At 74.6% G+C, this 57671-nt stretch carries 42 protein-coding genes and 1 tRNA gene (1 of these 43 running past the window's edge); 11 read left to right on the top strand and 32 right to left on the bottom strand.

Going from position 1 to position 57671, the window contains the following annotated elements:
• The 28 genes from ACZ7LY_RS29520 to ACZ7LY_RS29385 form a co-directional block, all read right to left on the bottom strand.
• Positions 1–637, bottom strand: the 5' end (the start) of a protein-coding gene (locus ACZ7LY_RS29520; protein ID WP_471627802.1) for an MFS transporter. The gene continues 659 nt to the left of window position 1, outside the view; the window shows 637 of its 1296 coding nt (coding positions 1–637); it begins with the start codon at positions 635–637; the stop codon falls past the left edge of the window.
• A complete protein-coding gene (locus ACZ7LY_RS29515; RefSeq protein ID WP_471627801.1) occupies positions 634–1557 on the bottom strand; it encodes an ornithine carbamoyltransferase in 924 nt (307 codons plus the stop codon). Before ACZ7LY_RS29515 ends, ACZ7LY_RS29520 begins: the two co-directional genes overlap by 4 nt.
• Before the next feature lie 61 nt (positions 1558–1618).
• A complete protein-coding gene (locus ACZ7LY_RS29510; protein WP_471627800.1) occupies positions 1619–12502 on the bottom strand; it encodes a non-ribosomal peptide synthetase in 10884 nt (3627 codons plus the stop codon).
• A complete protein-coding gene (locus ACZ7LY_RS29505; protein ID WP_471627799.1) occupies positions 12499–17601 on the bottom strand; it encodes an amino acid adenylation domain-containing protein in 5103 nt (1700 codons plus the stop codon). Before ACZ7LY_RS29505 ends, ACZ7LY_RS29510 begins: the two co-directional genes overlap by 4 nt.
• A 40-nt stretch (positions 17602–17641) precedes the next feature.
• Positions 17642–17860 (bottom strand): MbtH family protein, encoded by a 219-nt coding sequence (locus tag ACZ7LY_RS29500; protein WP_471627798.1) that lies wholly within the window; start codon positions 17858–17860, stop codon positions 17642–17644.
• Between the two features lie 77 nt (positions 17861–17937).
• Positions 17938–18936 carry a 2,3-diaminopropionate biosynthesis protein SbnB gene (gene sbnB / locus ACZ7LY_RS29495; RefSeq protein WP_471627797.1) on the bottom strand — a complete coding sequence of 333 codons (999 nt, stop codon included), beginning with the start codon at positions 18934–18936 and terminating at the stop codon, positions 17938–17940.
• Positions 18937–19069: 133 nt separating this feature from the next.
• Positions 19070–19864, bottom strand: a complete 795-nt coding sequence (locus ACZ7LY_RS29490) for an FkbM family methyltransferase (protein WP_471627796.1) — start codon at positions 19862–19864, stop codon at positions 19070–19072.
• Entirely contained in the window at positions 19861–21258 is a 1398-nt protein-coding gene (locus ACZ7LY_RS29485; RefSeq protein WP_471627795.1) for a condensation domain-containing protein, read from the bottom strand. Before ACZ7LY_RS29485 ends, ACZ7LY_RS29490 begins: the two co-directional genes overlap by 4 nt.
• Positions 21259–21264: 6 nt before the next feature.
• Complete coding sequence (gene sbnA / locus ACZ7LY_RS29480; RefSeq protein WP_471627794.1) at positions 21265–22248, bottom strand: 2,3-diaminopropionate biosynthesis protein SbnA; 984 nt, start codon at positions 22246–22248, stop codon at positions 21265–21267.
• Positions 22249–22270: 22 nt separating this feature from the next.
• A complete protein-coding gene (locus ACZ7LY_RS29475; RefSeq protein WP_471627793.1) occupies positions 22271–22540 on the bottom strand; it encodes an acyl carrier protein in 270 nt (89 codons plus the stop codon).
• Positions 22541–22543: 3 nt separating this feature from the next.
• The gene (locus tag ACZ7LY_RS29470; RefSeq protein WP_471627792.1) at positions 22544–24382 is read right to left on the bottom strand and encodes an acyl-CoA dehydrogenase; all 1839 of its coding nucleotides are present in this window, start codon (positions 24380–24382) and stop codon (positions 22544–22546) included.
• The gene (locus ACZ7LY_RS29465) at positions 24379–27978 is read right to left on the bottom strand and encodes an AMP-binding protein (protein ID WP_471627791.1); all 3600 of its coding nucleotides are present in this window, start codon (positions 27976–27978) and stop codon (positions 24379–24381) included. Before ACZ7LY_RS29465 ends, ACZ7LY_RS29470 begins: the two co-directional genes overlap by 4 nt.
• Before the next feature lie 163 nt (positions 27979–28141).
• Complete coding sequence (locus ACZ7LY_RS29460) at positions 28142–28894, bottom strand: DsbA family protein (protein WP_471627790.1); 753 nt, start codon at positions 28892–28894, stop codon at positions 28142–28144.
• A complete protein-coding gene (fabG, locus tag ACZ7LY_RS29455; protein ID WP_471627789.1) occupies positions 28891–29661 on the bottom strand; it encodes a 3-oxoacyl-[acyl-carrier-protein] reductase in 771 nt (256 codons plus the stop codon). Before fabG ends, ACZ7LY_RS29460 begins: the two co-directional genes overlap by 4 nt.
• A 35-nt stretch (positions 29662–29696) precedes the next feature.
• Positions 29697–30200 carry a 3-hydroxyacyl-ACP dehydratase FabZ family protein gene (locus tag ACZ7LY_RS29450; RefSeq protein ID WP_471627788.1) on the bottom strand — a complete coding sequence of 168 codons (504 nt, stop codon included), beginning with the start codon at positions 30198–30200 and terminating at the stop codon, positions 29697–29699.
• Positions 30197–30634 carry a 3-hydroxyacyl-ACP dehydratase FabZ family protein gene (locus tag ACZ7LY_RS29445; RefSeq protein ID WP_471627787.1) on the bottom strand — a complete coding sequence of 146 codons (438 nt, stop codon included), beginning with the start codon at positions 30632–30634 and terminating at the stop codon, positions 30197–30199. Before ACZ7LY_RS29445 ends, ACZ7LY_RS29450 begins: the two co-directional genes overlap by 4 nt.
• Positions 30631–30903 (bottom strand): acyl carrier protein, encoded by a 273-nt coding sequence (locus tag ACZ7LY_RS29440; RefSeq protein WP_471627786.1) that lies wholly within the window; start codon positions 30901–30903, stop codon positions 30631–30633. The genes ACZ7LY_RS29445 and ACZ7LY_RS29440 overlap by 4 nt, the downstream gene beginning before the upstream one ends.
• Positions 30904–31071: 168 nt before the next feature.
• Entirely contained in the window at positions 31072–32208 is a 1137-nt protein-coding gene (locus ACZ7LY_RS29435) for a beta-ketoacyl synthase N-terminal-like domain-containing protein (RefSeq protein WP_471627785.1), read from the bottom strand.
• Positions 32209–32302: 94 nt separating this feature from the next.
• Complete coding sequence (locus ACZ7LY_RS29430) at positions 32303–33118, bottom strand: SDR family oxidoreductase (protein WP_471627784.1); 816 nt, start codon at positions 33116–33118, stop codon at positions 32303–32305.
• The gene (locus ACZ7LY_RS29425; RefSeq protein WP_471627783.1) at positions 33102–34199 is read right to left on the bottom strand and encodes a beta-ketoacyl synthase N-terminal-like domain-containing protein; all 1098 of its coding nucleotides are present in this window, start codon (positions 34197–34199) and stop codon (positions 33102–33104) included. The genes ACZ7LY_RS29430 and ACZ7LY_RS29425 overlap by 17 nt, the downstream gene beginning before the upstream one ends.
• Positions 34196–35446 carry a beta-ketoacyl synthase N-terminal-like domain-containing protein gene (locus ACZ7LY_RS29420; protein WP_471627782.1) on the bottom strand — a complete coding sequence of 417 codons (1251 nt, stop codon included), beginning with the start codon at positions 35444–35446 and terminating at the stop codon, positions 34196–34198. Before ACZ7LY_RS29420 ends, ACZ7LY_RS29425 begins: the two co-directional genes overlap by 4 nt.
• Positions 35443–36420, bottom strand: a complete 978-nt coding sequence (locus ACZ7LY_RS29415) for an acyl-CoA thioesterase (RefSeq protein WP_471627781.1) — start codon at positions 36418–36420, stop codon at positions 35443–35445. Before ACZ7LY_RS29415 ends, ACZ7LY_RS29420 begins: the two co-directional genes overlap by 4 nt.
• A 114-nt stretch (positions 36421–36534) precedes the next feature.
• A complete protein-coding gene (locus ACZ7LY_RS29410) occupies positions 36535–37473 on the bottom strand; it encodes an alpha/beta fold hydrolase (RefSeq protein WP_471627780.1) in 939 nt (312 codons plus the stop codon).
• Positions 37470–38531: a beta-ketoacyl synthase N-terminal-like domain-containing protein gene (locus tag ACZ7LY_RS29405; protein ID WP_471627779.1), complete on the bottom strand. Its 1062-nt coding sequence runs from the start codon at positions 38529–38531 to the stop codon at positions 37470–37472. The genes ACZ7LY_RS29410 and ACZ7LY_RS29405 overlap by 4 nt, the downstream gene beginning before the upstream one ends.
• Complete coding sequence (locus ACZ7LY_RS29400; RefSeq protein WP_471627778.1) at positions 38528–39751, bottom strand: beta-ketoacyl synthase N-terminal-like domain-containing protein; 1224 nt, start codon at positions 39749–39751, stop codon at positions 38528–38530. Before ACZ7LY_RS29400 ends, ACZ7LY_RS29405 begins: the two co-directional genes overlap by 4 nt.
• On the bottom strand, positions 39748–41019 hold the full coding sequence (locus tag ACZ7LY_RS29395; RefSeq protein WP_471627777.1) for a beta-ketoacyl-[acyl-carrier-protein] synthase family protein: 1272 nt from the start codon (positions 41017–41019) through the stop codon (positions 39748–39750). The genes ACZ7LY_RS29400 and ACZ7LY_RS29395 overlap by 4 nt, the downstream gene beginning before the upstream one ends.
• A gap of 34 nt (positions 41020–41053) precedes the next feature.
• Positions 41054–41323, bottom strand: coding sequence for an acyl carrier protein (locus ACZ7LY_RS29390; protein ID WP_471627776.1), 270 nt, complete (start codon positions 41321–41323; stop codon positions 41054–41056).
• A 347-nt stretch (positions 41324–41670) separates the two neighbouring features.
• A complete protein-coding gene (locus ACZ7LY_RS29385; protein ID WP_471627775.1) occupies positions 41671–42699 on the bottom strand; it encodes a DUF6879 family protein in 1029 nt (342 codons plus the stop codon).
• Positions 42700–43521: 822 nt separating this feature from the next.
• On the opposite strand from ACZ7LY_RS29385, the gene ACZ7LY_RS29380 reads away from it, so the two are divergent.
• Both ACZ7LY_RS29380 and ACZ7LY_RS29375 read left to right on the top strand, forming a co-directional pair.
• Positions 43522–43594: transfer RNA gene (locus ACZ7LY_RS29380), tRNA-Arg, on the top strand.
• 220 nt (positions 43595–43814) lie between these two features.
• On the top strand, positions 43815–45641 hold the full coding sequence (locus ACZ7LY_RS29375; RefSeq protein ID WP_471627774.1) for a hypothetical protein: 1827 nt from the start codon (positions 43815–43817) through the stop codon (positions 45639–45641).
• Positions 45642–45663: 22 nt separating this feature from the next.
• Here the strand turns inward: ACZ7LY_RS29375 and ACZ7LY_RS29370 are convergent, their stop codons facing one another.
• On the bottom strand, positions 45664–46002 hold the full coding sequence (locus ACZ7LY_RS29370) for an iron chaperone (RefSeq protein ID WP_471627773.1): 339 nt from the start codon (positions 46000–46002) through the stop codon (positions 45664–45666).
• A 151-nt stretch (positions 46003–46153) separates the two neighbouring features.
• Between ACZ7LY_RS29370 and ACZ7LY_RS29365 the strand changes: the two genes are divergently transcribed.
• The 6 genes from ACZ7LY_RS29365 (at position 46154) to ACZ7LY_RS29340 (ending at position 52384) form a co-directional block, all read left to right on the top strand.
• Positions 46154–46807, top strand: coding sequence for a response regulator transcription factor (locus tag ACZ7LY_RS29365; RefSeq protein ID WP_471627772.1), 654 nt, complete (start codon positions 46154–46156; stop codon positions 46805–46807).
• A 10-nt stretch (positions 46808–46817) separates the two neighbouring features.
• Positions 46818–48122: a sensor histidine kinase gene (locus ACZ7LY_RS29360; protein ID WP_471627771.1), complete on the top strand. Its 1305-nt coding sequence runs from the start codon at positions 46818–46820 to the stop codon at positions 48120–48122.
• 112 nt (positions 48123–48234) lie between these two features.
• Entirely contained in the window at positions 48235–49512 is a 1278-nt protein-coding gene (locus ACZ7LY_RS29355) for a COG4705 family protein (protein WP_471627770.1), read from the top strand.
• A 237-nt stretch (positions 49513–49749) separates the two neighbouring features.
• Positions 49750–50067: a hypothetical protein gene (locus tag ACZ7LY_RS29350; RefSeq protein ID WP_471627769.1), complete on the top strand. Its 318-nt coding sequence runs from the start codon at positions 49750–49752 to the stop codon at positions 50065–50067.
• The gene (locus tag ACZ7LY_RS29345; protein ID WP_471627768.1) at positions 50057–51121 is read left to right on the top strand and encodes a polyprenyl synthetase family protein; all 1065 of its coding nucleotides are present in this window, start codon (positions 50057–50059) and stop codon (positions 51119–51121) included. The genes ACZ7LY_RS29350 and ACZ7LY_RS29345 overlap by 11 nt, the downstream gene beginning before the upstream one ends.
• 33 nt (positions 51122–51154) lie before the next feature.
• Positions 51155–52384 (top strand): oxygenase MpaB family protein, encoded by a 1230-nt coding sequence (locus ACZ7LY_RS29340; protein ID WP_471627767.1) that lies wholly within the window; start codon positions 51155–51157, stop codon positions 52382–52384.
• A 13-nt stretch (positions 52385–52397) separates the two neighbouring features.
• Here the strand turns inward: ACZ7LY_RS29340 and ACZ7LY_RS29335 are convergent, their stop codons facing one another.
• The gene (locus ACZ7LY_RS29335; RefSeq protein WP_471627766.1) at positions 52398–52988 is read right to left on the bottom strand and encodes a GNAT family N-acetyltransferase; all 591 of its coding nucleotides are present in this window, start codon (positions 52986–52988) and stop codon (positions 52398–52400) included.
• A gap of 130 nt (positions 52989–53118) precedes the next feature.
• Between ACZ7LY_RS29335 and ACZ7LY_RS29330 the strand changes: the two genes are divergently transcribed.
• The 3 genes from ACZ7LY_RS29330 to ACZ7LY_RS29320 are packed head-to-tail and all read left to right on the top strand — an operon-like array spanning position 53119 to position 55405.
• Complete coding sequence (locus ACZ7LY_RS29330; protein ID WP_471627765.1) at positions 53119–54048, top strand: sugar kinase; 930 nt, start codon at positions 53119–53121, stop codon at positions 54046–54048.
• A gap of 2 nt (positions 54049–54050) precedes the next feature.
• A complete protein-coding gene (locus tag ACZ7LY_RS29325) occupies positions 54051–54803 on the top strand; it encodes an IclR family transcriptional regulator (RefSeq protein ID WP_471627764.1) in 753 nt (250 codons plus the stop codon).
• Positions 54791–55405 carry a bifunctional 4-hydroxy-2-oxoglutarate aldolase/2-dehydro-3-deoxy-phosphogluconate aldolase gene (locus ACZ7LY_RS29320; protein WP_471627763.1) on the top strand — a complete coding sequence of 205 codons (615 nt, stop codon included), beginning with the start codon at positions 54791–54793 and terminating at the stop codon, positions 55403–55405. Before ACZ7LY_RS29325 ends, ACZ7LY_RS29320 begins: the two co-directional genes overlap by 13 nt.
• Positions 55406–55812: 407 nt before the next feature.
• Here ACZ7LY_RS29320 and ACZ7LY_RS29315 read toward each other — a convergent pair whose 3' ends face one another.
• Positions 55813–55968, bottom strand: a complete 156-nt coding sequence (locus tag ACZ7LY_RS29315; RefSeq protein WP_471627762.1) for a hypothetical protein — start codon at positions 55966–55968, stop codon at positions 55813–55815.
• Positions 55969–56133: 165 nt separating this feature from the next.
• Positions 56134–56973 carry a hypothetical protein gene (locus ACZ7LY_RS29310; RefSeq protein ID WP_471627761.1) on the bottom strand — a complete coding sequence of 280 codons (840 nt, stop codon included), beginning with the start codon at positions 56971–56973 and terminating at the stop codon, positions 56134–56136.
• Positions 56974–57671: the final 698 nt, after the last annotated feature.

Here is a 57671-nt window from a genome sequence, read left to right as displayed (position 1 = left end):
CCTGCCGGGGCTCGCTCCGCTCCTCCTGGAACGGCTTGCGGATCAGCAGCAGGCTCGCCGCCGACACCACGTACGCGAGCGCGCCGAACGCGAACGGCAGGGCGCGGCCCGCCGACTGGAGCAGCACCCCGGCGGGCTGGCCGACGAGCCCGGCGCCCCGGCCCCGCGCCTCGTTCTGGGCGAGGGCCGCGGGCAGTTGGCTCGCGGGCACGAGGTTGCGTACGGCACCGCGCTCGGCGAGGCGGTAGAACACGGCGAGGGACGCCTCCGCGAACGCCGCCGCCGCCAGGTGCGCGACGGACAGCACGCCCGCCGCGAGCGCCACGGCGACGCTCGCCACGGTCAGGGCGCGGCCCGCCTCGCACACCAGCATCACGCGCCGCCGGTCCCACCGGTCGACGACGGCCCCGGCCGGGAGCTGCACCAGGAGCAGCGGCGCGAGGGCCGCCGTGGAGACCACCGACATGGCCAGCGGCGAGCCGGTGTGCCAGAGCACGATCAGCGGATAGGCGACGGAGGTGACGCGGGCGGCGAGGAAGGAGACGCACGCCCCCGACCACAGCAGCAGGAAGTCGCGGTTGCGGCGCAGCGGCGGCGGGGCGGCCGGCGCTGCGCCGGCCGCCTCGGTGACGGTCACGGCCTGCACCACTCCAGGACCGCCATCGCGCTGTGCATCTTGTTCTCGGCCTGGTCGAAGGCGATGCTCGCGGGCCCGTCGAGGACGTCGGCGGTGACCTCGTCGCCCCGGTGCGCGGGCAGGTCGTGCAGGAAGACGGCCTTCGGGCTGTCCTCCCACAGCGCCTCCGTCACCTGGAACGGCGCGAACACGCTCCGCCAGTCGGGGTCCGGCTTGGTGGTGCCGGTGGTCTGCCAGCGGGTGGTGTAGACGGCGTCGAAGTCACCGGCGAGGCCGTCCATGTCGTGGCGTTCGGCGAAGTACGAGCCGTGCGCGGCGGCCAGTTCCCCGGCCCGCTCGCGGTAGCGGGCGTCGAGGCCGTAGCCGGGCGGGGTGCGCAGCTCAAGGCGGGTGCCGGGGAAGCGGGTGAGGGCGAGGGCGAGGGCGGAGGCCGTGTTGTTGCCCTCGCCGACGTACAGCACGCTCAGGCCGTCGACCGCGCCGAAGCGGCGGCGCAGGGTGGTCAGGTCGGTGAGGGCCTGCGTCGGGTGCTCGTCGGCGCTCATCGCGTTGACGACGGCCATCCGGTCCTGCGCGGCCCACGCCCGCATCTCGGCGGGGTCGCCCGCGGTGCGGGCGACGAGCACGTCGAGCATCCGGGACATGACCTTGCCGGTGTCCTCGCTGGTCTCGCCGGTGTTGAGCTGGAGGTCGCCGGGCCCGTACGCGATGAGCCGGCCGCCCAGGCGCAGGGCGCCGCTGGAGAACGCGGTGCGGGTGCGGGTGGAGGTCTTGCTGAAGTAGACGCCCACCACGTCCCCGTCGAGGGGCGCGGGGCGGCCCGCGGTGCCGGCGGAGAACTCGGCGCCGCGCGCGACCAGGGCGTACAGGTCGGTGTCGGTGAGGTCGTCGATGGAGATCAGATGCCGTACACGGGCCACGGGGTCCTCCTGGGGGCGTCGGGGCGGGTCGGGCGGGAAGCGGGCGGCGGGGCGGCGGCGGTCACGGGCGTTCCTCGTCGGTGACGACCGGCGCGAGGACGGCCGGCAGGTCACCGGTGCCGGAGCCGGCGCGCCGCCAGTCCTCGGAGAGCCGGCTGCGGCCGAACCCGCTGTCGGCGCGGCCCAGTTCGGCGGTGAGGTGCTTGACGACGGCCTTGCCGGAGTCGGCGTTGGTCAGGGCTACGAACCCGGTACCCGCGTGGAGGCGGCTGATCGCCATGTTCCAGTAGCCGGCCGGTTCGCCGCCGTGCCCGTACTCCAGGTCGTCGCCACTGTCGTCGACGATGGTGCCGAGCCCGTAGAACGTGCCGCTCTCCCCCGCCAGCAGCTCCCTGGCCGTGGCCTGGGTGAGCAGCGCGCCGGGGGTGCCGAGCAGCGCGGCGCGCACGGCGAGCGTGAACCGGGCGGCGTCGGCCGCCGTCGTCCACAGGCCGGCCGCCGCGAGGTGGGCCCGCCTGCGCCAGCCGCCTTCGAGCGGGGTGCCGTCGGCGCCGTGCCCGAGGGCGACGGGCAGTGCGGCGGTGAGCGGGTGGTCCTGGTCGAAGCTGGTGTCGGCGAGGCCCAGCGGGTCCAGGACCAGGCGGCGCACCAGCGGCTCGAACTCCTCGCCGGTGACGTCCTCCAGGACCTGCTGGAGCACCCAGTAGTGCGTGCTGCTCTTGCGGAACACCTCGCCGGGCGGCAGTTCCCTGCGCACCTTCGGCGTGGTCACCGGGGGCCGTCCCGCCAGCAGGTCGAGCAGGGTCGGCAGCGGGCGTCCGGGGCGGAACCCGACGCTGCGGTGCCGGGCGAGCCCGGCCCGGTGCCCGAGCAACTGCCGTACGGTGACGGGCCCTTCGGCGGCCGGGTCGTCATCGAGCCGCCAGGAGGTGAGGTAGCGGGCGATGTCGGTGTCGAGGTCGAGCAGGCCCGCGTCCACCAGGCGCAGTGCGGCGAACGCGGTGACGTGCTTGCTGACCGAGCCGACCTGGAACAGCGTCCGCGCGGTCACCGGCTCCTCGCCGCCCGCGCCGAGCACGCCGTGGCCCTCGACGGAGACGATCTCCCCGTCGCGCAGGACGGCGAGGGCGACGCCGGGCACGTGGTGCTCGGCCATGACGGCGTCGATCCCGTTGACGGACGCGGACTTCTCGCCGGCCGGGGCGTCCGGGGTGCCCGCCGTGCCTGCCGTGCCCGGGGGCAGCAGGGCTGCGGCCTGTGCGGCGACGTCCTCACCGGCTCCGGCGAGCAGCCGGGCCAGCAGCTCCGCCGGGACCTGCACGGTCGCGGCCGGGGCCGGAGCCGGGGCGGGGTGCGCGGGCTCGGGCTCGGGGCCCGCGTCCGCTTCCGCTTCCGCCTGAGCGGCCGGTACGGAGGTGTCGGCGGCCGAAGCGGGGACCGGGTTCTGCGCGGGCGGGGCCGTCTTCGCCGTGTCCTCGTCCACCGCCGCCGCCAGGTCGATCAGCGTGTCGTGCTGGTACATGCGGTAGATCGACACGGCGAGCCCGGCCGCGCGGGCCGCCGCCAGCACCTTGATCATCAGCAGGGAGTGGCCGCCGAGGTCGTGGAAGCGGTCGTGGACCCCGATCTGCTCGACGCCCAGCACCTCGCTCCAGATGGCGGCGAGCGCCTTCTCGGTGGGCGTGCGCGGTGGCACATGGTCGGTGCCGGTGCGCAGGTCGCCGCGGTCGGGAGCGGGCAGGGCGCGCCGGTCGACCTTGCCGTTGGCGTTGAGCGGGAGGGCGTCCAGGACGATGAAGGCCGAGGGCACCATGTACTCGGGCAGGTGCAGGGCGCAGTGCGCGGCCAGTTCCTCGGGCGTGGTGGCGGCGCCGGTCCAGTGGGCGACGACGCGGCGGTCGCCGGGCACCGGCTCGTGCACGGAGACGAACGCTTCCCGCACGGCCGGGTGGCCGCTCAGGACGGCCTGGATCTCGCCGAGTTCGACGCGGTAGCCGCGGATCTTGACCTGGTCGTCGACGCGGCCCAGGAACTCGATGTTCCCGTCCGCGAGTTGGCGCACCAGGTCGCCCGTACGGTACAGCCGGCCGCCCGGCTCGCTCCCGTACAGGTCGGGCACGAAGCGCTCCGCCGTCAGGTCGGGGCGACCCGCGTAACCGCGTGCCACGCCCGTGCCGCCCACGTACAGCTCGCCCGCGACACCGACCGGGACCGGGTGCAGCGCCGAGTCGAGGACGTACGTGCGCATGTTGGGCAGCGGGCGGCCAATGGGGACGACCTCGCCGCCGACCGGGGCGAGCACCGGGAAGACGGTAGAGCCGACGGACGCCTCGGTGGGCCCGTACTCGTTGATGAGGCGGCCCGGGCCGAGGATGTCCAGGGAGCGGTCCGCGGTGGCGCCGGGCAGGGCCTCGCCTGCGACGACGGTGACGGCGGCGAGTTCGTCGGCCTGCTCGGTGGTGAGCTGCTCGGCGAGCAGGTCGAGGTGGCCCGGGGTCAGCTTGACGAAGCTGTAGGGCGCTCCGGCGAGCAGTGCGCGGCCCAGGTGGGCCGGGGCGGTGTCCTGGGCGACGGTGTACACGCGCTGCCCGGTGACGAGCGGCGCCCACAGGTTGGGGACGACGAGGTCGAACGCCACCGAGGAGAACAGCGGGGCGCCGCCCGTGCCGCGCGGGGCCAGCTCGCGGGCCGCCCACGCGACATGGTTGGCGAGGCCCCGGTGCGGCACCTCGACGCCCTTCGGCGTGCCCGTCGAACCGGACGTGAAGATGACGTAGGCGAGGGCGTCGAGGTCGTCGCGGCGGGCCGGGGCCGTCGCGGGCCCGTCCGTGCCGGCCGCGTCGGCGGACAGCACCCGCACCCCGGCGAACCGGTCCGCGTACGCCGGGGAGGCGAACGCCACCCGGGCGCCGGAGGTCCGCACGATGGCGGCGACGCGCTCGGCCGGGTAGGAGGGGTCGACGGGCACGTAGGCGCCGCCCGCCTTCCACACCGCGAGGAGCGCGGCGACCAGGGCGGGGCCCCGGTCGAGCTGGACGGCGACCCGGGCCTCGGCGTCGACGCCCTCGGCGCGCAGGGCGTGCGCCAACTGGTTGGCCCAGGCGTCGAGTTGCGCGTAGGTCAGGGTGTCGTCGCCGAGGGTGACGGCGGGGGCCCGCGGGGTGCGGGCGGCCTGCGCCTCGAAGCGCTGGAGCACGCTCGCGGTCTCGGCCGGACGGTCGGTGGCGTTCCACTCGACGAGCTGGCGGCGCCGTTCGTCCTCGGGCAGCGGCACGGCGCGGGCGTCACCGGCCGGGTCGCCGACCATGGCGTCCAGGACCGCCGCGTACAGGGCGGTGAGCCGGTCGGCGTGGGCGCGGGACAGGGCGTGCGTGTGCGTCGTCATCAGCAGGTAGCCGGAGACGGCCGACACGGCGAGGTCGAACTCGGTGGCGCCCTCGCCGGAGCTGGCGTCCAGGTCGACGCGGCCGGTGTCGACGTGGTCGAAGTCCTGGTAGCTGAAGCGGACTCCGAGGAGCCGGGGCACGCCCGCGTCCTGCTGGATCGCCGGCATCGGGTAGCGGCGGTGCTCCCACATGCCGGCCTCGTGCGCGAACACGTCCCGGACCAGTTGCTCCCAGCTGCGGTCGCGGCCCGCGTCGAAGGCGAACGGCAGCGTGTTGAGGTACATGCCGTAGACGCGGTCGGCGCCGGGCGCCTCGGGGCGGGCGCTGAAGACGAGCCCGGAGTGGAAGCGGTCCTCCTCGGTGAGCAGGCTCAGCGTCTTCAGGTGCGCGGCGAGCAGGACGCTCTTGACGGAGACCCGGGCCCGCGCGGCGAGCGCCCGCAGTCCGGTGTCGTACGGCTTGAGGTCGACGGCGACGCGGAACCGCTCGCGCGGTCCTGTGCGGTCGCCGGCCCAGGCGGCGGGCAGCGCGAACCGGGCGTGCCCGTCGGTGACGGCACGCCAGTGCGCGCGGTCCGACTCGCCTTCCAGGGAGCGCAGTTCGGCGGCGACGAAGTCCGCGTACCGCACGGCGGGGGCCACGGGGACGGCCTGTTCGGCGCCGTCGCGGGCGCGGCGGTACTCGTCGAGGAGTTCCATCAGCAGGGCGCGGTGGCTCCAGCCCTCGGTGATGGCGTGGCAGACGGTCAGGCCGAGGCGCCAGCCGTCGTCCTCGACGTGTGCGGTCATCCGCAGCAGCGGGGCCCGCTCCAGGTCGAACAGGTCGGCGCGCTCGGCGGTGAGGAAATCCCGTACGGCGGCCGCGCGCGCTTCTTCGGCCAGGCCGCGCAGGTCGTGGACGGCGACGGGGATCTCGGCGTGCTCGTGCACGATCTGCACGGGGGTGGTGAAGCCGTCGAGGTGGAAGGAGGTGCGCAGCATCTCGTGGCGGGCGGCGACGGCGGTGGCCGCGGTGCGCAGCGCTACCGCGTCGAAGGCCGCCGACTCCGTGATCTTGAAGGAGGAGACGTTGTGGTAGGCGTGCTTGGCGTCGTCCGCGAGCATCTCCAGGACCATGCCGAGCTGCACCTGCGTGAGCGGGTAGCCGTCCACGGCGTCGGCGGGCAGCGCGTCCCGGTCGGCGTCCCCGAGCAGCGCGAACCGCTCGACGGGCGTGTCGACCTCGGTGCGGGCCGGGCGGCCGGTCAGGAACTCGCTCAGCTCGGCGACCGTGCGGTGCTCGAACACGTCCCGTACGCCGATGTCGAACTGGGCGGAGCGCAGCGCGCCGACGAGGGCGACGGCACGGATGGAGTGCCCGCCGATCTCGAAGAACTCGTCCTGCACGCCGACGCGTTCGAGGCCGAGTACCTGCGCCCACACCTGCGCGATGCGCTCCTCGGTGACGGTGCGCGGGGCGACGTAGCCGTCGTCGTCGGGGCCGCTGTCGCCGGGGGCGGGCAGGGCGCGGCGGTCGACCTTGCCGTTGGCGTTCAGGGGCAGTGCGTCCAGCGGGACGAGCGCGGCGGGCAGCATGTACGCGGGCAGCCGCTCGGCGAGGTAGGCGCGCAGGGCGGCCGGGTCGGCGGCGGGCGTGACATAGGCGGCCAGTTCGCCGTCGAGGGTGGTGACGAACGCCTCGCGGACCTCGGGGTGTCCGGTCAGGACGGCCTGGATCTCGCCGAGTTCGACGCGGTAGCCGCGGATCTTGACCTGGTCGTCGACGCGCCCCAGGAACTCGATGTTCCCGTCCGCGAGCTGGCGCACCAGATCGCCCGTACGGTACAGCCGGCCGCCCGGCTCACCCCCGTACAGGTCGGGCACGAAGCGCTCCGCCGTCAGGTCCGGGCGCCCCGCGTAACCGCGCGCCACGCCCGTGCCGCCCACGTACAACTCCCCAGCCACGCCCACCGGGACCGGGTGCAGCGCCGAGTCGAGGACGTACGTGCGCATGTTGGGCAGCGGGCGGCCGATGGGCAGGACGTCGTGGGCGGGCTCGGCGGGGACGGGGAAGACGGTGGAGCCGACGGACGCCTCGGTGGGCCCGTACTCGTTGATCAGGCGGGTGCCCGGGGCGAGCGCGCGCCAGCGGGCGGCGGTGTCGGCGGTGAACGCCTCGCCGGCGACCACGAGGACCGGGGCGAGCGCGGCGGCCTGCTCGGCGGTGAACTGCCGGGCGAGCACGTCGAGGTGGCCGGGGGTGAGCTTGACGAAGCTGAACGGGCCTGCTGCGGCGAGGTGTTCGCCGAGGTCGGCCATGTCGACGTCCTGGCTCACCGTGTGGACGGCCTGCCCGGTGACCAGCGGCGCCCACAGGTTGGGGACGACGAGGTCGAACGCCACCGACGAGAACAGCGGGGCGCCGCCCGTCCCCTGCGGGGCCAGCTCGCGGGCCGCCCACGCGACGTGGTTGGCGAGGCCCCGGTGGTGCACCTCGACGCCCTTGGGCGTACCCGTCGAACCGGACGTGAAGATGACGTAGGCGAGCGTGTCGAGGTCGTCGCGGCGGGCCGGGGGCGTGACCGGCAGGCCCGTCAGGTCAGGGAGCGCGGTCAGGGTGACGCGGGCGCCGGAGACCTCGCGCATGGCGTCCACGCGGGCCGCCGGGTAGGACGGGTCGGCGGGCACGTAGGCGCCGCCCGCCTTCCACACCGCGAGGAGCGCGGTCAGCAGGTCGGGCCCCCGGTCGAGCTGGACCAGGACCCGTGACTCGGCGGCGACCCCCGCGCGGCGCAGGTGGTGCGCCAACTGGTTGGCGCGGCACTCCAGTTCGCCGTACGAGAGGGTGCCACAGGCGTGCCGGACGGCGGGGGCGGCCGGGGTGCGGGCGGCCTGCGCCTCGAAGCGCTGGAGCACGCCCGCCGTCTCGGCCGGAAGGGCGGTGGCGTTCCACTCGGTGACCTGGCGCTCGCGCTCGCCCTCGGGCAGGAACACGGCACGGGCGTCGCCGTCGAAGTCGGCGGCCATCGCGTCGAGGACCTGGCGGAGCATGCCGGCGAGGCGGTCGGTGCCGGTGCGGCTGAGGGCGCGCGGCGACGCGGTGAGCACGAGGTGGCCGACGCGGGCCGAGACGCCGAGCGGGAACTCGGTGGGGCTGTCGTCGATGCTGGCCAGGTAGTCGACCTGCGCGCGGTCCACCTGGTCGAAGTCGTGGTAGCTGAACCGCATGTCGATCAGCCGCTCGCCGTCCGCGAGTTCCCGCTGGATGACGGGCATCGGGTAGGCGCGGTGCGGCCACAGCTCGACCTCGCGGGCGAACACGGCGGCGACCAGCTCGCGCCAGGTGCCTGCCGCTTCCCGGTCGAAAGCGAACGGCAGCGTGTTGAGGTGCATGCCGTAGACGCGGTCCGCGCCGAGCATCTCGGGGCGCGCGTTGCACACCAGGCCCGTGAAGAAGCGGTCCTCCTCGGTGAGCATGCTGAGCGTCTTCAGGTGCGCGGCGTGCAGGACGCTCTTGAGGGAGGCGCCGGCGGCGGTGGCGAGCGCCCGGAGCCGGTCCTCCAGGTCGTGGAAGGGGACGGGCACCCGGTAGGGGGCGCTGTCGTCGGCCGGGTCGCCGCGCCAGGGGGCGGGCACGGTCAGGCGGGCGTGCCCGTCCACGACCTGCTGCCAGTAGGCGCGGGACGCGTCGTCGGCGAGGACGTCCAGCTCGGCGGCCACGTAGTCGGCGAAGCGGACGCCGGGCGTCTCCGGCTCGGTGTCGTCCTCGCCGTCCACGATCCGGTCGTAGGCGCGCAGCACCTCCATGAGCAGCGAGTGGTGGCTCCAGCCGTCGAGGATGGCGTGGCACTCGGTGTTCGTGATCCACCAGCTCCCGTCGGCGGCCGTGTGCGCGTACAGGCGCAGCAGCGGCGGCGCCGACAGGTCGAACAGGCGGGAGCGCTCCTCCTCGGTGAAGGCGCGCAGCGACGCGAGCAGCGCCTCCTCGTCCAGATGCGACAGGTCGCGCGAGCCTACGGCCATCTCGGCGTGCTCGTGCACGAGTTGCAGCGGTACGGAGTAGCCGGTGAGGTCGAACGACGTGCGCAGCGCCTCGTGCCGGGCGACGACCAGGGCGGCGGCCCGCCGCAGCGCGTCCTCGCTGAACGGGCGCTCGTCGCGGATCCGGAAGGACGTCACGTTGTGGTACGGGTGCTTGCCGTCGTCGGTGAGCATCTCGACGACCATGCCGAGCTGCACCTGCGTCAGCGGGTAGGCGTCGGTGAGCCCGCGCGGCAGCAGCGCCCGGTCGGCGTCGCCCAGCAGCGCGAACGGCTCGACCGTGCGCCCGGCGTCGGCGGGCGCGGGCCTGCCGGTGACCAGTTCGGCGAGGCGGGCGACCGTGCGGTGCTCGAAGACGTCCCGTACGGACAGGTCGTAGCCGAGGGCGCGGAGCCGGCCGACGAGGGTGACGGCGCGGATGGAGTGGCCGCCCACGTCGAAGAAGCCGTCCTCGACGCCGACCCGGTCGAGCCCGAGGACCTCCGCCCACACGTGCGCGATGCGCTCCTCGGTGACCGTGCGCGGGGCGACGGAACCGGCGCCGCCCAGGGCGTTCCGCCCGGGCGCGGGCAGGGCGCGCTTGTCGAGCTTGCCGTTGGTGGTCAGCGGCAGGGCGTCCAGCGCGACGAAGGCCGCCGGGACCATGTACTCGGGCAGCCGCGCCGCCAGATGGGCGCGCAGCTCGCCGGGTCCCGGCACGCTCTCGCCCGCCGGGGTGACCCAGGCGACGAGCCGCTTGTCGCCGGGGGTGTCCTCGCGGACGAGGACGACGGCGTCGCGCAGGCCCGGGTGGTCGCTCAGCGCGGTCTCGATCTCGCCGAGTTCGATGCGGAAGCCGCGGATCTTGACCTGGTCGTCGATGCGGCCGAGGAACTCCAGGCCGCCGTCGGGCAGCCGGCGGGCCAGGTCGCCGCTCTTGTAGAGGCGGGCGCCGGGCGGCCCGTACGGGTCGGGCACGAACCGCTCGGCGGTCAGGCGCGGGCGGTTCAGATAGCCGCGGGCGACACCGGGACCGGCGACGTGGATCTCGCCGGGGACGCCGACGGGCACGAGCCGGCCGTGCCCGTCGAGCAGGAGGACGCGCAGGTCGGCCAGCGGGTGGCCGACCGGGTTGCCTGCGCGCGGGTCGAGGTCCGCCTCGGTGACGCGGTGGTAGGTGGTGTGGACGGTGGTCTCGGTGATCCCGTACATGTTGACGAGGGCCACGCGGTCCAGGCCGTGGCGGTCGGCGAACGGGCGCAGCTCGGAGACCTCCAGCTTCTCGCCCGCGAAGACGACCGCGCGCAGCGACAGCTCGGCGTCGGTGTGCACGAGCGCGCGGAACGCGGTCGGCGTCTGGTTGAGGACGGTGACCTTCTCGCGTACGAGCAGGTCGAGGAAGTCCTCGGGCGAGCGCGTCACCTCGTGCGGTACGACGACGAGCCGGCCGCCGAACAGCAGCGCGCCCCACATCTCCCACACCGACACGTCGAAGGCGTAGCTGTGGAACAGGGGCCACACGTCGGTGTCGGTGAACGCGTAGTGCTCGTGGCCGCGCGCGAGGAGGCGGGCCACGTTGGTGTGGGTGAGGGCGACGCCCTTGGGGCGGCCGGTGGAGCCCGAGGTGTAGATCGTGTAGATCAGGTTCTCGGGGCTGCCGGGCACGCCCGGGTCGGTGTCGGGCTGCGCGGCGAGCAGGCCGGCGTCCGCGTCGAGCAGCAGCAGGTCCACGTCGAACAGGCCGGCGTGGGCGGCGGTGGTGACGACGACGGGCGCCTGCGCGTCGCCGACGATGTAGGCGAGGCGGTCGGCCGGGTTCGCGGGGTCGAGCGGCAGATAGCCCGCGCCGGACTTGAGGATGCCGAGCAGCGCGGGGATCAGGTCGAGGCCGCGTTCCAGGGAGAGCCCGACGAGGGTCTCGGGGCCCGCGCCCTTGGCGATGAGGGCGTGGGCGACGCGGTTGGCGCGGGCGTTCAGCTCCGCGTACGTCAGGTGCGTGCCCGCGAAGGTCAGCGCGGTGTGGTGCGGGGTGCGGGCGGCCTGCTCCTCGAACAGCTCGTGCACGCGGCGCGTCGCGGCCCGCGGCTCGCGCGGCGGGCCGAGCAGCAGGGTCCGCTCCTGCTCGTCCAGGATCTCCAGGGCGGACAGCGGGGCGTCGGGGGTGGCGGCGAGCGCGTCGAGCAGCCGCAGCAGCCGGCCCGCCATCCGCTCGACGGTGGCCCGGTCGAACAGGGCGGTCGCGTACTCCAGGCGCCCGGTGAGGGTGCCGTCGCCGCTCTCCTTGATCTGGAGGTCGAGGTCGAACTTGGCGACGCGTCCGCTGCCCTCGAAGGGCTCCGCGGTGACGCCGGGCAGGTCGAAGGCGGCGCCCCGGTCGCCGTGCAGGGTCAGGGCGACCTGGAACAGGGGCGTGCGCGACAGGTCGCGTTCGGGCGCGAGGGCCTCGACGACCTGCGCGAAGGCCACGTCCTGGTGGTCGTAGGCGGACAGCACCGAGGCGCGGGTGCGGGCGAGCAGCGCGGCGAAGGAGGGGTCGCCGGACAGATCGCCGCGCAGCACCAGGGAGTTGATGCCGTAGCCGATGAGCTGTTGCAGCTCGGGGCGGGCGCGGCCGGAGACGACCGTGCCGACGGCGATGTCGTCGCGGCCGGTGTGCCGGGCGAGCAGCGCCTGATACGCGGCGAGGAACAGCATGAACAGGGTGCTGTCGTGGGCGGCGGCCAGCTCGCGCAGCCGGTCCGCGAGCGCGCCGGGGACCGCGAAGGGGACGGCGTCGCCCGCGCCGTCGCGCACGGCGGGCCGGGGCCGGTCGGCGGGCAGGTCGAGCGGGGTGAGGCCGGCGAGCCGGTCCTTCCAGTAGCCGAGGTGCCCGGCGATGACGTCGTCGGTGAGGGAGGCGCGCTGCCAGGCCGCGTAGTCGGCGTACTGGACGGTGAGCGGGGCCGGGGTGTGCCCGGCGTACAGCTCGCCCAGCTCCTGGCCGAAGACCTGCGCGGACCAGGCGTCGCAGGCGATGTGGTGGAAGACGACGGCGAGGACGTGCTCGTCGCCGTCGAGCCGGATCAGGCGGGCCCGCACCGGCCAGTCGCGGGCCAGGTCGAAGGGGCGCGCGAGGTCCGCCTCCACCAGGGCGCGGGCGGCGGCGTCGCCGTCCGCCGCGGTGTGGGTCAGGGGCAGCGGGCGGGGCGCGTCGACGAGCTGCACGGGGTCGCCGTCGGTGGCGGCGTAGCGGGTGCGCAGGATCTCGTGCCGGTCCAGGACGCCCTGCCAGGCCCGCTCCAGGGCGCCGGTGTCGAGGGCGCCGCGCAGCCGCAGCACGAGCGGCACCAGGTACTCGGAGCTGTCGGGTTCGAGCCGGTCGAGGAACCACATCTGCTGCTGCCCGTACGACAGCGGCAGCGGCGCCGTGCGGTCGGCGCGGGGGATCTCCGCGCGGCGCGGGCCGCCGGCGCCGCGCCCGGCGAGGCGGCGGCGCAGCAGCTCGGCGCGGAGCGCTTCGGCGTCCGCGGTCGCGGGGGACGCCGCGGCCCTGACGGATGTCTCCATGTCGCCGGTGCTCATGCCTGGTGCTCCTTGTCCTGCGGTGCGGGGATGGGGGCGCTCGCCAGCAGTTCGCTGTCGCTGAGCGCGTCGACCTCGGCCGTCACGCGGTCGGTGACGGTGGCGGCGAGGCGCGCGATGGTCGGCCCCTCGAAGACGGTGCGGACGGCGAAGTCGATGCCGAACTCCTGCTGGATGCGGGAGATCAGCCGGATGGCGAGGATCGAGTTGCCGCCGATGTGGAAGAAGTTGTCGTGCGCGGACGCCTGGACGCCGAGCAGGTCGGTCCAGATCCCGGCGAGGATCTCCTCGACGGGCCCGCTGGGCGCGAGGTGCGCGTCGTCGCCCGCGGCGGGCGCCGGGTCGGGCAGGGCCCGCCGGTCGACCTTGCCGTTGGCGTTGACGGGTACGGCCGCGAGCGGCGTGAACGTCGCCGGGATCATGTGGTCGGGCAGCCGGTCGGCGAGGTGCGCGGCGAGGTCCGGCAGGTCGGCGCCGGGTGTGGCGGGCACGGCGTAGCAGGCGAGGGCCGGCTCCCCGGTCGGGGTGCGGTGCACGACCACGACGGCTTCGCGGACGGCGGGGTGGGCTTCGACGGCGGCGCGGATCTCGCCGGGTTCGACGCGGTAGCCGCGGATCTTGACCTGCTCGTCGAGCCGGCCGAGGAAGGCGACGGTGCCGTCGGCGAGCCGCCGCACGAGGTCGCCGGTGCGGTACATGCGGGCGCCGGGCTCGGTGGCGTACGGGTCGGGCAGGAAGCGTTCGGCGGTCAGCTCGGGGCGCCCCGCGTAGCCGCGGGCCACTCCGGTGCCGCCGACGAAGAGTTCACCGGCGACGCCGACCGGGACGGGGGCGAGGCCCGCGTCGAGGACGTGCATCGTCATGCCGGGCAGCGGGCGGCCGATGGGCAGCACGTCGGGCACGGGCTCGCCGTCGGCCGGCGCCGGGTGCACGGAGGTGCCGACGGACGCCTCGGTGGGCCCGTACTCGTTGAGGATCCGCATGTCGGGCGCGAGCTCGCGCCAGCGCTCCAGGGTCGTACGGGTGAAGGGCTCGCCCGCGACGACCATGAGCGGGGTGAGCGCTCCGGCCTGCGCGGGGCTCAACTGGTGCGCCAGGATGTCGAGGTGACCGGGCGTCAGCTTCAGGAAGGTGAACGGGGACGCTTCCGCGAGGAGCTTGCCGAGGTCCGCCATGTCGGTGTCCTGCGGGAGCAGCACGAGCCGCTGCCCGGTGGCGAGCGGCGCCCACAGGTTGGGGACGACGAGGTCGAAGGCGACCGAGGAGAACAGGGCGCCGCCACCGTCGTCCTCGGGGCCCGCGAGGTCCCGCACCGCCCACGCGACATGGTTGGCGAGGCCCCGGTGGGTGACCTCGACGCCCTTGGGCGTGCCCGTGGAGCCCGAGGTGAAGATGACGTACGCGAGCTGCTCGGGGTCCCGGGTGCGGGCCGGCGCCGACGCGGGCCGGTCCGCGATCTCGGCGGCGTCCGCGTCCAGGCGCAGCACGCGCGGCCCGGCGCCCTGGAAGCGGTGCTCGTACGCGGAGGAGGTGACGGCGGTGTGGACGCCGGCCGCGCGGCACATCGCGGCGACGCGCTCGGCCGGGTAGGACGGGTCGACGGGCACGTAGGCGGCGCTGGCCTTCCACACCGCGAGCAGCGCGACCACCAGCTCGGGCCCCCGGTCCAGGAGGACGGCGACCTTGGACTCGGCGCCGACGCACCGGGTGCGCAGGTGCTGGGCGAGCCGGTTGGCGGCGGTGTCCAGCTCCCCGTAGGTGACCGTGCGGGTGCCGAAGGCGAGGGCGGTGGCGGCGGGAGCGGTACGGGCCTGCTCCTCGACGCGGTCGAGGACCGTACGGGCGTCGGTGTGCCACGCGGTGTCGTTCCAGCCGGCCGTGAGCTGCCGGTGCTCCTCGCCGGTGAGCAGGTCGAGCGTGCCGAGCGGGGTGCCGGGGTCGGCGGCGACCCGCTCCAGCAGCGTCAGGAAGTGGCCGGCCATGCGCTCGGCGGTGGCCCGCTCGAACAGCGTGACGGCGTACTCCAGGACGCCGTCCAGGGCGCCTTCGGGGGTCTGCCGCATGAACAGCGACAGGTCCGTCTTGGCGACCTGCCACGCCTCGGTGAACGCGGCGAGGTCGGCGTCCTCGGTGACGACGCTGGTGACGCCCTCGCTGTGCAGGTCGAAGGCGACCTGGTAGAGCGGGGTGCGGGACAGGTCGCGCTCGGGGGCGAGTTCGTCGACGAGCCGCTCGAAGGGCAGCTCCTGGTGGACGAACGCGGCCCGCGCCGCGTCGCGGACCCGGCGCAGCGCCTCGGCGAAGCCCATCTCGGGCGTGAGGCCGCAGCGCACGACGAGGGAGTTGAGGAAGAAGCCGACCATGTGCTCGGTCTCGGGCCGGGTGCGGCCCGCGACGGGCGTGCCGACCGGCACGTCCCAGTGGCCGCTGTAGCGGGCGACGAGCGTCGCGTACGCCGTCAGCAGCGTCATGAACGGCGTGGCGCCGTGCGCGCGGCCGAGCGCGGTCAGGGCCTCGGCCGTGGCCTGCGGCACGCGGAACGGTACGACGGCTCCGCGCGGGTCGCGCACGGCCGGCCGGGGCCGGTCCGTGGGCAGCTCGACCGGCTCCATGCCGTCCAGCGCGGCCCGCCAGTGCTCCAGTTCGGCCGCGACGAAGCTGTCGTCGAGGCGGTCGTGCTGCCAGCTCGCGTAGTCGGCGTACTGAAGGGCCGGGGCGCTCAGCCGGGGCTCGCGGCCCGCCAGGTGCGCGGCGCACAGCTCGCGCAGTTCGCGCTCCAGCAGGACGGTGGACCAGCCGTCGCAGGTGATGTGGTGCAGCGTCAGGAGCAGCAGGTGGTCCTCGTCCGGGAGCCGCACGAGCAGGCCGCGCCACAGCGGTCCTGCGGCGAGGTCGAAGCCGCGCGCGAACTGCTCGCCGAACAGGCCGGGGACCGCTTCGCGCGGCGTGTCCTCGACCCGCAGCTCGGCGCGGTGCGCGCCCGGCGCGTCGATGACCTGGCGGACCTCGCCGCCGTCGGCGAGGTAGCGGGTGCGCAGCGGCTCGTGCCGGGCGGCCAGCGTCTCCAGGGCGGCGGCGACGGCCTCCGGCGGCAGCGCGGCGGGCAGCCGCAGGAACAGCGGGGCGACCCACTCGGGGCTGCCGGGGTGCATCCGGTCCAGGAACCACAGGCGGCGCTGGCCCGAGGACAGCGGCAGCTCGCCCGAGCGCGGCACGGCCCGCACGGGCTCGCCGTCCCCGTCCCCGGCGGGCGCGGCGGCCACGGACCCGGTGGACTCAGGACCGGCGGACGCGGAGTCGGTGGACGCGGGCTCGGTGGACGCGGGCGCGGCGGGGGCCGGGGTCAGGAGCGCGGCCTGCGCCTCCACGGTCGTCGCCGCGAACAGGCCGCGCAGCGAGATCTTCTCGCCGGACGCGGCACGCAGCCGGGCGGCGAGCCGGGTCATCTGGAGCGAGGTGCCGCCGAGCGCGAAGAAGTCGTCGTACGCGCCGACCCTCTCCAGGCCGAGGAGGTCGGCCCACACGCCGGCGACGAGTTCCTCGGCGGCGCCGCGCGGGGCGACGAACGCGGCCTGCGCGGCGGCGATCTCGGCGGCGGTGGGCAGCGCGGCCCGGTCCGCCTTGCCGTTCGCCAGCAGCGGGAACGCGTCGAGGACGTGGACCAGGGGCGGCAGATGGCTCTCGGGCAGCCGCCGCGCCAGGTGGGCCCGCACGTCGGCGGCGTCGGGCGCGGGGCCCTCGCACGTCAGATGGGCGACGAGCCGCTTGCCGCCGTCCTGCCCCGGGGACGCGACGACGACGGCGCCGGTCACGGCCGGATGCGTGAGGAGCGCGGCCTCGATCTCGCCGGGCTCGATGCGCACCCCGTTGACCTTGACCTGGTCGTCGAGGCGGCCCAGGTACTCCAGGGTGCGGTCGGCGCGCCAGCGGACCTGGTCGCCGGTGCGGTAGAGGCGGGCGCCGGGCTCGGTGGCGTACGGGTCGGGCACGAAGCGCTCGGCGGTCAGGTCGGGGCGCCCGGCGTAGCCGCGGGCCAGGCCGACGCCGCCGACGAACAGTTCACCGGGGACGCCGACGGGCACGGGCGTGCCGGCCGCGTCCAGGACGAGGGCCTTCAGGCCGGGCAGCGGGCGGCCGATGGGCACCGGGCCCTCGCCGGCCTCGGGGTCACACTTGTGGGCGGTGGCGTCGATGGAGCACTCGGTGGGCCCGTAGGTGTTCCACACCTCCAGGGCGGCCGGGGCCTTCGCGCGCAGCCGCGCGACGAGGTCGCCGTGCAGCGCCTCACCGGCCGAGCACAGCAGCCGCAGCGCGCCGCAGTCCGCCCAGCCGTCCTCCTCGACGAGCAGGCGCAGCACGGACGGCACGACCTGGAGGACGGTGATCCGTTCGGCGGCGACGGCCCGCAGCAGGGCGCCCGGGTCGCGTTCGGCGCCGGGCGGGGCGCACACGACGGTGGCGCCCGCGACGAGCGGCGCGAAGAGCTCCCAGCCGGCGGCGTCGAAGCCGATGGTGGTCTTGTGCAGGACGCGGTCGCCGGGGGCGAGGGTCTGGCGCTCGACGCTCCAGGCGACGCGGTTGGCGATGCCGGCGTGGGTGACGGCGACGGCCTTGGGGGCGCCGGTCGAGCCGGAGGTGAACACGGCGTAGGCGACCTGCGCGGGGTCGGTCACGGGCAGCGCACGCCCCTCGTGACCGGCGTCGGCGTCGGCGCTCACCTCCGCGGGGTCGACGCGGCGGGCGCCCGCGCCGCGGACCGTCTCCTCCAGGCCGGCCCCGGCGAGGACGAGGCCCGCGCCGGAGCGGCGGACGAGGTCGGTCAGGCGCTCGGCCGGCTGGGCCGGGTCGAGCGGTACGTACGCGGCGCCCGCCCGCCACACACCGAGGAGCGCCACGACGAGCGCGGCGCTCCTCGGCAGGCAGACGCCGACCAGCGTCTCGGGCCCGGCACCCTGGTCCCCGAGGAAGCGGGCGACGCGAGCGGACGCGCGGTCCAGCTCCGCGTACGTCATGGTGCCCGCGCCGTCGGCGACGGCGACGGCCCCGGGCGTACGGACCGCCTGCTCGGCGAAGCGTTCCGGAAGCAGTTCGGCGTTCACGACAACTCCTGTCGAAGACCTGGGTGGAGGGCGGCGCGACTCAGGCCGCGGAGGACTCGTGCATACGGCGGCGCAGGCTCAGCGGGCGCATGTCGGTCCACACCTCGGTGATCCTGGCGAGGCACTCCTCTCGGGTGCCCTCGGTGCCCTCGGCGTGCCAGCCGGGCGGCAGTTCGCGGCCGGCGGGCCACAGCGAGTACTGCTCCTCGTCGTTGAACACCACGCGCTGGCGGGGGCCTTCGGTCTGCTCGGCGGTCATGACTGCTCCTTCGGGCATACGGGATCGGCGAACTGGTGGTTCGGGAAGGGAAGAACGGGAGAAGGGGGAGGCGGCGCTCAGGCGGGCAGGAAGTCGTCCACCCGGACGCCGAGGCCGCGGCGCCCGGCCTCCTCGTACACGTACGCGGCGAGCGCGATGTCGAGGACGCCCAGGCCGAACGGCGAGTAGACGACGGGCCGTTCACCGGCGGGCGGCAGGGTGACCGTGCCGCGCAGCAGGGCGCCGATCTCGGCGGCGACGAACTCGCGGTTCCCGGTGATCTGCTGGGCGAGGTCGAGGGAGGTGCGCTCGCGGCAGACGTGGTCGGTGTCGTCGACGACGTTGACGGCGCCGAGGATCGTCTCGGCGCTCAGGTCGCGCAGCGAGACGTGCAGCACGGTGGTGTCGGGGCCGCACGCGGCGAGGTCCATGTGCGGGGCGGCGGCGGTGGTGGCCAGGGAGACCAGCCGGTGGGCGCCGAGGGCCGCGTCCAGGTCGGTGACGGGCGTCGCCTTCACGGCGGGCACGGCCTCGTGGCAGCGGGCGGCGAACGCCTCGGCCCGCGCCGGGTCGGTGTCGTAGAGGGCGGCGTCGGTCAGGCCCGGCAGCGCGGCGGCGAGGAAGCGCAGCACTTCGAGGTTGATGACGCCGCAGCCGATGAGGAGCACGGAGGCGGGCGGGCGGCCGGCCGTGAGGTGCGCGGCGGCCAGCGCGGCGCTCGCGGCGGTCCGCTTGGCGGAGACGACGGCGCCTTCGACGAAGGCGGTCGGGCGGCCGTGCTCCAGGGAGTTGAGGACGATCGCGGCGCTGGCCCGCTCGGTGCCGGCGGCGACGTTGCCGGGGAAGGACGCGATCCACTTCATGCCGGCGGCGGGGTGGTCGCCGCCCCGGTAGGCGGGCAGGCCGATGATCCGGTCCCGGGCGTGGTGCTCCTCGGGGAAGCGCAGGAACGTGGAGTGCGGCAGCGACGTCCGCCCGGCGTCGTGCAGCCGGTAGGTGTCGGCGACGAGGTCGATGATCTCCGCCTCCCGGCCGGACAGGACGTCCGCCACGTCGGTGCGTCGGAGGATCAGCATGGGGTTCCCTCTCTGCGGGGCCGAGGCTTCGCGGGAGGCCGTTGCCTCCGGGTGCGGTACGAGCCTCGGCCAGGGCGCTATATGCGCCCTATACGCCCGGCCCGGGCCCGCTCCCGGCCCGCGTCCCCGCCGCTCAGGACGCCCGCAGGGCCTCCACGTCGTACAGGACGGTGCCCGTGAGCAGCGGGTCCTGGCTCACCCGTACGGTGAAGCCGTGCCGCTCCAGCAGGCCGCGTACGGCGTCGAGGCGGCCGTCCTCGTCGTGCACCTCGGCGACGACGGCGCCCACGCGCGGCCAGTGCTCGTCGGCGACGGTGCGCAGGACCTCCAGCTCGGCGCGTTCCACGTCGACCTTGAGGAGGTCGACGCGGTCGACGGCGTGCCGGCGCAGCAGGTCGGAGACGGTGACGGTGGGGACGGTGAACTCGACGCCGTCGTGCAGCCCTTCGACGAGTTCGCCCGCGTCCTCGGCGTCGACGCCGCTGTTGCGCAGGAACGCCAGGGTGATCGCGTCGTCGGCGGCTGCGTCGGCGTGCAGCCCGGAGTTGCCGGGCGCCTCGGGGTAGTACGTGAACGTCAGGGGGCCGGGCCGGTCGCTGACGGCGGCGCACTCGGCGTGCCAGCCGGGCGCGGCGTGCTCGACGAGGTTGCGGGTGAGGCAGGCGTGCAGGGCGGGCGCGGGTTCGGCGGCGACGATCCGGACGCCGGGGCACACGCGCGAGCAGTACACCGACATGAGGCCGATGTTGGCGCCGATGTCGACGACCGTGTCGCCGGGGCGCAGCCGCTGCGCGGCGCGGTGGTAGGCGCCCGGGGGCAGCATCTCGCGCCACATGGCGACGGCGGCGGGCCCGTTGGTGCACCACACATCGGGGCCGTCGGGCAACCGCCGGCGGGTGCCGCTGTCGAGGTCGATGTCGCTGGTCATGCTGCCTCCGTACCGAGCGCGAGCAGGAAGTCGAGGTCGGCGCCGGCGGTGAGCCCGACGTCGGCGACGGGTGTGTCCGGGGCGTCGAGGGACGCGTCGAGCAGCCGGGTCCACGTGGTGGCGAGCCGGTCGAGGGTTTCGGGCTCGAACAGGTCGGTGTCGTAGCGCAGGACGGCCCGGAAGCCGGTCGAGTCCTGCAACACCTCAACGGTCAGGTCGAGTTGGCCTTCCTGCTGCGGTACGTCGCACAGCTCCGCGCGCAGTCCGCCGAGCGTGACGGGGCCTTCGTAGAGGCCGGGCACGGGCAGCCGGTCGGCGGCGACGAGCGTGCAGGAGATACGGAACAGGGGGCTCGGCAGGCCCGTACCGGTGAGGAGTTCGACGGGGTGGCGGGCGTGCGCGAGGCCCTGGCGGAGCTGGGTCTGCGCGTCCCGCGCCGTGGTGAGCAGGGTGGTGCCCGGGGTGAAGCGGGCGGCGACGGGCAGGGCGTTGACGTAGTAGCCGACGGCCTGGCGGGTCTCGGGGGTGAAGCGGGTGGTGGCGGGCGTGCCGATGAGGAAGCCGTCGCCGCAGCCCGAGCGGTGCAGGGCGGCCTGGAAGGTGCCGAGCAGCCAGGCGAACGGGGTGAGCTTGTGCGCGGCGGCGACCTGCCGCAGCCGGCGCGCGGTGTCCGGGTCCCAGGCCAGGTCGTGGGTGGCGCCCTTGAGGGTGCGGTGGGCGGGCCTGGGCCGGTCGGCGGGGAGTTCGGCGGCGGGCAGGTGGGCGCACAGGTCCTGCCAGTGGGCGGCGGCGCGGGCGCCGCGCGCGGAGGCGGTGAACTCCCGCTCGGCCCGCACCTGGCGGTCCCAGTCGGCGCCCTCGGCGGGCGCCGCCGGGGCGGGCTCCGCGTGCCCGGTGCGGGCGCCGTACGCGGCGAACAGGTCGCGGACGAGCAGCCACTGCGAGGTGGCGTCGCTGACGATGTGGTGGGTGGCGGTGACGAGCACGCCGTCGTCGGGCGCCCGGCGCAGCAGCACCACCCGGCACGCGCCGTCGGACGCCAGCCGGAACGGTTCCTCACCGGCGTGGGTCGCCAGCCGGAACAGCTCCCCGTCGTCCGCGGCCTCCGGCACGTCCCGTACGTCGAGGCGCAGCGCCCCGGGCGCCATGACCTGACGTACGGGGCCCTCGTCGGCGGCGACGAAGCGGGAGCGGAGCAGTTCGTGGCGGGCGGCGACGTCGGTGAGCGCCGCCTGGAGCGCGGCGGTGTCGACGCGGTCGCGCAGCCGCACGGCGAGGACCACGTTGAAGGCGGAGCTGTCCGGGGCGAGCTGATGGGCCAGCCACAGCGCCTCCTGACCGGCCGAGACGAGCCCGCTGTCCGGGCCGCCCCGGGTGGCCGGGGGTTCGGCCATGGCGTATCAGTCCTTCCACAGATGGGACACGTCACCGAAGTGTTCGCGCACCCAGCCGTCCGAGTAGATGGTGTCGAGATAGCGGTCGCCGCCGTCGGGGAACATCAGCACGCAGGTGGAGCCCTCGGGCACGCGGTGCCGCGTCTTCCACAGCGCGGCGACGGCCGCGCCGGACGAGCCGCCCGCGAGGACCGCCTCCCGCGCGATGAGCCGCCGGCAGGCGACGACGCACTCCAGGTCGGAGATGTGCACGACCTCGTCGGCGTACGCGGGTTCGGCGAGCGGCGGCACGACGGACGCGCCGTGCCCGGGGATGAGGCGCTGGGTGGACTCCAGGCCGAAGATGGCGCTGCCGAACGCGTCGACGGCGACGATCTTCGTGTCGAGGCCGGCCTCCGTGATGCGGTCGCGGCAGCCGCGCAGCGTGCCGAAGGTGCTGACCGGGCAGAACAGATAGTCGACCTTGCCGTCGAGGGCGTCCTCGATCTCCCGCATGGTCGTCTCGTGCGCCTTGGGGTTGAGCAGGCTGGCGTACTGGTTGGGCCAGTACGCGTGCGGGGTGCGGGCGACGATCTCGCGCACCCGGCGCAGCCGCACGGGCAGGAACTCGCCGGTCAGCTCGTCGCGTTCGGTGACCACCTCGACCTCGGCGCGGTAGGCGCGCAGGATGGCGAGGTTCTGCTCGGTGGTCTTGCCGTCCACCACGCAGATGAAGCGCAGCCCGAAGTACCGGCAGATCTGGGCGAGGCCGACGGCGAGGTTGCCGGAGCTGGACTCGACGATCACGGACCGGCCGGGCTCCACCTCGCCGCCGCGGATGGCACCCAGCAGCATGCCGAGCGCCGAGCGGTCCTTGATGCTGCCGCCGGGGTTGAAGCGTTCGATCTTGCCGAAGACGCGGGAGCCGAAGTCGGGCAGCAGCCGGGTGAACTCGACGAGCGGGGTGTTGCCCACGGTCGACAGGATTCCGGGGAACGTGTTCTCGGGCATGGTGGGCCCTCCAGGGCTGCGGCTAGAGCGCCGGCTCGGCCGCGAGATACGCGGTGATCGCGTCGATGGTCGGATGGTCCCAGGCCAGGGTCGGTTCGACGACGAGGCCGAAGCGGTCCTCGATGTCGCCGCACAGGGTGAGGGCGTACACCGAGTCGAGGCCCATCTCGGCGAGGTCGGCGCCCTCGTCGACGTCGGCGGGGGCGCACTCCAGGTAGTAGGCGACCCGGTCGACCAGCCAGGCGCGGACGACCTGCGGTGAACGGGCCGGGGCGGCCGCGGTCTGGTTCATGACTCAACTCCCTTGAGCAGGGCGGCCGTTCGCGGCCAGCCTGAGGCGGAAAAGATCGAAGGTGGTGGCGGTGTCGTGGCGGCCGGTCAGCTCCTCCATGAGGGGGCCGACGACCGTCTCGGGCAGCGGCGCGCGGTGCGGTCCGAGCCGCTCGGCGAGCCGGTGCAGGGCCGCGGTGACCCACAGCGGCCCGGCGAGGAAGGGGTCGCCCGCCGGGTCCCGGCGGGCCTCGCGCCACACACCGAGGCAGGCGGCCGCGGCGAGCAGGTACACGTACCGCTCGGCGAGCAGGAAGCCGCGGCGGCCCGCGACCGGGGTACGGTCGCGGGGCGCGAGGGCGACGGCCCGGGCCGCGAGGTCCGCGAGCCGGTCACGCAACTCGCCCACGAGCCCCGCGAGTTCGGTGAGCGCCAGGTCGTCCACGGCCTGCTTCGCCAGGTCGTCGGCGTACGCGGGCAGCAGGGCGGCCAGGCCGTCGGCGCCGCGCGTGGTCAGCTCCAGGCGGTCCAGGTCGAGCGCGGGCAGCGGGCCGTGCGGGGCGAACAGGGCGTCCGCCGTCCCGGGCGCGCGGCCTTCCAGGGCGGGCTGCCAGGAGCGCTCGGCGAGGCGCGGGAGCTGCGGCACGATGTTCGACAGGCACACCGCGCCGCTCGCGTGCGCGAGGGAGACGACGGGCAGGTCGCGGGCGGCCTTCTGGAACGCGGCGTAGGGACCTTCGCGTACGTAGCTGCGGGCGCCGAGCAGCGTGCCGAGCCGGTAGGAGCTGTCCTGGAGGAGCTTCGGGACGAGGTACTTCACCGCCGCCGAGCGCACGCTCGCCTCCTCCGGCGCCAGGTGCAGGGTGCGGGCGGCGACGACGGACAGCGCGTCACAGACGAGCAGATCGACGAAGGCCCCGGTCAACGTGGCACGCGCCAACGGGAGTTCGCTGACCGCTCCCCCGTACAGGCGCCGCTCGCGGGCGAAGCCGAGGACCGTGCGCAACTGGCTGTCGCCGACGCCGACGACCATGCCGGGCAGCACGCAGCGGGTGACCTGGAAGACCTTCAGGACGGTCTCCATCGCCGCGCCCTCCTCGCCGAGCAGCGCGCCGGAAGGGACCGGGCAGTCCGTGAAGTCGGCACCGGCCAGCAGGCAGCCGCGTACGCCGGACGTCGGGTAGCGGGCGCCGCGCGCGAGGCGGTCCTGCGGCAGCGCCGTCAGGTCCACGAGGAAGTGGGAGTGGCCGCGGCTGCCGGGGCGGTCGTCGGTGCGGGCGAAGACGACGGCGGCCTCGGCGCGGCCGATGTTGTTGACGAGCTGCTTGCCGCCGTCGAGCGTGTAGCCCCCGGGGGCGGGCCGGGCGGTGAGCGCGACGCGCGCGAAGTCGCTGCCGTGGTCGAGTTCGGTGTACGCGGCGGCGATCCGGCCGCCGCCGATGAGCAGGTCGGCGGCGGCCCGCTGCTGGGCGGCGCTGCCGTCGGCCCACACCGGCAGCGACGCGATGAAGCTGGTCACGCCGTGCCCGATGGCGAGCGAGCAGTCGCGCCGGAACACACCGCGCAGCAGCAGGGCCAGCCGGTCGGCGCGCTCGAAACGCCCGCCGAGCGCGGCCGGCACGAACTCGGCGCCCAGCCCGTACGCAGCCAGCGCCTCCTCCCCCGCCGGCAGCAGCTCGCCGCGTTCGTCGGCGGCGAGCACGGCGGCGAGACCGAGCGGGTTGGCGGCGTCGCCGGGGTCACCGAGCAGCGCCTCCAGGCGGGCGGCGCGGTCCAGGGCGGTGTCTTGGGCAGGGTCGGTGCCGTGGTCCGGGGCGGGGTCGGCGCGGTCCGGGCCGGCCGGGGGGACGAGCAGCTCCGTCATGCCGCTTCCTCCGTCGTACGGTCGGGGCGCGCCGGGGCGGCCAACGGGCAGGGGAAGAGGGAGAACAGCAGGTTCGCGTCGGCCTGTTCGCGCAGCGCGGGCAGCAGCGCGACGAGGGCCGCGCCGTCCGCGTCGTCCAGGTCGGGCGCCCCGGTCAGCCGGCGCCCGAAGCGGGCGAGCACGGCGTCGAGCCAGGCGGCGTCCGTCCACAGCGGGCCGGCCGCGCGGGGCGTACCGGTGTTCTCCAGCCACAGGTGGACGGCGGCGGCACCCGCGTACACCAGCGCGTACCGCTGGGCCGCGCGGAACGCGGACTCCGGGACGGCGCGGGCCGTGTGCCGGGCCGCCGAAATCTCGGTGTGCAGGTCCTCGGCGAGGGCGAGCAGGGCGCGGGCCCGCTCGGTGACCGGCGCGGGCGCGAGCGCGGCGAGCCGCTCCACGGCCTCCGGCAGCGCCTGTACGACGCTGGAACCGGCCCGCGCGTACAGCGTGAGCCGGGCCGGGTCGAGGGGCGGCGCGGGCGCGTCGAGGCGGGCGGCCGCGGCGACCCCGTCCCGGTCGGCGAGACGGCCCCGCCAGCCCCGGCTCAGCACCGGGAACTGGTTGATGAGGGCGTTGAGGTTGACGGCGGTGCTGCCGTCGAAGATGCCGACGATGCGGTGGTCGCGCTCCAGCTTCTGGAAGGCGCCCGCGGCGAAGTCCTCGGTGAGCATGGCGCGGGCGCCGAGCAGTCCGCGCAGCGCCCCGATGACCTCGTCGCCGAGCGTGGGCACGAGGTACTTGGCGACGGCCGACACCGCGCTCTGCTCGCCGGTGAGGGTGTGCGCGGAGCGGGTGGCGACCCAGCTCGCCGCCTCCATGGCCAGCAGGTCGGCGTAGGACTCGGCCAGGGTGCGGGCGGCGTGCGGGAGTTCGGCGAGCGGGCGGCGGTAGAGGGTGTGCCCGGCGGCGAAGCCGTACGCGATCCGCAGGGCCTGGTCCGTCATGCCGAGGGACATGGCGGAGCACAGCGTGCGGGTGATCTGGAAGCCCTTGAGGATGATCTCCAGGCCCTCGCCCTCGGCGCCGACCAGCGCGTCGGCGGGGACCTCGGCGCCGTCCAGGACGAGGCCGCTGATGTCGGCGCCGCGCACTCCGTGCGTCGGCACATGCGGCAGCGGACGCCAACTGCCTTCGGCCAGCGCCGATTTGTCGACGAGGAAGAGGCTGAAGCCGCGGGATCCGCCCTCGGGCCGGGTGCGGGCGAGGACGCAGACGAGGTCGGCGCGGGTGGCGTTGTTGATGAGCCACTTGCGGCCGTCCAGGCGCCAGCCACACTCGGTGCGCTCGGCGGTCAGCTCGCCCGCGAGCAGGTCGCTGCCGTGGGCGGGTTCGGTGAGGGCGAGGGAGACGACCGCGCCGTCGTTGACGCGGGCCGCGAGCGCCGCCGCCTGCCCGGGCCTGCCGGCCACCCACACCGAGACGCAGCCCAGGTAGGTCTTGGCGTGCGCGAGCGCGGAGGTGAAGTCGCGGCGCGAGAGCGTGCGGATGAGCTGGAGCAGTTGCTCGCTGGTGCGCAGGTCGCCGCCGTGCTCGGCCGGGACGAAGTGGCGGGGCACGCCGAGCGCGTCCAGCTCCCGGCACACGGCGTCGGGGAACTCCTCGGCGCGGTCCCAGGCGGCGACCCGTGCGTAGGAGAAGGCGCGCCGCTCGTCGTGCGGGTCGCCGAGACGTTCCTCCAGGTCACGGCTGAGCCCATGCGGGTCGAAGACGGAGGCGAGGTCCGGGGCAGAGGCCGGGGCGGAGAGGGGGGCCGGCGCAGAGATCGGGGCAGGTGCAGCGGCGGAGGCAGGAGCGGCGGCGCGCAGCGAGGGCGCGGCCTCCAGGTGCAGGATGTCGAGTTCGCCGCTCTCGAAGAGCTGCCGCATCTGGGCGCGCCGGATCTTGCCGCTGGTGGTGCGCAGCACCCGTCCCGGCCGTACCAGGGCGACGGCGCCGACCTTCGCGCCGAGGACCTGGGCGAGCCGGGAGCGGGCGGTGCGGGCGAGGGCGGTCAGCTCCCGCTCGGTGCGCCCCCGGCCGCGTACCTCCTGCACGGCGACGATCTCCTCCGCGCCGCCGGACGCGGGCCGGGCGGTGAAGACGGCCGCGGGGTGGTCGGCGAACGCCGGGTCCAGGGCGCGCAGTTCGCGCTCGATGTCGTGCGGGTACAGGTTCCGGCCGTGCACGATCAGCATCTCCTTGATGCGGCCGGTGACGTACAACTGGCCCTCGCGCAGGGTGCCGAGGTCGCCGGTGCGCAGGAAGGGGCCCGCGCCGTCGGCGGTGCGCGCGGCGAACGTCCGCTCGCTCTCCTCGGGCCGGTTCCAGTAGCCGCGGGCGACGCTCGCGCCGCTGATCCAGATCTCGCCGATGCGGCCGTCGGGCAGCTCGGCGGCGCTGTCCGGGTCCACGACGCGTACGTCGAGGCCGCGTACGACACCGCTGGACACCAGCCGCTTCACGTCACCGGCGCCGTCCGTCGTGTTCGCGGGGCCGGGCGCGCCGGGGGTCACCTCGCCCCGGGCGAGGGCCGCGGCGTCGGCGGTGAGGACGGTCGGCGGGGCGCCGGCGAGGGCGCCGGATACGTACAGGGTGGACTCGGCCAGGCCGTAGCCGGGCAGCAGCGCGCGGGCGTCGAAGCCGGCACCGGCGTAGCGGCGGGCGAAGCGGTCGAGGGTGGCGGCGTCGATGGGCTCGGCGCCGTTGCAGGCGTAGCGCCAGCGCGACAGGTCCAGGCCCTCGGTCTGCTCCTCGGCGAGCCTGCGCGCGCACAGGTCGTACGCGAAGTCCGGCGCGCAACTGATCTCGGCGCCGCTGCGGTCGATGAGCCGCAGCCAGGACACGGGCCGCTTCAGGAACTCCGTGGCCGACATCAGGACGGCGGTGCCGCCGAGGTACAGCGGGGCGAGCATCATCGCGATGAGCCCCATGTCGTGGTACGGCGGCAGCCAGCTGCACCACGTCATGCCGGAGTCCCAGCCGTGGCTGTCGCGCATCAGGCCGAGGTTGTGGACGAGCGCCCCGTGCGGGACCATCACGCCCTTCGGGTCGCTGGTGGAGCCCGAGGTGTACTGGAGGAAGCAGAGCGTGCCCGCGTCCACGTCCGGCGCGCGCCAGGCGTCCGCGTCGCCGTCCGCCTCCACGTCCGCGATGTCGAGGGCGCCGGGCCGGCCCTCGTCCTCGTACGCCTCCGTGAGCCACCGGGTCACGGCGGGCAGCCCGGCGCGGTCGGTGAGGACGAGGCGGGCGCCGGTGTCGGCGGCGATGGCGGTGGTCCGCGTCTCCTGCCGCCCGAACCCGCCGGGCAGCGGCACCGGCACCGGCACGGCCCCGGCGTACAGGCAGGCGAGGAACGCGCGCAGGAAGCCGGTGCCGGGCCCGCAGGACACCAGGACCCGGTCGCCCGGGGCGGTCAGGCCGCTCAGCCGGTGGGCGGCGGCCCGTGCCGCGCGGTCCAGTCCGCCGTACGTCACCTCTTCCTCGTCGGCGCCGGAGCAGAAGCGGACGGCGGCGCGGCCGGGGCGCTGCCCGGCCCTGCGGCGCAGCGCGCCCACGAAGCTCTCGAAGTCGGTCACCCCAACTCCTCACCCTCTGCGGCTCGTTCGGGCCGCGCTCGCACAGCAGTGGTCTGGTGCATCAGGCAACCGGCGGGCCCTATGCGGCACCTATACGTGTCGGCCACGTGTCCGCGCCCGGCAGGGCCCGCCGGCCTGAGCCGGGTCAGCCGGCCGGGCCGGGTCAGCCGCAGCCGCCCGCGTGCCCGTCGTCCACGGTCCGGTCCGGGACGGGCGCGGACACCGGCACCGGTGCCGGGGCGGCGGGCGCCGCGTCCCCCGCGCCGGCGGCCTCCATGCGGCCGGTGACGGCGGCGACGAAGGCGGGCAGCCGGTCCACGCCCCAGTACTTGTCGTAGTGGTCCACGAAGAACGGCACCCCGAACACCCCGTCCCGCTCGATGTCCAGGAGCACCCGCAGCCCCTCGGCCCGCAGCTCCGGGTCCTCGGCGGCGCCCGCCAACTCGGCGCCGTCGAGCTCGAGTTCCGGCGCGAACGCGGCGATCACCGCCGGGTCGCAGATGTCCTCGCCGCGCTCCCAGCGGGCGCGGGCGGCGAGCGCGATGTACTCGGACCCGCGCCCGTGCCGGGCCGCCGCCAGATAGCCGAGGTGCGGCACCTCCCACACCGGGTCGCGGTCCACGGGCCAGCTGAAGACGAGCCCGCGCTCGGCGGCCAGCCGCCGCACGTCCTGGAGGATGTAGCGGTGCTTGGCCGCCGACATCGGCGTGTAAGGGAACGCGCCCCCGGCGTCCGTGAGCAGCGCGAGGCTGCGCGCGTCCGGCTCGAAGAACGGCACCCACTCCAGGGCCGCGGCGACCTCCGGGTGGTGCCGGGTGAGGTCGTGGTGCGCGAGCCACGAGTAGGGGCTGCGCAGCGAGAAGTAGAACCGCGGGGGCCGCCGCGTACGGCGGCCCCCGCGGGCGGCGGCGCTCACAGGGAGATACCGCCGTCCACCTGGAACACCTGCCCCGTGATGTACGAGGACTGCGGCGACACCAGGAACGCGACGAGCGAGGCGACGTCCTCGGGCGTGCCGAACCGCTTGAGCGGGATGCGGCCCCGCATCTCCTTGGCCGTCTTCGGCGGCAGCACCGAGGTCATGTCGGTGTCGATGAACCCGGGCGCGACCGCGTTGGCGCGGATGCCGTGCCGGCCCGCCTCCTTGGCGAAGGACCGGGTGAAGCCGATGATCCCGGCCTTGGACGCCGAGTAGTTGGTCTGGCCCGCGTTGCCGGCGACGCCCGCCACCGACGACAGCGTGACCACGGACCCGCCACCGCGCTTGATCATGGGGAACGCGACGGACCGGCACAGGTGGTAGGTGCCGTCGAGGTTGGTGCGCACGACGGCGTCCCAGTCCTCGTCCGGCATCAGCACGAGCGGGCTGTCCCGGGTGATGCCGGCGGAGGTGACGGCGGCCGTCGCGGGCCCGAGGGTGTCCTCGGCGCCCGCGACGAACTCCCGTACCTGGGCGGCGTCGGAGACGTCCACGCGGCGCGCGTACACCCGGCGGCCCAGCGCGCGCACCTCCTTCTCCACGAGGTTCGCGGACTGCTCGTCGGAGCGGTAGCAGAACGCCACGTCGTGCCCGTCCCGGGCCAGCCGCTCCACCACCGCCCTTCCGATCCCCCGCGATCCGCCGGTGACCAGCGCGACCTTGGCGCTCTGTGCCGGCTCCGCCATGCCTGTCGGCTCTGCCATGCCTGTCGTCTCCTCGATGAGTGGGGCGGGGGGTTTCACGCGGGGGCGAGGGCCCGCTCGGGGGCGGGCGCGAGGTCCGCGACATCGCGCAGCGTCACCACGAACGCCCCGAAGCCGAGGACCTGCCGGCCGCCCGCCCAGGTCTCGCCCGCGAGGACGGCCGTCTCACCGGCCGCCTTCACGAGCCGCACCCGGTGCTCCAGGACGTCGCCCGGGTAGGCGCGGCCTTCGACGGTGACCTCGTTGATGGAACCGGCGAGTTCGACCTTCCCGGCGAGCACGTCCGGGTTGGGCGCCTCCCACACCGACAGCAGCACCGCGGACTGCGCCCACGACTCGATCGCCAGCGAGACCGGGTAGGCGTAGTCCTCGGCGGCCGCGTCGGCGCCGAGCGGCGCGTAGCAGGGCTCGTTGCCGGAGACGGCCTTGACGGCGGTCAGCGACACGCCGGGCTCGACCTCGGTGACCCGGTCGACCAGCAGGATCTGGCCCCGGTGCGGGATGGTGTTCTTGATCCGGTCGACGCCGTACCCGCTCACGCGGCACCCTCGGCTTCCCGGGCGGCCGGTGCGGCGCCCTCGCGTACGCGGTAACGCAGCCGGATGTCGGCCACCTTGCCGCGGTTGGTGGAGACGGCCGCCTTGAACAGCAGACCGGCCGCGTTGTCGGCGACGGCCACGTCCGCGAGGACCCGGTCGCCGGGGAACACCGGCCGGTGGAAGCGGCAGCGGTCCATGGCGACGAGATCGACCTCGCCGCCCTCGGCGCCGTCACGGGCGGGCACGTTGCCGTGCGCCCACTGGCGGACCGTGCGGTCGGCGGCCTCGATGAGGAAGACGCCGGGCAGCACCGGGAAGCCGGGGTAGTGGCCCTCGATGACCGGGTCGTCGACCGGCACGTCGAACGCGGTGACCGCGCCCCGCTCGCCGCTGCGGATCAGCTCCAGGTCGCCCATCGGCGTCGCGGCGCTCACCGCTGCTCCCGCAGCTTCGCGTCGAGCAGGTCGTACGTGCCCTGCAACGAGGTGATGGCGGCCAGCTCGGTCTCCTGGAGCTTGACGCCGTACTCGCGCTCCAGGCTGACGGTGATCTCCAGCGCCATCAGCGAGTCCACGTCGAGGTCCTCGGTGAAGTGGGCGGTGTCGGTGACGTCGGCGACGTCCAGGTCCAGGACCTCGGCGACCAGATCGCGCAGGCGCTCCTTGTCGAGGGCCGGGGCGGCGGCGGTGGTGATGTCGGGCATGGGTGGGTCCTTCCGGGTGGTGGGCGGTCTCGGTGGAGCCGGGCGGGTCCCAGGCGGGGCGGGCCCCGGGTTGTCGTGGGCGTGCGCGGTTCCTCGCGCCCCTTCAGGGAGTTGGTCGGGTCGGGGCGGGCTTTCGTAGGTGGGGCGGGGTGAGGGTCAGGAGGCCGCTCACCGCTGCCCCGGGCGCAGGACCACGGCGCCGGTCTGGCCGTCGGGGTCCACGGAGGTGACGAGCACGGGCCCGTCCGGCGCGGCGGCGAGCGCCCCGGCCAGTTGCAGCGAGGCGGAGGCGGCGCCGAGGTCGCCGACGAGCCGGCGCAGCCGCAGCCGGGGCGGATGGTGCTCCCCGAAGACGGCGGCGAGCGCGGCGTCCTCGCGGGCGCCGAGCGGGCCCCCGGCGTCGGACGGCACGAGCAGGGCGATGTCCTCGGCGCGCACGTCGGCCTCCTTCAGCGCCTCGGTGACCGAGCGGGTGACGGCCTCGTCGGCGCGCTCGGGGTCGCCGAAGGCGATGAAGCGGCAGCCGGCGAGGGAGGCGAGCGGGGTGCGGCCGTGGGCGCGGGCCCGCTCCGCGGACTCGAGCAGGAACAGCGCGCAGCCCTCCCCGAGCGGCCCGACGGGCTGGTGGTGGGGGCCACCGGTACGGGCCCGGTACTCCAGCCAGGCGCGCTCGGTGGAGAACTCCTCGACGGCACCGCACAGCACCGCCTCGCAGTGCCGCCTGCGCAGCAGCCGGGCCGCGTAGTTGAGGGCGAGCAGGCCGGTCAGGGCGCCGCCGGAGACCGTGGTGTTGGGGCCGCGCAGGGTGTGCCAGATGGCGCTCTGCCCGGCGGCGCGGTTCATCACGGTGTTCGGGAACAGCGCCGGGTCGACGTGGAAGGGCTTCTCCCCGCCGAGCGAGTCACGGGTGAAGTCCATGATGCTCTGCACGCTGCCGTGACCGGTGCCGAGGACCATGCCGACGGCCTCGGGCACGTCCTGCGCGAGCCCGGGCCCGGCCTCGTCGAGCAGCATCCCGGCGGTGTGCACGGCGAGCGCGGTGACCCGGTCCATGGCACGGGTGCCCTTGCGGCCGAGGACCGCGCGGATGTCGAACCCGGCGATGCGCCCGGCTCGTTCGTACGGACCGAAGTCGCCGTCGCCGGGCCCGTCCTCGGTGTCCGGGTCGGCTGTGCGCACCGCGACGCGCGTCTGCCGCACGCCCTCGGCGAACGCCTCGGCGCCGAGGCCGTAGGGCGTGGCCGCGGACCAGCCGGAGACGACCAGGGTGTCCGGGTCCGCCCCGGTGGCAAGACTGGCACTCATCGCTGTCAGCTCCTGAAAGTCGTAAGGGGTACGGGAGTTACGGGCGTGCGGGCGGTACGTGAAGGGCGGCGCGCGGCCGTGCGGGAGGTGCGGGTCAGCCCCAGGCGCCGGCGGCGGCGTGCAGTTCCGCGCCGTCCACGCCGATGGTGTTGCCGGTCAGCCACGAGGACTCCGAGCGCGAGAGCAGCGCGACGGCGTCGGCGACGTCCTCGGGGCGGGTCAGGCGGCCGTGCGGGTTGTTCTCGGCGGCGCGCTCGACGTACCCGGCGTGCTCGGGGATGCGCTGGAGTGCGGGCGTGAGCGTGGTCCCGGCGCGCAGGGCGTTCACGGCGACGCCGCTGGTCGCCAACTCGCAGGCCAGTTGCCGCACATGGGACTCCAGGGCGGACTTGGCCGCGCTGACCGCCCCGTAGCTCGGCAGGTGCTGGGAGGTGCCCGCGCTGGTGAGGGCGTAGACCTTGGAGCCGGGGCGCAGCAGTCCCGCGGCGGCCAGGTCCTGCGTCCAGTAGATGAGGCTGTTGGCCATGACGTCGAGCGTCATCTCCAGCTGGCGCGGGGCGAGTTGCTTGTCCCAGCCCTCGCGCGGCAGGAACGGTACGAGGGTGCCGAAGGCCAGTGAGTGGACGAGGACGCGGATGCCGCCGCCGTGCGCGGTCAGTTCGGCCAGCTCCGGCAGGAGGCGGGCGCGGGTCGCCTTGGCCGCCGCGTTGGCGTTGAAGAAACGGGCCTGGACGCCCTTGGCGCGGATCTCGTCGACGGTCCGGGCGATCTCCTCGTCGCGGGAGGCGGTGTCGAAGTGGACCCCGGCGATGTGGACGCCCTCTTCGGCGAGGCCGAGCGCGACGGCCCGGCCGATGCCGCTGGACGCGCCCAGGACCAGGCACCAGCTTCCCTCAAGCGGTTTCAGCATGCTGCGCCTCCATGGCGTGACGGTGGACGTGGGCGGGATCGGGGTCGGGGACGCCGGGGGCGGGGCCGACCGCGGCGAGGGCGATCTGGCCGGACGCCGTGGCGCTGACGACGAGCCGGGGGCCCGTGCCGGCCGAGGTGATGGCGTGCGCGAGGGCGAGCGCCGGCCCCAGGCACCCGGCCCCGGACGGCCCGGGGACGCTGGAGCCCTCGCCCTGCCCCGCGTACGCGGCGGGCCCGGCGGACCCGGTGTACTCGGCGAGCGCCGCCCGCACGATGTCCGCGACGGCCGAGCCGTCCTGATCGAGATGCGGGACGACCGCTTCCGCGCCGGACGGCACCAGCGCGGCCAGCGCGTCCGTGAGGGCGCGGCGGGCGGCGGCCCGTCCGCCGGCGCCGGTGAGCGCGGCGGGCGGTACGAACAGCGAGCGGGCGGCGGCCACGGCCCGTACCCGCGCGCCCCGCGCCCGCGCCGCGGCGAGCGGTTCCAGGGCGAACGCGCAGGCCCCCTGCTCCCCGCCGCCGCCCCGCGCCGCGGGCAGCGGTTCCTCGGCGGCGGTCAGCAGCAGCGCGTCGCAGCGCCCGGCGGCCAGCGCGAGGGCGCCGGTGCCGAGGGCGTCGAGCGCGGCGGTGCGTTCGGTGGCGACCGTCAACGCGAAGCCCTCCAGGCCGAGTTCGGCGCTGACGCGGTTGCCGAGCACGTTGACGGCGAAGTAGGGCGCGCTGGCCGGGGAGAGCCGCTCGGCGCCCTCTTCGACGACGGTGGCGTCCATCGCGTCGAACAGCCCGGCGAGCCCCGCGTTGGTCGCCAGCAGCAGGCCGCGCCGGGACGCGGGCACGGGCCCCGGCCAGCCCTCGGCGGCGACGGCGGCGCGGGAGGCCGCCAGGGCGTACTGGGCGGCGGGCGGCAGGTACTTGTAGCCGCGCGGGCCGAGCCGCACCCGGTGGTCGAACCAGGGCGTGTCCCCGTCGCCGGGACGGCCGCCGCCCGCCGCCGCCCGCGCGGGCTCGTCGCCCCAGGGCGTGACGACGCCGATGCCGGTGACGGCGAGCAGCGCCGCGTGGTCCGTCGGGACGTTCATCGGTACTCCCCTCCTGTGCCGGCGCCGAAAGCCGTGCCCGTGCCGCCCGTTCCGACCGCGGTGTCCGTGCTGTCCGCGGTGTCCGCGGTGTCCGCGGTGAGCGCCCCGAGGACGAGCGAGGCGTTGTTCCCGCCGAAGCCGTACGCGTTGACCAGCACCCGGCGCCCGGTCAGGGGCGTCGCCGCGCCCTGCGGCAGCAGCACGTCGCAGGCCGGGTCCTGGGAGACGAGGGGCACGTTCGGCGGGACCGTGCCGTGGCGCAGGATGAGCGCGGCCGCGACCGCCCCGAGCGCGGCCGACGCCCCGCCCGCGTGTCCGACGAGCGCCTTGAGGCTGTACAGCGGCACGCGGGCCGCGTCCGCGCCGAGCACCCGGTGCAGCGCCCTGCTCTCCAGGGCGTCGTTGAGCTGGGTGCCGGTGCCGTGCGGGATGACGCAGCCGAGGTCGCCGGGCGCCCCGCCGAGGGCCTCGCGCATGGCCCGTACGATCGGCTCGCCGTCCTCGCGCGGTGCCGTCGGATGGTCGGCGTCGCAGCTCCACCCGGTGCCCCGGAGCGTGAGCGCCCGGCTGCCGGCGCCGAGCGCGCCCCGGGCCCTCGCGTGCGCCGCCGACTCGACGACGAGGACACCGGCGCCCTCCGCGAACACGGTCCCGGCGCGGTCGGCCTCGAAGGGCCGGCAGCGTTCGGGGTCGATGGCGCCGAGCCGGTCGAAGCAGCCGAGCGCGACCCGCGAGTAGGCGTCGGCGCCGCCCGCGATGACCACGTCCGCCTGCCCGGAGCGCACCAGGTCGGCGGCGGCCCCGATGGCGTACGCCCCGGCGGCGCAGGCGTTGGCGATGTCCGACGCGGCGCCGACCAGGCCGAGTTCGGCGGCGAGCCGGGTCGCCAGCCGGAAGGGCGGCCGCCAGCCGCCGTCGCCGCGCCCGCGCTCGTTGGCGCCGGGCTCGCCCATGCAGCTCCCGAGCACGACGGCCGTACGGGTGCCGGCGGGCAGCGGCGCCTGGAGCCCCGCGTCGGCCAGCGCCTCGGCGGCGGCCAGCGAAGCGAACCGCGCCGCCCGCCCTTCGGCTCCGGAGTCGGGGACCAGGCTGATGAGCGGCAGCTTCATGCGGGCGTGCGGGTCGGACGGGCGGTCGGGCAGCCGGACCCCGGCCGCCGTCATCGCCCGCCACAGCCCGTCCGCGCCTGCGCCGTGACAGCTCACGGCGCCGACCCCGGTGACCACGACCCCGGCCTCGCGGTTCATGCCGAGCGACCCTCCAGGGCCGCGTTCATGCGGTCGTCGAAGGAGACCAGGGACCAGTCGCGGCGGTTCTCGATGACCGCGTACCCGTGGGTGATGCGGCCCGTCGCGGTCTGCACCAGCTCGCCGTCGCGCAGGACGTAGGTGTCCATGCGGGAGTCGTAGGTGAAGCCCTTGAAGACGCTCTCGACGGTGAGGACGATGTACAGGTCCTCCTCCATGCGCGCCTCGTCGAGGACCGTGATCCGCGAGTGCGGCACGACCGGGATCCAGTTCTGCTCGTCGAGCAGCGTCTTGATGGAGACGCCCCGGTCGGCGACGAGCCGGTCCTTGGCCTCCTCCATCAGACGCAGGTAGCCGGACATCTGCTGGCGCTCGGTGAAGTGGCAGTACCAGTACGGGATGCGGAACTTCCAGGCGTACGCGTTCTTGCCCGCCGTCAGCTCCTTGAGCAGGTCCTCGGCGTGCACGTCGGCCTCGACGGGCTCCGGGGTCCAGGCCGGCTCGGCGCCGAGCCGGTCCACGGCGAACGGGGCGAGCGCGGCCGGCACCGGCTTCTCGCCGCCGCCGCGCGGGTCGAGGCGGAGTTGCACGCGCACGGTCGAGGTGACCGCCTTGAGCAGCGTGTCGCGCTGCACGTAGAGGGTGACGGAGAACAGCAGGTCGTCGTCGCCCGCCTTGCGGTGCGGCTTCACCTCGGCGGTCGCGGTGTCGTCGATGTGGAAGGCGTGCAGGATGCGGGTGTCGATGTCGACGAGGTCGGTGCACAGCCCGTACTCCTCGTACACCGTGCCGGGCGCGATGCCGGCCTGGCGCAGATGGTTCAGCACGGCTTCCTCGACGAGGTAGTTGACGTGCTTGAACCCGATCCAGGTGCAGATGTTGGAACCCTCGTAGCGGGGCCTGATCTCCAGGGAGCTGGGCTCCCGCAGGGCGCTGACGGCGGCGGCGATGCCGGTGGTGGAGGTGGTCGTCACGTCGACTCCGGTGCGTGGGAAGTGGGCAGGACAGCGGGCCGGGCGGCCCGCAGGCGCGCGCGACCGCCCGAAGGCCCGCAGGTCTTCGGTGGGGTGAGACGGTTCAGGTCGTGGTCAGGGGTGGACGGGGTCGCGGACGGGCGGCCGGCCGGGGACGGCGAACACCTCGCCGAGCAGCCGCTCCACATCGGCGGCGAACCGCGCCGGGCGCTCCGCCATGGCGAAGTGCCCGCAGTCCTCGTAGCGGGCGAGGCGCCCGTCGGGCAGCGCCCGCGCCAGCGCCTCGGCGTCGGCGGGCGGCGCCGCGAAGTCGTCCGCGCCGCTCACCACGAGCACCGGCAGGGTCAGCGCCGCCACGTCCAGGCGCGGGCTGCGCAGGTACGCGCCGAAGAACTGCTGCCAGCCGTACGGGCCGATCCGCTCCCGCACGCGCAGGGCCATCGCGGAGCGCACCTGCGGGGAGACGCGGTCGCCCGTGCCGATACGCAGTCCTTCCTCCAGGATGCGGTGGAAGCCGCTCAGGTAGTACAGGGCGTCGTCCCAGGTGAAGTCGTCGGGGCTGCGGCGGTGGAAGGGGGCGACGACCACGGCGGCGCGCGGCCGGTCCGCCGCCGGGCGACGGGCGACGGCCTCCAGGGCGGGGCTCGCCGTGAAGGAGTGCGCGACGAGGGCGTCGGCGCCGCCGGGCACCGCGTCCAGGGCGTGCGCGACGTGGTCGGCGGGGTCGTCGTCCTGGCTCCAGCGCGGGTCGCCCTCGGCGCCCCACGGCAGCACGGCCTCCCACACCTCGACGCGGTCCGGCGCGCGGTCCGTGTACTCCTGCCACACGGACGTGCTCCCGGCGAGCCCGTGCAGCAGCAGCACCCGTACGGGGGTGCCGGCCGCGCGGGCCGGCCGCCGCAGGCGTACGACGGCGCTGCGGTGGCCTCCCGCGCCGAACAGCCCACGGCTCAGCGGAGTCCGCACCCCACCGCCGGCCCGAGCGCCGATCCTCTCGCCGGTCCGGTCGCCGGTCTTCTCGCCGGTCCTCTCGCTCGTCGCCCCGCCGCTCATCGCCCGGCCCCCGCGAGGACGGCGGCCGGGGCGTTGGCAGGCCGGGTCAGCAGCAGCGCGGCTCCCGCGTCGTCGCCGCCCGCGTCCCCGGTGCCCGCGCTGGCCAGCACCGCGTCGTCGGCGGCGCCGGTGTCCCGGTGCCGGTCGAGCCAGACGGTGGCAGCGGCGCACTGCAGGACACCGAGGGCGCCGGACGCCGGGCCCTGATGCTCGGTCAGGTCGTGCACGGGGACGCCCTGGGCCGCGGCGCCGAGGGAGGGCGCGGGCGGGCGGATGCCCTCCGGGTGCTCGGGCACGCACCACAGCCCCAGCGGCCCGGGGCGCAGGTCCCGTACCTCCGCGACGGCGTCGGCGTGCCGGGCGCGCCGGGCGTAGGGCCCGAGGGCGGCCAGGGCGCGGGCGCCGCGCGCGGCGGCGGACGCGGCGGACTCGACGACGAGGGCGACCGCCCCGTCGAACAGGGCGGGCACGTCCCCGGCGCGTTCCTCACGGGTCGCGGTGACATGCCGTACGGCCGGGTTGTCGGGTTCGACGCCGACGGCGAGGACGCGTTCCACGCGGCCCGCGAGGACGAGCAGCCGCGCCCAGTCCACGGCGTCGAGGCCGGACGTCGGCCCGTTGCACAGCGTCAGGTTGGCGCCGCGCAGGCCGTGCGTGATGGCGACCCAGGACGCGACGACGTTGCTGGAGGTGGCGGGCAGCGTCATGGGGCTGGTGCCGAGGTAGGTCTCCTCGGCGATGGTCGCCACGGTCCGGCAGACGGTGTCGGCGTTGCCGTAGTTGGTGCTGACGCTCACGCCGACGCTCTCGCCTGGCACGGTCAGGTCGCCCGCGCCGTCGGTGAGGCCGGCCGCCGCGAGCGCGTCGCGGGCGGCGACCATGGCGAGCTTGGTGGCGCGGTCCTTGTAGCGCAGGCCGCGCCCGGTGAGCCTGCCGACCGGGTCGTGGGCGTCCGCGTGCGCGGCGGGCAGCGGGCCGAGCAGCCCGGCCGGTCCGTCAAGGCCGCGTACGGCGGTGCCGAGGCCGGTGATGACGACCTCACGGGTGTGCGCGGTCATCGGACCGTCTCCTCTCCGGCGCCCGGCTCCGCGGTGCGTGGCTCTGCGGTGACCGGCGCCGCCGTACCCGCCGCGGCCCGCTCGACGACGGCGACGGCGTTGAGCCCGCCGAAGCCGAAGGAGTCGATCTGCGCGAGCGACAGCGGCTCGGCGGGGCGCACGGACTCGCCCCGGACCAGCCGGAACCCGTCGACGGCCGCCACCGGGTCGTCGAGGTACTTCGTCGCCGGCACGGTCCCCGTGCGCAGCACGTCGACGGCCGCGACCAGGCTGTGCAGCCCGGACGCCCCGGCGGTGTGCCCGGTCATGGACTTGATGGCCGTCATGTACGGCGACGGGGAAAGACCCGCGAACACCGAGCCGAGCGCCGCCGACTCCGCCTCGTCGTTCAGCGGGGTGCCGGTGCCGTGCAGCATGACGACGTCGATGTCGGCGGGCTTCACCCCGGCCCTGCGGTGGGCCTCGTGGACGGCGGCGGTGATGCTCTTGGCGTCGGGCGCCGAGGGGTGGTGGGCGTCGCAGTTGACGGCGACCCCCCGCACCCGGGCGTGCACCCGGGCGCCGGGCCCCGGCCCGTCCGCCTCGCGCCGCAGCACCACCGCGACGGCCCCCTCGCCCTGGAGCATCCCCCGCCGCGCCTTGTCGAACGGCCGTACGCGGTCCGGGGCTTCGGGATAGCAGCGGTCGAGCAGCCCGTACGTGCTCTCGGTGATGGTGTCGACGCCGGCGACGACGACGGTGTCGGCGCGGCCGAGGTCGAGCAGGTCGGCGCCGAGGGCCAGCGCGTACAGGGACGCCGAGCAGGCGTTGGCGACGGTGTGCGTGTCGGCGGCCCGGAACCGGCGCCGCAGCATCGTCCCGAAGTGCAGGTCGGCGGCGTCGAAGGGGACGCCGTCGCGCCAGGACAGCTCGACCGAGCGCAGTTCGCGCAGGGTCGTGCCGACCAGCACCGGAACCCCGGACAGGTCCTCGCCGAGCCCGGCGTCCGCCGCCGCCTGCGCGACGGCGCTCTCCAGCCAGCGGGTCGCGCGCAGCGGCTCGTCCACCCCGTCGGCGGGCCGGTCGTCGATCTCGTACGCCACCTGCGCGCGGAACTTGTCGCGGTCGTAGCCGCGCAGCGGTCCGAGTCCGCTGCGCCCCGCGACAAGCGAGCCGAAGATCTCGTCGGCGCTGTCGCCGATGCTGGCGACGGCGCCCATGCCCGTCACGATCCAGCTCATGCCGCGCTCCGGTAGGCGCCGAGGATGAGGACGGCGTTGTTGCCGCCGAACGCGAGCGCGTTGTTCTGCACCACGTCCAGCTCCGCCGCGACGGCCTCGTTGGGTACGCAGTCGAGCGCGCACTCGGGGTCGGTCTCGCGGTGGTTGATCGTCGGGGGGACGAACCCCTCGGTGATCGCCAGCGCGCAGGCCGCCGCCGAGACAGCGCTGGCCGCGCCCATGCTGTGCCCGATCATCGACTTGATGGAGACCGTGCGCGGCATGTGGTCCTCGCCGAACACCTGGCGGATGGCGCCCGCCTCGGTGATGTCGTTGGCCTTGGTGCCGGTGCCGTGCGCGGAGACGAAGTCGATCTGGTCGGGTGTCACCCCGGCGTTCTTGTGGGCGATCTCGATGGTGCGGGCGATGCTGTCGCGGTCCGGCGCGACGGGGTGCAGGGCGTCGCAGGCGAGCCCGTACCCGAGGACCTCGGCGTAGATCCGGGCGCCGCGGGCGAGCGCGGAGTCCAGCGACTCCATGAGCAGGATGCCGGCGCCCTCGCCGGTGAGGATGCCCTCGCGGTCCTTGTCGAAGGGCCGGCACACCTCGGGGGCGACCGTGCCGAGCCGGTAGAACCCGGTGAACGTCTTGCGGCAGGCGGCGTCGGCGCCACCGCACAGGGCGATGTCGACGTCGCCGCTGCGCAGGGCGTCGTAGCCGTAGCCGACCGCGTAGTTGCCCGCCGCGCACGCGGTCGGGATCGTGACGGCCTCGACGTCGCTGAGGTCCAGTTCGCGCACGATGCCCGCCGAGAGCCGGCCCGCCGGGATGCGCCGGGCGACCGCCGGGTCGTAGTCGTGCGGAGCCTGAGGGTCCGGCCCGCCGTCCGCCATGTCGGCGGCGACGAGCTGGTCCAGGTCACGGGACTCGCCGTCCGTGGTGCCGACCGACACCAGGGAGCGGCGGGCCCGTACGTCCTCCTCGGTCAGGCCGGCGTCCTCGACCGCCATCCGCGCGGCGGCCACCGAGAACTGGCTGGCGCGGCCCAGTTCGTCGGGGTGCTGCCGGGTGATCCAGCGTCCGGGCTCGAAGTCGGTGACCTCGCAGCCGTTGGCGTGGGCGAAGCCGGCCGTGTCGAACGCGGTGATCGGCTTGACGCCGCTGCGTCCCTCACGGAGTCCGGCGGTGAAGTCCTCGACGCCGATGCCGATGCTGGTGATCACACCGAGTCCGGTGATGACCACCCGGCGCCCCGGGGCCCGTGTGTCTGTGCTGATCGAAGCATTCATCGAAGCTCACCCGTCTGACGGTCGGTTACGGCGGTCAGCGCTGGGCGGCTTCGGACACCACCGCGTACACGCCCTCGAGGTTGACCATGCGGCTCAGCTCGGCCTGGTCGATGGTCACCTTCTGCGTCCGCTCCAGGGCCGCGAGGATCTCGATGGCACGCAGCGAGTCGGCGTCGTGCTCCTCCTTGAAGAGGCTGGTCTCGCTGACCTCGTCCTCGTCGATCTCGAGGATGTCGCAGACGATCTCCTTGATCTCCTGCTTGCGGGCAGCGTCCAGGCCGTTCGTCAGGCTCACGTTGGTCATCTCGGCTCCCAGGGATTTCGTACGGGATCACCCTGACCCCGCCCCCCGAGACTCACCCCCCCGGCTATACGCCCCCTATACGCCAGGCCCCCAGGGGGCGCGAGGAACCGCGCACGCCCACGACAACCCGGCCGAGCCGATCAACTCCCTAAAGGGGCGCGAGGAACCGCGCACGCCCACGACAGCCCGGCCGAGCCGATCAACTCCCTAAAGGGGCGCGAGGAACCGCGCACTCCCGCTAAAACCCGGGCTGAGCCGATCAACTCGCCAAGGGGCGCGGGGAACTGCGCAAAACGCCCACTACAACCCGGGCCGAGCCACCCAACCCCCCGAGAGGGAACCGCCCATCACAACGGGCCGGAGCCAGAAGACTCCCCACCCACAAGCCACCCAAGCTGCGCGGCCCGCAACCCCGCCTGAAACCGACTCCGAGCCCCAAGCCGAGTCATCAACTCCGCGGTGATCCGCCGCCCCGTCCGCACGGAAATCCCCAGCTTCCGAGCAACGACCTCATCCGTGAGCCCCTCCCCCAACAACCGCAAAATCGCCTGCTCCTGAGAGGAAAGCCCCCCATCAGCCCGATCCCGCTGATGCAACCGCCCCCGGGTGAACGGCACCGCGCTCTCCCACACCCGCTCGAACAACTCACACAGCGCGTGGATGATCCCGGGCCCGTGCAACACGAGCGCCCCGACCGAGGTGTCCTCAGGATCAAGCGGCAACACCGCATGCGCCCGATCGAAGATCAGCATCCGGGACGGCAGCTCGGCGGTGGTCCGCACATCGTCCCCGTTCCCCTGCAACCACCGCAGATGCTCGACGGTCGCGGGATCGTTGTGGGCGCTGTCGAGATAGACGGACCGCATGGTGACCCCGCGTTCGGCCAGCTCCCGGCAGAGCGGCTGACTGGCCTGCCGGCTGGCCTCGGTCTGCGGCCCCCCGGACGCGAAGGTCAACAGCTCCGAGCTGCACTTCTGGGTCAGTTCCTCAATGCGGAAACGTATCTCCGTAAGCCCCTCGAACCGTTCGATGACGGAACTGTGCAGATCCTGCTGGGCCGCGTGATGGTCCTCGACCAGCCGGGCCACTTCGACGCGCGCGGCATCCAACTGCTGGCGACGCTGCAGGAGTTCGTTCTCATGACGGGTGACGAGCGCTTCGAGGGCGACGCCAGGACTGACCGCACGGAACTTGTCGGGCGCACCCCAGTCGGGCTTCACCAGCGACAGCCGTATGCATTCTTCGAGAACGGAACAGACCACTTCGGAATTCCAGCCGAGAAAACCCCCCAGTTCCTCGACCCCGAATTCCGGATTCCTGAGCAGTGCCCGATACATCTCGGACACCCGTGGCGAAACTCCCAGCACGTTCAGCACCCCAAGCCCCCCTCCCGGACCGTGGGTCAGTATGACCCACGTCGTTCACAGGCAGGGGAAGCGGAAACGAAAACGTGTGAATCCTGTGCGGTAGCACAAAGGCCCGGCCCACGCACGGGGCGTGAGCCAGGCCGTTTTCAGTCAACGTGTCCGAAAATCATCCCCAGATGGGGTCCTTCGGGTCCCCCTCCGGAGCCCCCTGCGGGCCCGTCCCCCAGATCGGGTCCTTCGGGCCGTCCGCCACCGTCGCCGGCCCGGTGCCCCAGATGGGGTCCTTCGGGCCGTCCGTCACGGACGCGGGCCCGGTACCCCAGATGGGGTCGTTCTGGGCCGCGACCGTCGCACTCGTCCCCCCGAACTGCGCGTGAGCACTCACCACAGACGCACCCGACACACCCAGAGCCACGGCAAAAGGAACCAGGGCGACTGCGACGGCACGCAGCAGAGTCCGCTTCACGAAAATATCCCCCTCGACAGAGCTTCACGCTCAAATTCGGAGCGGCTCGGCGCCGCCCGACATGTCGAATCTTGCCGAACTCCCACCCCGAAAAGCCATGCCGTCCCAATTCAGGGAACTGCACTGGCAGCATACTGACACCGGAATTACTCCCCCCGTTTCCCCCCAGCCCCCACCCACCAGCGCCTTCCCCCATTTCTCCCCTCCCCCACCCCCACCCCGAGCCCCCGCCCGGGGCCCCCACCCACGCCGGGCTGCAACAAGATGCCACCCCCCGCCGGACCCCCAGCCCCCGCGACACCCCGATCCGCTACCCTGTTCACGGTTCACGTCAGCGAGCGGCCCCCGGGCCCGCCCCTGACCCCGCCTCCGTAGCTCAGGGGATAGAGCACAGCTCTCCTAAAGCTGGTGTCGCAGGTTCGAATCCTGCCGGGGGCACGGCACCAAGGGCCAGTTCAGAGGTTCGACCCTCTTGAGCTGGCCCTTTGTCGTGCGCGCGCAGGACTACAGGAGCGCGCACACCCCCGCCCCCCTCACCCCACTTGCATGATTTTGATGCACATTATCTATCGTGCAATGATTGTTGCAACATTTCCGTTGAGGTCGGTGTCGGCCCCCGCCCGCCGGGAGAGGCCGTCGTCTCGCACGAAGGAGCAGCATGAGGGAGCACGCGAAGGCAGGAGACTCTCGGCAGCCCTCCGGACGTACGGGGCCGCACCACCGCCCCGCCCGCGCCACGACCGCCGCCGCGCTCGGCGCGATGACCGTAGTGGCGCTCCTCACGGTCACCGCCGCCCCCGCCCAGGCCGCCGCCCCGGGGGAGACGTCCACGGCGCTCGTCACCAGCGGCGCCTTCGCGGCGGCCGAGAAGCCGGGCCCCGGCGTGGCGACGCCCGTGATCACGCTGCCCGCCGATCACTCCACCCTGCGGATCGGACGCAAGACGAACCTGCTCAACTTCGCCGGTACGGGCGCCCCGGGCGGTTCGCTGACCCTGCAGTACCGCAAGGCGGACGCCACGTCCTGGGAGACGCTCACCAGCTTCACCGGGCTCGTCGGACCGGACGGGAAGTGGGCGGCCAGCGCCCGCTTCCCCGACGGCGTTCTGACGGACGGCGGCCTGTTCACCTTCCGCGTCGTACAGAAGCTCCGCCGGCTGGAGCGGATCTCGGCGCCCGTCACCGTGACCCTCAAGATGGGCGTACAGCCCGCGCAGTTCACCACCCCGCGCGAGGGGGTCGCCCTGTCGAAGGCGTTCTGGCAGCTCGACTTCGGCGGCATCGGCGAACCCGGCGCCCGCGTCTCGCTGTTCTACGGCCCGCACCACACGCCGATGCCGCTCGAGTACGGCGGGCGCGTGGCCGACGACGGCACGTGGGCCGTCTCCGTCCTGAAGGGCAACGTGCCCGCCGGCACATGGGACTTCTATGTCACCGAGGATGCCGACCCCGGACACGAGGACAAGCGCACGATCACCATCATCGACGACCCCGACAGCTCACAGCTCCAGTGGAAGGTGTCGGACACCACCACCCGGGTGCGGGCGGGCGACACGATGGACCTCTCCGGCTGGACCAACTCCCGTGACCCCATCGGCAAGGTGGAGACCTACCTGACCGCAGGGGGCCGGAAGTTCCCCCTCGCCCTGATCGACACCCGACGCAACGGCCCGAACTCCGCCGTCTACGAGAAGTCCGGCGTCCCCCTTCCGGCCGACGTCCCGCCCGGCATGGCGAACCTCGTGGTGACCGAACCGGGCAACCCCGACAACTTCGACAGTATCCCCGTCGAGATCCTTCCCGTCCTGCCGCTGAAGCTGACGCTCGTCGCCCGCAACGGCGAGCGGATCCGGACCTTCGAGGGGACGGGGCAGCCCGGCGCCACGGTGCAGTTCAAGAAGGCGGACGGCACCTGGACCGACGCACCCGGCACGACCGACCCGGACGACGACGGCGTGATCGATGACCGGTACCTCTACACGAAGTGGAAGGACGCCTGGGACTGGCACCGCCTGACCGCCCGGCAGGTGTACCTCGGCGGCGACACCGGCCCCGAGACCCCGGTCACCTTCGACATGCCCGCACCGGTGGTCTACTTCGTCGGCCGGAGCGGGTCCAACGTGGTGATCAAGGGAACCGCCCTCGGTGACGACGGCAGCAAGGGAACGGTCCAGGTCCAGGGGGCCGACGGCGCCTGGTTCGACGCGGGCGGCATCAGCCGCTTCGGCGCCTTCGACGTCTCGGTGGACGGCACCCGCCTCGGCGACACGTTCAAGGTCCGCTTCATCGACGACTGGACGAAGCAGCCCACGCCCCCGAGCACGCCCCAGCCGACCCCTGCCCCCTCCCCCACCCCGAAGTCGGCACCCACCCCGGCTCCCGAGCGCACGGAAACCCGAGCCCCCGGCACGCCTCCCGCGACCACCGGCGCCGACCCCAGCGACGCCACCGACACCACCCGCGCCGAAACCCCGCCCGCCCGCTAGCCCCCCGCCCGACAACCCCCGCCTACTCCCCGAGCGCCCCCCGCACAACCCCCCGCAGATCCTCGTCCGGCACGGACGCCGCGTCTTCCTCGCGGAGGCGGATCGTCGCCTTGCCGGTGATCAGGTCGGGGTGGCGGGCGCTGAAGCCGCCGTCGTTGTCGGGGTGCCAGCCGTAGAGGGAGATGCCGTGCTGCCAGACCCCTACGTACAGGCGGTGCTTGCCCACGCGGTAGGTCGGCATCCCGTAGGACAGGGCCACCGTCGCCTGCGGGAACTCCTCGCGGATCAGTTCGCTGACCCGGGTGAAGAGCGCGCGGTGTTCGGGCGGGATGGCGTCGAGGTACTCCCGTACAGCATCCATGCCGTCAGTGTGCGGCGGCCTCGCGGCACCCGCCCCCCGAGCGCGGCCGGACGGGCGGTCCGACCCCGGCCCAGCCTGACACGAAGAAACGACCCTACCCCCCTGACCTGCGGTGATGGTGATGCGCGCGGTGGGTGTCTATGGTCGGGCCGTGGCTTTCATCATGGTGTGCGAGGACGACGCGGCGGTCCGTGACGTCCTGCGCCGCGCCCTGGAGCACGACGGCCACACCGTCGCCGTCACCGACAGCGCCGAGGGACTGCTGGGCCGGCTCGACCCCGCCCCGCGCCTGGTCGTGCTCGATCTGGGGCTGCCGGACGCCGACGGCCGTGACGTATGCCTGGCGCTGCGGGCCCGTGGCGTGGACGCGCCCGTGCTGATGCTCACCGCGCTGGACGGGCTGCACCACAAGGTGGGCGGGTTCGAGGCGGGCGCCGACGACTACATGACGAAGCCGTTCGACATCCCGGAGCTGCTGGTGCGGGTGCGGGCGCTGCTGCGCCGGGCCACCGTCGAGGCCGCGCCGCACGAGGTCGTCCTCGACCCGGCGAAGCACGTCGTCACGCGGGACGCGGTGAGCATGGACCTGACACCCACCGAGTTCCGGCTGCTCGGCCGGCTGATCGCCTCGCAGGGCGACGCCGTACGCAGGCACGCCCTCGTCGCCGCCGGGTGGCCGCACGGCGCGCAGGTCAGCGACAACACCCTGGACTCCTTCGTCCGCCGCCTGCGCACCAAGCTCGCCCCGCTGGGCGTCGCCGAGCGCCTGGCGACCGTGCGCGGCGTCGGCTACCGGTGGCAGTGACCGCCCGGCCGTGAACGGGTTCCGCGCGCGCGTCGTCGCCCTCACCGTCGTTCTCGCCACCGCCGTCGTCGCCGTCCTCGTCGTCGTCTCGCACGTGCTGCTCAGCGGCGTGACCGACGCCGACGCCCGCGACCTCGCGCACACCCGCGCGGAGGCCGTCGCCGCGAACGTCACCTCGGCCGGCGGCCGGGTCGTCGTCGCGGAGAGCGGCAGCGAGGCGCTGGACGAGGTGGCCTGGGTGTACGCGGACGGCGGCCTCGTCGACGGCAAGGTCCCGGCCCTGCTCGCCCCCCGCGTCGAGGCGCTGGCCGCCTCGGGCCGCCCCCGCACCACGACCGCGGGCCACTACCTCCTGTACGCACGCCCGGTCCCGCTGCGCGGCCATCACGTGATGGTGGTCGTACGCGTCGACCTCACCCCGTACGAGACGTCCGAGCGGCGCGGTCTGACGCTGTCGCTGGTGCTGGGCGGGCTGACGGTCGCGCTCGCGGGCGTGGTCGCGCATCTCGTCGTGCGGCGCGCGTTGCGGGTGGTGCGCGAGATGGCGGTGCTCGCGGACGACTGGAGCCATCACGAACCGGGGCGGCGGTTCGGGCTCGGCGTGCCGCGCGACGAGTTCGGCGAGCTGGGCCGGACCCTCGACCACCTCCTGGACCGCGTCGACCGCGCCCTCGCCGACGAGCGCCGCCTCACCGACGAGATCGCCCACGAACTGCGCACCCCGCTCACCGTCCTGCGCGCGGAGGCGCAGCTCGCGCAGCTCTCGGACGGGCCGCTCGCGCCGGACGCGGTGCTGCGCGAGGTGGACCGGCTGGACGCCGCCATCACCACGATCCTGCGCGCGGCGCGGTCCCGTACGGGCGCCGGGACCCGCTGCGACCTGCGGACCGCCGTACGCCAGTGCGTCGCGGGGCGCGCCGGGGCGGGCATCGGCGTCGAGGTGCCCGCCGGGATCGAGGTCGCCGTCTCGGCCGAGGTCGTCGGCGCGCTGCTCTCGCCGCTCCTCGACAACGCCCTGCGCCACGCCCGCTCCCGCGTGTGGATCACCGGGCGGGTGGGCGAGGAGAAGGAAGGGCGGCCCGGCTCGGACGGCGGGGCGGTCGTGGTGGACGTGTTCGACGACGGGCCCGGCTTCGACCCCGCCGAGGTCGAGCGCGTCTTCGAGGCCGGCGTGACGGGCGGCAGCGGCGGCTACGGGCTCGGGCTGCCCGTCGTCCGGCGTATCGCCGCGTCGGCGGGGGCGGAGGTACGGGCCGTCGCGGACGGGCGCGGCCACGTGGAGGTCACGCTGCCCCGGTGGCGGGCGGCCGCCTAGGCGGGCGTACGGGGACGCGCGTGCACCGGGCGGCAGGCGTACGCGGGGTGCATGTGAGGCCGGCGGGGACGCGGTCAGGTTGTGTGCAGGTTCCCCGCGTGAGGGTCGGCGCATGACGACGACAACCGAGGCCCCCGCGCACAGCGGGCGGCGGCTCATGCTCAACAAGGTTCCCGAGGTCACCGTCTGGTTCTGGGTGATCAAGGTGCTGTGCACGACGGTCGGGGAGAGCTTCGCCGACTGGATCAACATGAAGCTCGGCGTCGGCCTGGTGAACACGGCCTGGATCTTCACCGCCGTGTTCGTCGCGGTCCTCGCCGTCCAGCTCCGCCTGAAGCGGTACGTGCCGTTCCCGTACTGGCTGACCGTGGTCGTGGTCAGCGTCACCGGCACCCTGTACACGGACATCCTGACCGACCAGCTCGGCGTGCCGCTGTGGATCAGCACCGCCGTCTTCTCGGTGCTGCTCGCGGCCGTCTTCGGCGCCTGGTGGCTGCGGGAGCGGACGCTGTCCATCCACTCCGTGAACACGCTGCCCCGCGAGTCCTTCTACTGGCTGACCGTCCTCGTCACGTTCGCCCTCGGCACCGCGACCGGCGACTGGACGCTGGAGCTGACCGGCTGGAGCCCCGGCGCGTCCGTGCTGCTGCCGCTCGGCCTCATCGCCGCGATCACCCTGCTGTGGCGGTACGGCGCGAACCCCGTCCTGTCCTTCTGGCTCGCCTACATCCTGACCCGGCCGCTCGGCGCGAACATCGGTGACTGGCTCGCCTCCCCCAAGGTCGCCCAGAGCCCCGGCGACCCGACGGGGCTCGCGCTCGGCACGTTCACCACCAGCCTGATCTTCCTCGGGCTGATCCTGGCGACGGTCGTCTATCTGACGGTGACGCGGTCGGACGTGACGGAGACACACGAGGCGACCCACGCCACACCCGCCCCCGGCGACCCGCGCCGGGAACGGGTCGCGCTCGCCGGGTTCGGCGCCCTCGCCCTCGCCACGGCGGGCCTGCTGGTGTGGGCGCACGGACAGCCGCACGTCGGGCCCGCGCCGGAGACGGACGCCACGTCGGCCGTCCACATGGCGCCCGGCGAGGCCGTGAAGAAGTTCCCGCCGGCGAAGGTCGCCCGGCTGCGGTCCCTCGCGTCCACGTCCCTGAAGGACGTACGGGCGGGCGACGCGTCCGGCGCCCACGCCGCCGCGCAGTCGCTGCGCGACCTGTGGGACGCCGATCAGGCCACGCTCCAGCCGCTCGACACGACCGGCTGGACGTCCATCGACGCGCAGATGGACAAGATGCTGAAGACCTTCGGCATCGACCACCCGAACCCGCCCGAGCCGGCCGCCCGGCAGCGCAAGGAACTCTCCGCGCTCCTCACGGACATGGGCTGACGGCACCCGCGTACACCGACGCGGCGGCGAGCGCGTATCCGCACGGCGGTACGTGACACCCGGCCCGCGCATCATCCGCACAGGGGTACGTGACATCCGACCGCGCATATCCGTACGACCGAGCGAGTCGCTCACCCGATCGTGAGTTCCGGCCCGCGCGAAGGTCCCGCGCCGCGATCCTCGTCCCAGCGGCGCGGGACCGGCGCCGGTGGCCGAGTGCGGGTGGGGGCGGGGCGCATGACCTGGGACGACGCGGGGCGCGGACGGGAGGCCCGGCCGGGCGCGGGCGGCACCCCTGACCCCGGCCCGGCCCAGCCGCTGCTGCTGCTCGCCGGGGCGGCCGATCTCGCCGTCACCGGCATCGGCGCCGCCTTCGGCACCGTACGGGGACTGCTGCGCAGGTCCGACGCGGGCGAACTGGCGTCGCAGGCCGAGCAGGACCTCGCCGCGCGCGGGCGCCTCGTCCTCGACCGGTACGCCAGCGCGCCGCCGCCGTATCTGGAGGTCCTGGCCCGGCACGCGACCGCCGGCCGCGAGGGCCTCGATGGGCGCTGACCGGTGGGAACCGGTCGCGTTCAAGGCCCGCGTGGACGAGGTGCTGCGGCACTTCGTCGCGCGGGAGGCGGACCGGTTCGCGGCCGTGGACCCGCTGCTCGACCCGGTGGCCGAGCAGATCGAGGCGGCCGTCGCGGACGGCAAACGCCTGCGGGCCGCGTTCTGTTACTGGGGCTGGCGCGCGGCCGGGCAGCCCGACAGCGACGCCCTGGTGCGGGCCGCCGCGTCCATGGAACTCGTGCACGCGGCGGCCGTCGTCCACGACGACCTGATCGACGACAGCGCCCTGCGCCACGGCCGCCCCACCGCGCACCTCGCCCTGCGCGCGGCCGTACGGGGACGGCCGCGCGGCGCCGACGCGGCCAGGTCGCTCGCGATGCTGGCCGGGGACCTGTTGATGGCGCTCGCGGGGCAGTTGTTCGCGGACTGCGGGCTGCCCGCCGCGTATCTGGCGCGCGCCCGGCCGCTGTGGTGGGTGATGGCGCGGGAGCTGATCGCCGGGGAGTGCCTGGAGATCCTGCGCACGGGCGCCGACCCCGACACGGGCGCGTCGCTGAAGGTCGTCCGGTACAAGACGGCCAAGTACACCGTGGAACAACCCCTGTTGATCGGCGGGGCGCTCGCGGGCGGGTCGGCGCGGCTGGCCGAGGGCTGCTCGGCGTACGGGCTGCCGCTCGGGGAGGCGTTCCAACTCCGCGACGATCTCCTCGGGTTGTTCGGCGACCCGGACCGCACCGGCAAGGCGCCCGCCGACGACGTGAGCGGCCACCGGCCCACCGCCCTGCTCGCGGAGACGTGGCGGCTGGCGGGCCCGGAGGACCGCGAACGGCTGCGCACGCTGCTCGGCACCCCCGCGGACGACCCCGCCGCACCGGCCGCGCTGGACGCCGTACGCGAGACCATGCGCGCGCTCGGCGCTCCCGGCCGCGTCGAGGCCATGATCGGCGCCCGGGTCCGCGAAGCGCTCGCCGCGCTCGACGAGCTGCGCCTGCCCCCGCCCGCGCACACCGCCCTGGCCGCGCTGGCCCGCTCCGCCACGGACCGCCAGTTCTGACGCCCCCGCCCGACACACCCGACGGAGCCCTCCATGCCGCACACGCCCCCACCGCACACCCCGTCGCCCCACACGCCCCCGCCCCACCCCGGGCCCGGCGCACCCCAAGACCCGTACACGGACGCCTCCTTGGACGCGCTGCGGCTCGCCGGTGACGAACTCGCCGACGCCACCGTCGCCACCCTCTTCGAACGCGGCGAGGTCGGCGTCTTCAACTCCCTGATGCGGTACGTCTCCACGGCAGGCTCCCCGCTGCCGGAGGGGCTGCCCGAGGTGGCGCGGGAGTACCTGGAGGCGACGCGGACCCCGCCGGCGTGGGTGGACTGGGAGGAGATGGAGAAGGCGCGGCTGTTCTTCATCGACAACAACGTCCACATCTCCACGGCGCTGTCCTTCGCGTCGATGCCCGCCTGCTATCTCGTGCCGCACGTGGCGAAGCTGCTGTCGACGACGCACGGGCTGTCGTATCCGTCCAAACGCATGGCGGAGACAGGGCAGTTCACGGTCTACCTGATGCAGCCGGACGCGTTCGAGGCGGGCGGCCGATTCGTCCCGGCGGCGCAGAAGGTGCGCCTGCTGCACGCCTCGATCCGCCACCACCTCACGCGTGAGAACCGCTGGGACGCCGCCGCGCTCGGCGTGCCGATCTGCCAGGAGGACATGATCGGCGGGCAGATGTTCTTCTCGCTGCTCGTCCTCGACAGCCTGCACCGGCTCGGCATCCACATGACGCGGGAGGGCGCCGAGGCGTACTACTACGCGTGGCGGGTCGTCGGCGCGATGCTCGGCGTCGACCAGACGGCCGTCCCGCGCACGCTGGAGGAGGCCCGCGCGTTCCTCGACCGCTACATGCTCCGGTACATGGGCCCCTCCCCCGAGGGCTCCCACCTCACGCGCCAACTCATCGACCTGTACGAGGAGATCGTGCCCGGCACGTTCTTCGACCCGATCGTCTCCGCGCTGATCCGCCACCTGGTCGGCGACACGTGCGCGGACTGGCTCGACGTCCCCCGCAGCCGCTGGGACACGGCCGTCCGCGCGGTCCCGCACCTGCTGGGCGTCCTGGAGACCATCGAGGACCGCTCCCCGCTCGGCGCCTGGGCCCTCGACCGCCTCGGCCACCTGACGACCGCCCTCGAACTGTCCTCCCTCACCCGCGGCCGCGTCATGCACTACGCGATCCCGGACGACCTGAAACATGACTACGGCGTCCCCACCCCCCACCCCACCCGCTGGCAGCCCCCGGCCCCGACGGTGGGGTGAGGCGCGCCGCCGCTCAGGGGGCGGTGGCGTGGTGGATGTGGGTGTGGACGTGCATGTCGTGCCAGCCGTCCGTGTGGAGGGCCGCGCTGTGGCGGGTGCCTTCCAGGGGGTAGGCGGACTTCTCCGCGACGCGGCAGGAGGCGGGGTTGCGGGTGGAGTGGAGCAGGTCCAGGCGGTGGAAGCCGCGGGACAGGGCCCAGGCGGTGGCGGCGGCGAGAGCGCGCGGGGCGACGCCCTGGCCGCGGGCGGCGGGCAGCACCCAGTAGGCGACCTCGGCGGTGCCGTCGACGGGGTTCACGTCGCGTACGGCCATGCGGCCCAGCGGGGTGCCGCCGGTGGTACGGGTGATCAGCCACTGGGCGCCCTCGCCGCGGGCCCAGGCGGCGTGGATGCCCGCGATCCAGGTGCGGGCCTCGTCCGCCGAGTCCATCGTGCGGGCGTGCCAGTGGCTGAGGGCGGGGTCCTGGAACGCCTCGTGGACGGTCGCCGCGTCGGTGAACTCCATGGCCCGCAAGGTGAGTTCGGCGTCGTCGGTGCGCAGGGTGGGCGGGGTCGTCGCGGAGAAGGTGCCGGGCCGGATCGGGGACTTCGTCAGTGACGGCATACGGGCATTCTGTCCGCGCCTCCCCTCCGCGCGCCCACCTGTTGCAACATGTGCACGCCTGTTGCGCGGAGGTTGTTACGGTCGGGGAGACGGCAGCGAGCAGGCACCCGCACCGGAAAGGACGGCACCCGTGCGCCCACCCCGACCGCCCTCGGTCATCTGCGTCGGCGAGACGATGGCCCAGGTCACGCCCGTCGACGGCGCCGGCCTCGACACCAGCGCGGCGCTGCGGCTCGCCGTCGCGGGCGCCGAGTCGACCGTCGCCCAGTACCTCAGCGACCTCGGGCATCCGGCGGCCTGGGTGAGCCGCGTCGGCGACGACCCGTTCGGGCGGCGGATCCTCGCGGCGGTCCGCGCCCGGGGCGTGGACGTCGGTGGCGTACGGCTCGACGCGGACGCCCCCACCGGCGTCTACTTCAAGGACCCCGGCCCCGACGGCACCCGCGTCCACTACTACCGGGCCGGGTCCGCCGCCTCCCGGATGACCCGCGCCGACGCCGGGCGGGTGGACCTCACCGGCGTCCGCGTCCTGCATCTGACCGGCATCACCCCGGCGCTCTCCCCCGGCTGCGCGGACCTCGTCGACACCCTCGTCGCACGCGCCCGGAGCGCCGGCGTCCTCGTCTCCTTCGACGTCAATCACCGCCCCGCGCTGTGGAGTTCGGACGCGGTCGCCGCCGAGACGCTCGCCGGGCTCGCGCGCCGCGCCGACCTCGTGTTCGTCGGCCGCGACGAGGCCGAACGGCTGTGGGGGACGGTGAGCGCCGACGCCGTACGGGACCTGCTCGGGCCGCGCGGGACGCTCGTCGTGAAGGACGGCGGGGTGGGCGCGACCGAGTTCACGGCGGACGGCACCGTGTTCGCGGCGGCGCCCGCCGTGGACGTGGTGGAGCCCGTGGGCGCGGGGGACGCGTTCGCCGCCGGGTACCTGGGCGGGCTGCTGGGCGGGCTCGGCGGGCGGGAGCGGCTCGCCCTCGGGCACCGGCTCGCCGGGCGGGCCCTCGGCAGCGTCGAGGACTACGTCCCCGCGGGCCCCGGCGTCGGCGCACAGGAGGGGTGAGCGTGTCGCAGACCGTACGGCGGGCCATCGACATCCTGGAGTTCGTCGCCCGCCGCCCCCGCACCCAGACCGAGGTCGGCGCGCACCTCGGCGTCCACCGCTCGACCGCGCTGCGGCTGCTGGAGTCACTGACCGAGGGCGGCCTCGCGCGCCGCCTGCCCGACGGGCGCTACGGCGTCGGCCACCGCCTCGCCGGGCTCGCCCAACTCGCCCTGGAACAGTTCGGGTTGCGCGAGATCGCCGCCGGGCACCTGCGGACGCTGGCCGAACGGTGCGACGGGCACACCGTGCATCTCGCGGCGCTCGAAGGCGGCCAGATCGTGTACGTCGACCAGGTCGAACCCGTGGACGGCGTACGGCTGTACGCGCAGATCGGGCGGCCCGTGCGGCTGCACACGGCGGGGGTGGCGAAGGCGATCCTGGCGTTCCAGCCCCCGCCGGTCGTACACGAACTGCTGTCTGCCTACGGGGAGTTCAAGGCATACACGCCCGCCACGATCACGACGCCGGCCGGGTTGCGGCAGGCGCTGGAGCTGACGCGGCGGCGCGGGTACGCCGTGGACGACGGGGAGTACGAGGACTACGTGAACTGCGTGGCCGTGCCCGTACGGGACAGCGGCGGCGGGGTCGTCGCCGCGGTGTCCGTGACGGCGCTCAAGGCGCGGGCCGGGCTGCGCGAGCTGGAGGCGGAGGTGCTGCCGGAGCTGGTGGCCGCCGCCGGGACGATCTCCGAGGAGCTGGGATGGCGGCCGTGAGCCCATTGTTGACGTTCGAGGAACTGTTCGGCGGGGTGCCGGTGATGGCGATCCTGCGCGGCTTCTCCGCCGGACGGTCCGTCGAACTCGCCGTGCGGGCCTGGGACTTGGGCATCCGGTGCGTGGAGGTGCCGGTGCAGAGCGCCGGGGCCGCCCGAGCGCTGGGTGCGGTCGTCGCCGCCGGGCGCGAGCGGGGGATGCCCGTGGGGGCGGGGACGGTGACGAGCGCGGAGCGGCTGGAGCGGGCGGTGGCCGCGGGGGCGGCGTTCACGGTGGCGCCGGGGCTTGACGCGACGGTCGCGCGGGCCAGTCTGGCGGCCGGGCTGCCGCATCTGCCGGGGGTCGCCACGGGGACGGAGGTGCAGGCGGCCGCGGCGCTCGGACTGACGTGGATGAAGGCGTTTCCGGCGAGCGTGCTGGGGGTGGGGTGGTTCCGCGCCATGCGGGGGCCGTTCCCGGAGGTGCGGTTCGTTGCCACGGGTGGGGTTGACGCGGGGAACGCGGGGGCGTTCTTGGAGGGCGGGGCGCGGGTGGTCGCCGTGGGCTCGGCGCTTGAGTCTCCGACGGGGCTGGATCAATTGAGCGGGGTGCTACGGGGGTAGCGGGCGGGTGCGTCTGCGGGCGCGGTTATTACAGCCCGGGCCCTGCCCAGACGCGGCTGGCCTCAGCGCCAACTCCAGCCTTCAGGCCCGGCGGGCTGGCCTCAGCGCCAACACCCAGCCCCTCCGGCGCTTGAGGAGCGGGGCCTGGGGCGGAGCCCCAGAGTGCCGGGTGCATCGTGGCTGAGCGCGCAGTTCCCCGCGCCCCTTACGGGGCTGGTCTCAGCGCCGGTAAATCAAGCCCCTCCGGCGATTGAGGAGCGGGGGCTGGGGCAGCGCCCCAGAGTGCCGGGTACGTCGTGGCTGAGCGCGCAGTTCCCCGCGCCCCTAATGGGGCTGACCTGAACGCCCGTTCCCAGCGGCAACGCGCCCCCGCCCCTGAGGGGGCTGGCCTCAGCGCTGGCTCCCCCTTACGGGCGTAGGAGTGTCAGGCGTAGGAGGGACGTCACCGTGAGGGCCGCCGGGGCGGCGTACCACCAGCGCGTGCGGAGCCAGGCCGCCGCCCGGAAGAGGAGCGCGAGGAGCAGGGTGAGGACGCCGAGGCCCACACCCAGCCCCGCCGCCACCTTCACATGCGTGCCCCCCTGCGCATCCCACACCCCCCACCGGCCCGACCACGTACGCCGTGACGGTGACGAACGCCGTCAACAACACCCCCGCCCCCACCACAGCCGCACACACCACCGCCCCGGCCCTGCTCGCCGCCGGACGATCCACGAGGGGCGTGCGACTCATCCGAGTGCCTCCTTGACCTGGTCGACCTTCTTGTCGAAGCCCCGCCCGTACGCCTGGGCGTTGGGGTCCTCGTAGTAGGGACCGCCGTTGTAGCGGGCGGCGATTTCCTGCATCTGTTCCCGGGTCATCTTCTCCGGCGGAACGTCCGCGAAGCCACTCTCGGCCTTGAGCTGGGCGAGGTACTCGGAGGCGATGAAGATGTTCTTGCCGGGGTCCTTGGTGGCGGCGACGACCTGATCGCGCTGCGCGTCGGTGAGGTGTTCGGGGTCGTAGCCGAGGACTTCGGCGGCGCGTCTGACCTGGATGGACAGCGGCCCGATGGACGTCTCGTCGGGGTCGCCGGTGCCGGGCAGGAACCCGCGCCCGGTGCGGGCCGCGTCGTCGAGCCAGCCGGGGTCGCCCTCGACCTCCTGCCAGGCGATGCCCGCGACCATCTCGGGCGGCAGCCCGGAGTCGGCGGCGGCCTTGATGTACTCCTTGTTGGCGGCGATGAAGCTCCGGCGGCCCTCGTCGCTGTTCGACCACCACCAGTAGTTGTTGCCCTGGGCGTCGCCGCCGAGCCCGTCGACGCGGGTCGAGATGCGCATGAGCGCCGGGGTGACGATGACGGCGCCGCTCTGGTCGGGGATCGTGTCGATCTTGACGCCGGTGCCGGGGAGCTGGGTGTAAGGGTTGGCGGCGGCCTCCCGCGCCTCCGCCTGGAGCGGGCGGAGGCCGGCGAGGAACGCCAGCGGGTCCCCGACCGGACTCTTGAACTCCGGCACGGACAGATAGGCGCCCTTCAGGATGCCGACGCACTCGGCGCGCGCCCCTGAGGGAGTTGGCCTTGGCGCCAACACCCAGCCCCTCCGGCGATTGAGGAGCGGGGCCTGGGGCAGCGCCCCAGAGTGCCGGGCACGTCGTGGCCGCTCGCGCAGTTCCCCGCGCCCCTGACGGGGCTGACCTGAACGCCCGCTCCCAGCGGCAGCGAGCCCCCGCCCCTGAGGGATTCGGCATCAACGCCAACACCCAGCCCCTCCGGCGATTGAGGAGCGGGGCCTGGGGCAGCGCCCCAGAGTGCCGGGTACGTCATGGCCGAGCGCGCAGTTCCCCGCGCCCCTGACGGGGCTCACCTGAACGCCCGCTCCCAGCGGCAGCGAGCCCCCGCCCCTACGGGATTCAGCGTCAGCGCCAACACCCAGCCCCTCCGGCGATTGAGGAGCGGGGCCTGGGGCAGCACCCCAGAGTGCCGGGTACGTCATGGCCGAGCGCGCAGTTCCCCGCGCCCCTGACGGGGCTCACCTGAACGCCCGTTCCCAGCGGCAACGCGCCCCCGCCCCTACGGGATTCAGCGTCAACGCCAACACCCAGCCCCTCCGGCGATTGAGGAGCGGGGCCTGGGGCAACGCCCCAGAGTGCCGGGTGCATCATGGCCGAGCGCGCAGCTCCCCGCGCCCCTTACGGGGCTGACCTGAACGCCCGCTCCCAGCGGCAGCGAGCCCCCGCCCCTGAGGGATTCGGCATCAACGCCAACACCCAGCCCCTCCGGCGATTG

The sequence above is a fragment of the Streptomyces sp. NPDC107550 genome, assembly GCF_055639095.1.
Note: the sequence above shows the minus strand (reverse complement) of the source record. Positions and strands in the feature narration are given on the sequence as shown.

What these genes read in the sequence shown, in the direction of transcription:
- ACZ7LY_RS29440 (WP_471627786.1), bottom strand. Translation starts at nt 30,903, where the DNA reads ATGCCCGACATCACCACCGCCGCCGCCCCGGCCCTCGACAAGGAGCGC.
- ACZ7LY_RS29370 (WP_471627773.1), bottom strand. Translation starts at nt 46,002, where the DNA reads ATGGATGCTGTACGGGAGTACCTCGACGCCATCCCGCCCGAACACCGC.
- ACZ7LY_RS29435 (WP_471627785.1), bottom strand. Translation starts at nt 32,208, where the DNA reads ATGAGTGCCAGTCTTGCCACCGGGGCGGACCCGGACACCCTGGTCGTC.
- ACZ7LY_RS29340 (WP_471627767.1), top strand. Translation starts at nt 51,155, where the DNA reads ATGCCGCACACGCCCCCACCGCACACCCCGTCGCCCCACACGCCCCCG.
- ACZ7LY_RS29500 (WP_471627798.1), bottom strand. Translation starts at nt 17,860, where the DNA reads ATGACCGCCGAGCAGACCGAAGGCCCCCGCCAGCGCGTGGTGTTCAAC.
- ACZ7LY_RS29410 (WP_471627780.1), bottom strand. Translation starts at nt 37,473, where the DNA reads ATGAGCGGCGGGGCGACGAGCGAGAGGACCGGCGAGAAGACCGGCGAC.
- ACZ7LY_RS29375 (WP_471627774.1), top strand. Translation starts at nt 43,815, where the DNA reads ATGAGGGAGCACGCGAAGGCAGGAGACTCTCGGCAGCCCTCCGGACGT.
- ACZ7LY_RS29475 (WP_471627793.1), bottom strand. Translation starts at nt 22,540, where the DNA reads ATGAACCAGACCGCGGCCGCCCCGGCCCGTTCACCGCAGGTCGTCCGC.
- ACZ7LY_RS29430 (WP_471627784.1), bottom strand. Translation starts at nt 33,118, where the DNA reads ATGCTGAAACCGCTTGAGGGAAGCTGGTGCCTGGTCCTGGGCGCGTCC.
- ACZ7LY_RS29420 (WP_471627782.1), bottom strand. Translation starts at nt 35,446, where the DNA reads ATGAACCGCGAGGCCGGGGTCGTGGTCACCGGGGTCGGCGCCGTGAGC.
- sbnB (WP_471627797.1), bottom strand. Translation starts at nt 18,936, where the DNA reads ATGCTGATCCTCCGACGCACCGACGTGGCGGACGTCCTGTCCGGCCGG.
- ACZ7LY_RS29510 (WP_471627800.1), bottom strand. Translation starts at nt 12,502, where the DNA reads ATGAGCACCGGCGACATGGAGACATCCGTCAGGGCCGCGGCGTCCCCC.
- ACZ7LY_RS29470 (WP_471627792.1), bottom strand. Translation starts at nt 24,382, where the DNA reads ATGACGGAGCTGCTCGTCCCCCCGGCCGGCCCGGACCGCGCCGACCCC.
- ACZ7LY_RS29395 (WP_471627777.1), bottom strand. Translation starts at nt 41,019, where the DNA reads ATGAATGCTTCGATCAGCACAGACACACGGGCCCCGGGGCGCCGGGTG.
- sbnA (WP_471627794.1), bottom strand. Translation starts at nt 22,248, where the DNA reads ATGCCCGAGAACACGTTCCCCGGAATCCTGTCGACCGTGGGCAACACC.
- ACZ7LY_RS29335 (WP_471627766.1), bottom strand. Translation starts at nt 52,988, where the DNA reads ATGCCGTCACTGACGAAGTCCCCGATCCGGCCCGGCACCTTCTCCGCG.
- ACZ7LY_RS29320 (WP_471627763.1), top strand. Translation starts at nt 54,791, where the DNA reads ATGGCGGCCGTGAGCCCATTGTTGACGTTCGAGGAACTGTTCGGCGGG.
- ACZ7LY_RS29350 (WP_471627769.1), top strand. Translation starts at nt 49,750, where the DNA reads ATGACCTGGGACGACGCGGGGCGCGGACGGGAGGCCCGGCCGGGCGCG.
- ACZ7LY_RS29400 (WP_471627778.1), bottom strand. Translation starts at nt 39,751, where the DNA reads ATGAGCTGGATCGTGACGGGCATGGGCGCCGTCGCCAGCATCGGCGAC.
- fabG (WP_471627789.1), bottom strand. Translation starts at nt 29,661, where the DNA reads ATGGCAGAGCCGACAGGCATGGCGGAGCCGGCACAGAGCGCCAAGGTC.
- ACZ7LY_RS29485 (WP_471627795.1), bottom strand. Translation starts at nt 21,258, where the DNA reads ATGGCCGAACCCCCGGCCACCCGGGGCGGCCCGGACAGCGGGCTCGTC.
- ACZ7LY_RS29405 (WP_471627779.1), bottom strand. Translation starts at nt 38,531, where the DNA reads ATGACCGCGCACACCCGTGAGGTCGTCATCACCGGCCTCGGCACCGCC.
- ACZ7LY_RS29345 (WP_471627768.1), top strand. Translation starts at nt 50,057, where the DNA reads ATGGGCGCTGACCGGTGGGAACCGGTCGCGTTCAAGGCCCGCGTGGAC.
- ACZ7LY_RS29425 (WP_471627783.1), bottom strand. Translation starts at nt 34,199, where the DNA reads ATGAACGTCCCGACGGACCACGCGGCGCTGCTCGCCGTCACCGGCATC.
- ACZ7LY_RS29490 (WP_471627796.1), bottom strand. Translation starts at nt 19,864, where the DNA reads ATGACCAGCGACATCGACCTCGACAGCGGCACCCGCCGGCGGTTGCCC.
- ACZ7LY_RS29355 (WP_471627770.1), top strand. Translation starts at nt 48,235, where the DNA reads ATGACGACGACAACCGAGGCCCCCGCGCACAGCGGGCGGCGGCTCATG.
- ACZ7LY_RS29390 (WP_471627776.1), bottom strand. Translation starts at nt 41,323, where the DNA reads ATGACCAACGTGAGCCTGACGAACGGCCTGGACGCTGCCCGCAAGCAG.